This is a genomic window from Corynebacterium sp. ACRPZ (assembly GCF_022346205.1).
GTDB classification, from domain to species: domain Bacteria; phylum Actinomycetota; class Actinomycetes; order Mycobacteriales; family Mycobacteriaceae; genus Corynebacterium; species Corynebacterium lehmanniae.
Map to the genome: position 1 here is coordinate 1 of NZ_JAKRMR010000012.1, position 55,133 is coordinate 55,133.

At 64.8% G+C, this 55,133-nt stretch carries 57 protein-coding genes, 6 tRNA genes, 1 rRNA gene and 1 pseudogene (1 of these 65 running past the window's edge); 40 read left to right on the forward strand and 25 right to left on the reverse strand.

Annotated features, from left to right (window positions below):
• From rrf to MHX64_RS08840, 3 genes are all read left to right on the forward strand, one after another.
• Positions 1-108 (forward strand): 5S ribosomal RNA (gene rrf, locus MHX64_RS08830); the annotation flags it as partial.
• A 674-nt stretch (positions 109-782) separates the two neighbouring features.
• On the forward strand, positions 783-1,574 hold the full coding sequence (locus MHX64_RS08835; protein WP_239356669.1) for an ABC transporter ATP-binding protein: 792 nt from the start codon (positions 783-785) through the stop codon (positions 1,572-1,574).
• Positions 1,575-4,103 (forward strand): ABC transporter permease, encoded by a 2,529-nt coding sequence (locus MHX64_RS08840; RefSeq protein ID WP_239356668.1) that lies wholly within the window; start codon positions 1,575-1,577, stop codon positions 4,101-4,103.
• Positions 4,104-4,108: 5 nt separating this feature from the next.
• On the opposite strand, the gene MHX64_RS08845 is transcribed toward MHX64_RS08840, so the two are convergent.
• From MHX64_RS08845 to MHX64_RS08865, 5 genes are read right to left on the reverse strand one after another with little or no spacing between them, the layout of a single operon-like run.
• Positions 4,109-4,462 carry a CrcB family protein gene (locus MHX64_RS08845; protein ID WP_239356667.1) on the reverse strand — a complete coding sequence of 118 codons (354 nt, stop codon included), beginning with the start codon at positions 4,460-4,462 and terminating at the stop codon, positions 4,109-4,111.
• Complete coding sequence (locus MHX64_RS08850) at positions 4,455-4,805, reverse strand: CrcB family protein (RefSeq protein ID WP_239307497.1); 351 nt, start codon at positions 4,803-4,805, stop codon at positions 4,455-4,457. Before MHX64_RS08850 ends, MHX64_RS08845 begins: the two co-directional genes overlap by 8 nt.
• Positions 4,806-4,823: 18 nt before the next feature.
• Positions 4,824-5,192 (reverse strand): CrcB family protein, encoded by a 369-nt coding sequence (locus MHX64_RS08855; RefSeq protein WP_239356666.1) that lies wholly within the window; start codon positions 5,190-5,192, stop codon positions 4,824-4,826.
• Positions 5,185-5,526, reverse strand: a complete 342-nt coding sequence (locus MHX64_RS08860) for a CrcB family protein (protein ID WP_239356665.1) — start codon at positions 5,524-5,526, stop codon at positions 5,185-5,187. Before MHX64_RS08860 ends, MHX64_RS08855 begins: the two co-directional genes overlap by 8 nt.
• A gap of 10 nt (positions 5,527-5,536) precedes the next feature.
• On the reverse strand, positions 5,537-6,955 hold the full coding sequence (locus MHX64_RS08865; RefSeq protein ID WP_239356664.1) for a sodium:alanine symporter family protein: 1,419 nt from the start codon (positions 6,953-6,955) through the stop codon (positions 5,537-5,539).
• Between the two features lie 109 nt (positions 6,956-7,064).
• On the opposite strand from MHX64_RS08865, the gene pgm reads away from it, so the two are divergent.
• From pgm to MHX64_RS08890, 5 genes are all read left to right on the forward strand, one after another.
• Positions 7,065-8,690: a phosphoglucomutase (alpha-D-glucose-1,6-bisphosphate-dependent) gene (gene pgm / locus MHX64_RS08870; RefSeq protein ID WP_239356662.1), complete on the forward strand. Its 1,626-nt coding sequence runs from the start codon at positions 7,065-7,067 to the stop codon at positions 8,688-8,690.
• An 18-nt stretch (positions 8,691-8,708) separates the two neighbouring features.
• The gene (locus tag MHX64_RS08875; RefSeq protein ID WP_239356661.1) at positions 8,709-9,191 is read left to right on the forward strand and encodes a MauE/DoxX family redox-associated membrane protein; all 483 of its coding nucleotides are present in this window, start codon (positions 8,709-8,711) and stop codon (positions 9,189-9,191) included.
• Positions 9,192-9,250: 59 nt separating this feature from the next.
• Positions 9,251-9,985 (forward strand): thioredoxin domain-containing protein, encoded by a 735-nt coding sequence (locus tag MHX64_RS08880; protein WP_239356660.1) that lies wholly within the window; start codon positions 9,251-9,253, stop codon positions 9,983-9,985.
• Positions 9,986-10,103: 118 nt separating this feature from the next.
• A tRNA-Ala gene (locus tag MHX64_RS08885) sits at positions 10,104-10,176 on the forward strand.
• A gap of 41 nt (positions 10,177-10,217) precedes the next feature.
• Positions 10,218-10,293, forward strand: a tRNA-Ala gene (locus MHX64_RS08890).
• A 49-nt stretch (positions 10,294-10,342) separates the two neighbouring features.
• On the opposite strand, the gene MHX64_RS08895 is transcribed toward MHX64_RS08890, so the two are convergent.
• On the reverse strand, positions 10,343-10,993 hold the full coding sequence (locus MHX64_RS08895) for a hypothetical protein (RefSeq protein ID WP_239356659.1): 651 nt from the start codon (positions 10,991-10,993) through the stop codon (positions 10,343-10,345).
• Between the two features lie 49 nt (positions 10,994-11,042).
• On the opposite strand from MHX64_RS08895, the gene MHX64_RS08900 reads away from it, so the two are divergent.
• Genes MHX64_RS08900 through MHX64_RS08910 form a run of 3 tightly spaced genes read left to right on the forward strand, consistent with a single transcriptional unit; the run spans position 11,043 to position 12,449 of the window.
• Positions 11,043-11,486 (forward strand): methylated-DNA--[protein]-cysteine S-methyltransferase, encoded by a 444-nt coding sequence (locus tag MHX64_RS08900; RefSeq protein ID WP_239356658.1) that lies wholly within the window; start codon positions 11,043-11,045, stop codon positions 11,484-11,486.
• Entirely contained in the window at positions 11,479-12,249 is a 771-nt protein-coding gene (locus tag MHX64_RS08905) for a fructosamine kinase family protein (RefSeq protein WP_239356657.1), read from the forward strand. Before MHX64_RS08900 ends, MHX64_RS08905 begins: the two co-directional genes overlap by 8 nt.
• A gap of 14 nt (positions 12,250-12,263) precedes the next feature.
• Positions 12,264-12,449 carry a hypothetical protein gene (locus MHX64_RS08910; RefSeq protein WP_239307506.1) on the forward strand — a complete coding sequence of 62 codons (186 nt, stop codon included), beginning with the start codon at positions 12,264-12,266 and terminating at the stop codon, positions 12,447-12,449.
• Here MHX64_RS08910 and nadE read toward each other — a convergent pair.
• Complete coding sequence (nadE, locus tag MHX64_RS08915; protein WP_239356656.1) at positions 12,446-13,270, reverse strand: ammonia-dependent NAD(+) synthetase; 825 nt, start codon at positions 13,268-13,270, stop codon at positions 12,446-12,448. The genes MHX64_RS08910 and nadE overlap by 4 nt on opposite strands.
• Before the next feature lie 114 nt (positions 13,271-13,384).
• On the opposite strand from nadE, the gene ykgO reads away from it, so the two are divergent.
• From ykgO to nrdE, 4 genes are all read left to right on the forward strand, one after another.
• Complete coding sequence (gene ykgO, locus MHX64_RS08920) at positions 13,385-13,507, forward strand: type B 50S ribosomal protein L36 (RefSeq protein WP_005288826.1); 123 nt, start codon at positions 13,385-13,387, stop codon at positions 13,505-13,507.
• 296 nt (positions 13,508-13,803) lie between these two features.
• A complete protein-coding gene (gene nrdH, locus MHX64_RS08925; protein ID WP_070475768.1) occupies positions 13,804-14,034 on the forward strand; it encodes a glutaredoxin-like protein NrdH in 231 nt (76 codons plus the stop codon).
• Between the two features lie 84 nt (positions 14,035-14,118).
• Positions 14,119-14,640: a class Ib ribonucleoside-diphosphate reductase assembly flavoprotein NrdI gene (gene nrdI, locus MHX64_RS08930; RefSeq protein WP_181888997.1), complete on the forward strand. Its 522-nt coding sequence runs from the start codon at positions 14,119-14,121 to the stop codon at positions 14,638-14,640.
• Positions 14,641-14,650: 10 nt separating this feature from the next.
• Positions 14,651-16,816: a class 1b ribonucleoside-diphosphate reductase subunit alpha gene (gene nrdE, locus MHX64_RS08935; RefSeq protein WP_239307509.1), complete on the forward strand. Its 2,166-nt coding sequence runs from the start codon at positions 14,651-14,653 to the stop codon at positions 16,814-16,816.
• A 95-nt stretch (positions 16,817-16,911) separates the two neighbouring features.
• Here the strand turns inward: nrdE and MHX64_RS08940 are convergent, their stop codons facing one another.
• Positions 16,912-17,625: an FCD domain-containing protein gene (locus tag MHX64_RS08940; protein WP_239356655.1), complete on the reverse strand. Its 714-nt coding sequence runs from the start codon at positions 17,623-17,625 to the stop codon at positions 16,912-16,914.
• Positions 17,626-17,777: 152 nt separating this feature from the next.
• On the opposite strand from MHX64_RS08940, the gene nrdF reads away from it, so the two are divergent.
• The 3 genes from nrdF to MHX64_RS08955 all read left to right on the forward strand — a co-directional run bounded on the left by nrdF (position 17,778) and on the right by MHX64_RS08955 (position 21,549).
• Entirely contained in the window at positions 17,778-18,767 is a 990-nt protein-coding gene (nrdF, locus tag MHX64_RS08945) for a class 1b ribonucleoside-diphosphate reductase subunit beta (RefSeq protein WP_181888994.1), read from the forward strand.
• Positions 18,768-19,034: 267 nt separating this feature from the next.
• On the forward strand, positions 19,035-20,738 hold the full coding sequence (ctaD, locus tag MHX64_RS08950) for a cytochrome c oxidase subunit I (protein ID WP_181888993.1): 1,704 nt from the start codon (positions 19,035-19,037) through the stop codon (positions 20,736-20,738).
• A 103-nt stretch (positions 20,739-20,841) separates the two neighbouring features.
• Positions 20,842-21,549, forward strand: a complete 708-nt coding sequence (locus MHX64_RS08955) for a peptidyl-tRNA hydrolase (RefSeq protein ID WP_239356676.1) — start codon at positions 20,842-20,844, stop codon at positions 21,547-21,549.
• Here the strand turns inward: MHX64_RS08955 and MHX64_RS08960 are convergent.
• Entirely contained in the window at positions 21,539-23,503 is a 1,965-nt protein-coding gene (locus tag MHX64_RS08960) for an ATP-dependent DNA helicase (RefSeq protein ID WP_239356654.1), read from the reverse strand. The genes MHX64_RS08955 and MHX64_RS08960 overlap by 11 nt on opposite strands.
• Positions 23,504-23,506: 3 nt before the next feature.
• A complete protein-coding gene (locus MHX64_RS08965; protein WP_239356653.1) occupies positions 23,507-24,853 on the reverse strand; it encodes a nicotinate phosphoribosyltransferase in 1,347 nt (448 codons plus the stop codon).
• A 46-nt stretch (positions 24,854-24,899) separates the two neighbouring features.
• Between MHX64_RS08965 and clpS the strand changes: the two genes are divergently transcribed.
• The 9 genes from clpS to MHX64_RS09010 all read left to right on the forward strand — a co-directional run bounded on the left by clpS (position 24,900) and on the right by MHX64_RS09010 (position 31,419).
• Entirely contained in the window at positions 24,900-25,244 is a 345-nt protein-coding gene (clpS, locus tag MHX64_RS08970) for an ATP-dependent Clp protease adapter ClpS (protein WP_239307514.1), read from the forward strand.
• Between the two features lie 10 nt (positions 25,245-25,254).
• Positions 25,255-25,794 (forward strand): DUF2017 domain-containing protein, encoded by a 540-nt coding sequence (locus MHX64_RS08975; protein WP_181888990.1) that lies wholly within the window; start codon positions 25,255-25,257, stop codon positions 25,792-25,794.
• A gap of 324 nt (positions 25,795-26,118) precedes the next feature.
• On the forward strand, positions 26,119-26,739 hold the full coding sequence (locus MHX64_RS08980; protein ID WP_239356674.1) for a rhomboid family intramembrane serine protease: 621 nt from the start codon (positions 26,119-26,121) through the stop codon (positions 26,737-26,739).
• 10 nt (positions 26,740-26,749) lie between these two features.
• Positions 26,750-27,559 (forward strand): glutamate racemase, encoded by an 810-nt coding sequence (murI, locus tag MHX64_RS08985; RefSeq protein WP_239356652.1) that lies wholly within the window; start codon positions 26,750-26,752, stop codon positions 27,557-27,559.
• A 182-nt stretch (positions 27,560-27,741) separates the two neighbouring features.
• Entirely contained in the window at positions 27,742-28,509 is a 768-nt protein-coding gene (locus MHX64_RS08990; RefSeq protein WP_181888988.1) for an MBL fold metallo-hydrolase, read from the forward strand.
• A 147-nt stretch (positions 28,510-28,656) separates the two neighbouring features.
• Complete coding sequence (locus MHX64_RS08995) at positions 28,657-29,655, forward strand: Abi family protein (RefSeq protein WP_239356651.1); 999 nt, start codon at positions 28,657-28,659, stop codon at positions 29,653-29,655.
• Between the two features lie 45 nt (positions 29,656-29,700).
• Positions 29,701-30,429: a ribonuclease PH gene (gene rph / locus MHX64_RS09000; protein ID WP_181888987.1), complete on the forward strand. Its 729-nt coding sequence runs from the start codon at positions 29,701-29,703 to the stop codon at positions 30,427-30,429.
• The gene (rdgB, locus tag MHX64_RS09005; protein ID WP_239356650.1) at positions 30,423-31,022 is read left to right on the forward strand and encodes an RdgB/HAM1 family non-canonical purine NTP pyrophosphatase; all 600 of its coding nucleotides are present in this window, start codon (positions 30,423-30,425) and stop codon (positions 31,020-31,022) included. Before rph ends, rdgB begins: the two co-directional genes overlap by 7 nt.
• A gap of 22 nt (positions 31,023-31,044) precedes the next feature.
• A complete protein-coding gene (locus tag MHX64_RS09010) occupies positions 31,045-31,419 on the forward strand; it encodes a lipoprotein (RefSeq protein ID WP_239356649.1) in 375 nt (124 codons plus the stop codon).
• Between the two features lie 57 nt (positions 31,420-31,476).
• On the opposite strand, the gene MHX64_RS09015 is transcribed toward MHX64_RS09010, so the two are convergent.
• Together MHX64_RS09015 and MHX64_RS09020 are read right to left on the reverse strand one after the other, a co-directional pair.
• Complete coding sequence (locus MHX64_RS09015) at positions 31,477-31,854, reverse strand: DUF3817 domain-containing protein (RefSeq protein ID WP_239356648.1); 378 nt, start codon at positions 31,852-31,854, stop codon at positions 31,477-31,479.
• Positions 31,851-32,303, reverse strand: a complete 453-nt coding sequence (locus MHX64_RS09020; RefSeq protein ID WP_239356647.1) for a hypothetical protein — start codon at positions 32,301-32,303, stop codon at positions 31,851-31,853. The genes MHX64_RS09015 and MHX64_RS09020 overlap by 4 nt, the downstream gene beginning before the upstream one ends.
• A 144-nt stretch (positions 32,304-32,447) precedes the next feature.
• Between MHX64_RS09020 and MHX64_RS09025 the strand changes: the two genes are divergently transcribed.
• The 3 genes from MHX64_RS09025 (at position 32,448) to MHX64_RS09035 (ending at position 38,687) form a co-directional block, all read left to right on the forward strand.
• Positions 32,448-32,532: transfer RNA gene (locus MHX64_RS09025), tRNA-Leu, on the forward strand.
• Between the two features lie 134 nt (positions 32,533-32,666).
• Entirely contained in the window at positions 32,667-32,825 is a 159-nt protein-coding gene (locus MHX64_RS09030; protein WP_239356646.1) for a hypothetical protein, read from the forward strand.
• Between the two features lie 750 nt (positions 32,826-33,575).
• A complete protein-coding gene (locus MHX64_RS09035; RefSeq protein WP_239356645.1) occupies positions 33,576-38,687 on the forward strand; it encodes a VaFE repeat-containing surface-anchored protein in 5,112 nt (1,703 codons plus the stop codon).
• Positions 38,688-38,809: 122 nt separating this feature from the next.
• Here MHX64_RS09035 and MHX64_RS09040 read toward each other — a convergent pair whose 3' ends face one another.
• Positions 38,810-39,295 (reverse strand): peroxiredoxin, encoded by a 486-nt coding sequence (locus MHX64_RS09040; RefSeq protein ID WP_239356644.1) that lies wholly within the window; start codon positions 39,293-39,295, stop codon positions 38,810-38,812.
• Between the two features lie 85 nt (positions 39,296-39,380).
• Here MHX64_RS09040 and MHX64_RS09045 point away from each other — a divergent pair, with 85 nt between their 5' ends.
• From MHX64_RS09045 to MHX64_RS09055, 3 genes and pseudogenes are all read left to right on the forward strand, one after another.
• Positions 39,381-39,656, forward strand: a complete 276-nt coding sequence (locus tag MHX64_RS09045) for a DUF3618 domain-containing protein (RefSeq protein WP_239356642.1) — start codon at positions 39,381-39,383, stop codon at positions 39,654-39,656.
• A 26-nt stretch (positions 39,657-39,682) separates the two neighbouring features.
• Positions 39,683-40,558, forward strand: coding sequence for a class F sortase (locus tag MHX64_RS09050; protein ID WP_239356640.1), 876 nt, complete (start codon positions 39,683-39,685; stop codon positions 40,556-40,558).
• A gap of 349 nt (positions 40,559-40,907) precedes the next feature.
• Positions 40,908-41,304, forward strand: a pseudogene (locus MHX64_RS09055) (DUF305 domain-containing protein).
• Between the two features lie 2 nt (positions 41,305-41,306).
• Here the strand turns inward: MHX64_RS09055 and MHX64_RS09060 are convergent.
• Both MHX64_RS09060 and MHX64_RS09065 read right to left on the reverse strand, forming a co-directional pair.
• Positions 41,307-41,873, reverse strand: coding sequence for an isochorismatase family protein (locus MHX64_RS09060; RefSeq protein WP_239356639.1), 567 nt, complete (start codon positions 41,871-41,873; stop codon positions 41,307-41,309).
• A gap of 104 nt (positions 41,874-41,977) precedes the next feature.
• Positions 41,978-42,050 (reverse strand) — tRNA-Lys (locus tag MHX64_RS09065).
• Positions 42,051-42,251: 201 nt separating this feature from the next.
• Here MHX64_RS09065 and MHX64_RS09070 point away from each other — a divergent pair.
• The gene (locus MHX64_RS09070) at positions 42,252-43,448 is read left to right on the forward strand and encodes an Ig-like domain-containing protein (protein ID WP_239356638.1); all 1,197 of its coding nucleotides are present in this window, start codon (positions 42,252-42,254) and stop codon (positions 43,446-43,448) included.
• Between the two features lie 149 nt (positions 43,449-43,597).
• Here MHX64_RS09070 and MHX64_RS09075 read toward each other — a convergent pair.
• The 7 genes from MHX64_RS09075 to MHX64_RS12000 form a co-directional block, all read right to left on the reverse strand.
• A tRNA-His gene (locus MHX64_RS09075) sits at positions 43,598-43,673 on the reverse strand.
• 47 nt (positions 43,674-43,720) lie between these two features.
• On the reverse strand, positions 43,721-44,350 hold the full coding sequence (orn, locus tag MHX64_RS09080; RefSeq protein ID WP_239356637.1) for an oligoribonuclease: 630 nt from the start codon (positions 44,348-44,350) through the stop codon (positions 43,721-43,723).
• Positions 44,351-45,157: a mycolate reductase gene (gene cmrA, locus MHX64_RS09085; RefSeq protein ID WP_239356636.1), complete on the reverse strand. Its 807-nt coding sequence runs from the start codon at positions 45,155-45,157 to the stop codon at positions 44,351-44,353.
• 10 nt (positions 45,158-45,167) lie between these two features.
• Positions 45,168-45,488 carry a transcriptional regulator gene (locus MHX64_RS09090; protein ID WP_239356635.1) on the reverse strand — a complete coding sequence of 107 codons (321 nt, stop codon included), beginning with the start codon at positions 45,486-45,488 and terminating at the stop codon, positions 45,168-45,170.
• Positions 45,485-45,925: a hypothetical protein gene (locus tag MHX64_RS09095; RefSeq protein ID WP_239356634.1), complete on the reverse strand. Its 441-nt coding sequence runs from the start codon at positions 45,923-45,925 to the stop codon at positions 45,485-45,487. Before MHX64_RS09095 ends, MHX64_RS09090 begins: the two co-directional genes overlap by 4 nt.
• Positions 45,926-46,092: 167 nt before the next feature.
• A complete protein-coding gene (locus MHX64_RS09100) occupies positions 46,093-47,475 on the reverse strand; it encodes an MFS transporter (RefSeq protein ID WP_239356633.1) in 1,383 nt (460 codons plus the stop codon).
• 231 nt (positions 47,476-47,706) lie between these two features.
• Positions 47,707-47,832: a hypothetical protein gene (locus MHX64_RS12000; RefSeq protein WP_255711227.1), complete on the reverse strand. Its 126-nt coding sequence runs from the start codon at positions 47,830-47,832 to the stop codon at positions 47,707-47,709.
• A 369-nt stretch (positions 47,833-48,201) separates the two neighbouring features.
• On the opposite strand from MHX64_RS12000, the gene MHX64_RS09105 reads away from it, so the two are divergent.
• Positions 48,202-48,390, forward strand: a complete 189-nt coding sequence (locus MHX64_RS09105; protein ID WP_255711226.1) for a PspC domain-containing protein — start codon at positions 48,202-48,204, stop codon at positions 48,388-48,390.
• Positions 48,391-48,531: 141 nt separating this feature from the next.
• Here the strand turns inward: MHX64_RS09105 and MHX64_RS09110 are convergent.
• Positions 48,532-48,605 (reverse strand) — tRNA-Arg (locus MHX64_RS09110).
• A gap of 55 nt (positions 48,606-48,660) precedes the next feature.
• Here MHX64_RS09110 and MHX64_RS09115 point away from each other — a divergent pair.
• From MHX64_RS09115 to MHX64_RS09135, 5 genes are all read left to right on the forward strand, one after another.
• Entirely contained in the window at positions 48,661-50,643 is a 1,983-nt protein-coding gene (locus tag MHX64_RS09115; RefSeq protein WP_239356632.1) for a cytochrome c oxidase assembly protein, read from the forward strand.
• Between the two features lie 167 nt (positions 50,644-50,810).
• Positions 50,811-51,452, forward strand: coding sequence for a single-stranded DNA-binding protein (locus MHX64_RS09120; protein ID WP_239356630.1), 642 nt, complete (start codon positions 50,811-50,813; stop codon positions 51,450-51,452).
• Between the two features lie 116 nt (positions 51,453-51,568).
• Positions 51,569-53,239: an energy-dependent translational throttle protein EttA gene (gene ettA, locus MHX64_RS09125; RefSeq protein WP_070844710.1), complete on the forward strand. Its 1,671-nt coding sequence runs from the start codon at positions 51,569-51,571 to the stop codon at positions 53,237-53,239.
• 9 nt (positions 53,240-53,248) lie between these two features.
• Complete coding sequence (locus MHX64_RS09130; protein ID WP_239356629.1) at positions 53,249-53,653, forward strand: acyl-CoA thioesterase; 405 nt, start codon at positions 53,249-53,251, stop codon at positions 53,651-53,653.
• Complete coding sequence (locus MHX64_RS09135; protein ID WP_239356628.1) at positions 53,654-54,280, forward strand: hypothetical protein; 627 nt, start codon at positions 53,654-53,656, stop codon at positions 54,278-54,280. It abuts the gene before it with no gap.
• Here MHX64_RS09135 and MHX64_RS09140 read toward each other — a convergent pair.
• Both MHX64_RS09140 and MHX64_RS09145 read right to left on the reverse strand, forming a co-directional pair.
• Positions 54,277-54,690 (reverse strand): globin, encoded by a 414-nt coding sequence (locus tag MHX64_RS09140; RefSeq protein ID WP_181888961.1) that lies wholly within the window; start codon positions 54,688-54,690, stop codon positions 54,277-54,279. The two genes, MHX64_RS09135 and MHX64_RS09140, sit on opposite strands and share 4 nt — an antisense overlap.
• Positions 54,674-55,133, reverse strand: the 3' portion of a protein-coding gene (locus tag MHX64_RS09145) for a mechanosensitive ion channel family protein (RefSeq protein ID WP_239356627.1). The gene runs 497 nt beyond the window's last position; 460 of the gene's 957 nt are visible here — the last part of the coding sequence; the start codon falls outside the window, past its right edge; the stop codon is at positions 54,674-54,676. Before MHX64_RS09145 ends, MHX64_RS09140 begins: the two co-directional genes overlap by 17 nt.

Sequence of the window (55,133 nt, forward strand, 5' to 3'; positions counted from 1 at the left end):
GATGGCGGCGGGGAAACGCCCGGTCCCATTCCGAACCCGGAAGCTAAGCCCGCCCGCGCCGATGGTACTGCCCCCGGGAGGGAGTGGGAGAGTAGGTTACCGCCGACCCAACAACTTCACATAAACTGCACCCGCCACACAAACACCCCTTGTTTGTGCGGCGGGTGCCTTTTCGCATACCCACGACTTGGCCGGCGTACCCGCCCGCGTGTGTGCTTCCACGCTGCGGACAACAACACCCACACCAACAATGGGTGCACACCCACCAGTTCCGTCACCGGGCGTGACCCCACATTGCGGGCAACCGGGCGTAGCCACCGGCGGGGCGTGACTCATTCACTGGGGGCCGAATAGGTCGCGGGGCCAGCACACGCAACCGGGATGATGCCTCCTGTGGGGCGAAAGTCGAGTACCGGACGTCGAGTACGCCCGCGTACACCGATGAACTCGACCTCCACTACTCGACCAACAACGCACCCACAACACCCCGGGGCCGGTGAAGACTCCGCATTGCGGACAACCACAGATACACCAACGATGGGTGCGCACCCACGAACTACAGATCGGGGCCGAAACTCCGCATTGCGGACAACGCCAGATACACCAACTATTGGCGCTTGCCCACGAAAGTCCGGGGTGCAACTCCGCATTGCGGACAACCACACCAGCCCCCATCATTGGTGCCCGCCCACGAATTCTTCAAGGGAGTAGCTGACGATCTGCCCTGTCTTACCGGGTGCGTATAGTCCCGGAGGAATGGATTGACAGGAAGGTGAACCTCGATGGCTGAGTCGGACGAGAGCATTAAAGCAGGAGCACCCAGCACTGGAACACCAGAACCCGCAACGCACAACGCGGCGGCCCGGGCGGTAGGCCTGGTCAAGACGTACGGGAAGGGCGACACCGAGGTCAGGGCGCTTGACGGCGTCAGTGTGGAGTTCGGCCGCAACGAGTTCACGGCGATTATGGGCCCGTCCGGGTCGGGTAAGTCCACGCTCATGCACGTCATGGCGGGGCTGGACTCTGCTACGGGCGGCGAAGCCTACATCGGCGAGACGGACCTGTCCCGGCTCAACGACAAGCAGCTCACGGCGCTGCGGCGCGACCGTCTCGGATTCATCTTCCAGTCCTTCAACCTGGTCCCCACCCTCACGGCCGCGGAGAACATCACGCTGCCCACGAACATCGCGGGCGGCAAGGTTGACCAGGCGTGGTTCGAGGAGGTCACGGACCGCCTGGGCTTGGCCAAGCGCCTGGATCACCGCCCGGCGGAGCTGTCGGGAGGTCAGCAGCAGCGCGTCGCGTGCGCCCGCGCGCTGGTGAGCCGCCCGGAGCTGATTTTCGGTGACGAGCCCACCGGCAACTTGGACTCCAACGCCTCGAAAGAGGTCCTGGATATCCTCCGTACGGCGGTGGACAAGGACGGGCAGACGGTGGTCATTGTCACGCATGACGCCCGCGCCGCCTCCTACGCCGACCGCGTGGTGTTCCTCCGCGACGGCAACATCGTCGACGAGATACGCGATCCGGACATGGAATCCATCCTCCGCGTCATGGCTGGCATGGAGGACTAGATGGCCAACACGTTGACGAAGGTGTCGCTGCGCAACGTCGCGGCGCACAAGCTGCGGCTCGCGCTGACGGTGCTTGCGGTGGTGCTGGGCACGGCGTTCCTGTCGGGCGCGCTGATGTTCACGAACATGCTGTCTGCCACGTTCGATTCGGCCGTCGATACGGCGCTGGAAGACGTGGACGCGGTGGTGCGCCCGACCGAGGGCAGCATCGACATGGACACGTTCAACGCCATCGAGGACACCGAGGGTGTCGATCGGGTGAATGTGTTCGTGGATGAACCTGTGGTCGTCGCTAGGCAAGATGAAGTTGCGATTCAGACGCAGCTCGGCACCTCCCGCCTCATGCCTTTCTACAGCGAGGATGAGGCTGTGGGGAGGGCACCTGTGCTTATCGACGGCTCCGCTCCCACCGCCGCCGGCGACATCGCCGTCAATGCGAACGGCGCGCAGAAGTACGGCATCGCGATGGGCGAGAAGCTCATCGTGGTGGACAAGGACGGGCGCAACGAGTTCACCGTCACGGGGCTGTACGAGGACCCGCTGGCGCAGGAGACGTCGCTGGTGATGCGGGTGGGGGAGCAGGCGTACCTCGACGTGTACCGGGACGGCGCGTCGGTGCCGGCGGTGACGGTGGATGGGGGAGCTGGGGTCGTCGATAGGCTGAAGAGCGAGTTTCCTGAGCTGGAGGTGCGCGCGGGCGCGGATGTGGCCGAGGAGCTGTCCCAGCAGATCCGCGAGGGCTTGAGCTTTGTCAGCTACTTTTTGGTCGCGTTCGGCCTGGTGGGTTTGCTGGTGGGGACGTTCCTCATCGCGAACACCTTCTCCATGATCGTGGCGCAGCGCACCCGCGAGTTTGCGCTGCTGCGCGCGCTGGGGGCCGCGCGCGGGCAGATCACCCGCTCGGTGGCGTTCGAGTCCGCGCTGGTGGGCGTAATCGGCTCCGCGCTCGGCGTGGCCGGCGGCGTGGGGCTGGTGGCCCTGATCCGGGTGGCGATGGCGCGCTACGGCATGCCGCTGCCGGACGCGGGCACGGGCCTGTCCACCCGCGCGGTTGTGGTGCCGCTGGTGGTGGGCACGCTGGTGACGGTGCTGTCGGCGCTGGCGCCGGCTCGCAAGGCGGGGCAGGTCAAGCCTGTGGAGGCGATGCGCTCCAGCGAGGCCGCCACCCCGCAGCCGCTGCGCTGGCGCACAGCCGCGGGCCTGATCCTGGTGGCCGCGGGCGTCGCGGCGGCGGTGTACGCGATGGGCTGGGACGACGGCGCGACCGGCCGCCGCGCGGGCCTGGTGGGCGTGGCGGCACTGGCCGCGATCACTGGCCTGTTCCTGGCCGGCCCTGCGCTGAGCCTGCCGGTGGTGCCGCCGCTGGGCCGGGTGATTGGGCTGCCGTTCGGTGCGGTGGGCAGGCTTGCGTCCACGAACACGCGCCGTAACCCGCGCCGCACCGCCACCACGGCGTTTGCGCTGATGCTGGGCATTGCACTGGTGACGGTGATCGGCATGCTAGGCGCGTCGATGAAGCGCTCGGTGGACGACGTCGCCTCTAGCGAGGTGTCCGCGGACTTCGTGCTCTCCGGCCCGCAGAACGGGGTGTTCCCGCTGCCGGAGGACCTGCCGGAGCGCTTGGATGCGGTGGACGGCGCCGGCGAGACGGCCGCCTACACCCAGGCCCCGATCACGGTGGACGGGCGGTTCGGCTACCAGCTCGGCGGCTTTGGTGTCACCGACGTGCTGCAGGGCGACCCGGCCGACCTGATCGCGCTGGACATGGTGGAGGGCAGCTCCAGCCTGGACGGCAACACCATCATCGCGCCGGCGCCGCTGGCGCAGGAGCACGGCTGGCGCGTCGGCGACACCCTCCCCGTCGCGGGGCCCACCGGCGAGTCGGTGGAGGCGACCCTGGGCGGGACCTTCGAGCCGTCGAATATCTTGCAGTCCTTCGTTGTCTCCGACGAGGCGGCCGTGGCCACCGGCGCGCGGGGGACCGGGCGCGTCCTCATGGTGGGCGTGAACAACGACGGCACGGTGGACGAGGCCCAGCTGCGCGCCAACCTCGAGGAAGAGGTGCGCCACGACATCGTGGTGCAGGTCCGCTCCACGCAGGACATGGCGGGCGAGGTCTCTGCCATGATCGACCAGATGCTGTTCATCCTGTACGCGCTGTTGTCGCTGGCGGTGGTGATCGCGGTGCTGGGCATCGTGAACACGCTGACGCTGTCGGTGATTGAGCGCCGCCAGGAGATCGGCATGCTGCGCGCGGTGGGCACGCAGCGCCGCCAGGTCCGCACGATGATCACGCTGGAGTCGGTGCAGATGACCGTCTACGGCGCCATCCTCGGCGTGCTGTTGGGGCTCGGACTGGGCTGGGCGTTCCTCACCGTACTCGAGGCAAAAGGCTTGACGACGATCACCGTCCCGTGGCAGCTCATCCTCACCGTCCTCGCAGGGTCGTTCCTGGTCGGGCTTCTGGCCGCAGTGTGGCCGGCGGGAAGGGCCGCCAAGACCCCGCCGCTGGACGCGATCGCGGAGTAGGGGGCTTACCCGAACCCGTACACGCCGACCGCGGAGGCGGCGATAGCGGCAAGGGCGGTGCCCACCCCGTATTTCACGGCGAGGACGAACTCGCCGCTTTCGACCATCTCGCCGAGCTGGCGCGCGAGCATGGACAGGGTGGACAACGCCCCGGCGAAGCCGACGCCGATGCCGATGCGCCACACGCCCGGCGCAGCCGCCGCAAACCCGATGACTGCGGCGGCCGAGACGTTCGCCGCGAACGTGGACGCCAGCGTGCTGTGGATCTGGCGCATGAGCAGCCAGCGGGCGAACCCGCCCAGCATGCCGCCGACGAACACAGCCGCAGCTCCGATGAGCAGTGGCAGCAGGTCAGCCATGCCGGCGCCCCCGGGTGGCGTCGCCGGCCATCCAGGCCAGGGTGGCGGTGGTGAGGCTGAGCACGATGATGAATCCGGCCCACACCGGAGAATCCGACACCGCGGTCAGGGAGATCGCGGAGAGGGTGGAAAACCCGCCGAGGAAGCCCACGCCCCAGAACGGGCCGGGTTGGAATAGGCCCATGGCGAAGCAGGCGACGAGGTTCACCGCGGAGGTCACGGTCAGCGCGAGCGCTTCGGGCGTGGTGGGGTTGACCCAGATCAGCACGAGGTAGCGAGCGACAGCTCCAAGTCCCGCGCCCAGTGCCACGGAAAGGCCGGTTGTGAGGTCGTTGAACTGCACATTTCCCACTCTAACGCCCTAGCCGCCGAAGGCCCGCAGGCCCCAGCGCATGCCGAACCAGGCGGCGACGATGCCGAGCACCGCGGTGCGCAGCGCGTAGCGAAGCGCCGCACGGTGGCGCCCAGCGGTGATCAGGTCGCCGAGCTCACGCGCCAGCGTGGACCAGGTGGAAAGCGCACCGGCGAAGCCTGCGCCGAGCGCGATCTGCCACGCGATTGGGGCGGTGGCGGCGAAACCGGCGATGGTGCAGGCCACGGTGTTGGCGGCGAAGGTGGCGGCGTGGGCGTTGCCGATCAGCTTCGTCAGCGCGAACCGGGACATGCCGCCCAGCATGCCGCCGGCGAACACCACGGCGAGGGTGAGCGCCAATCCGAGCCAGCTAGCCATTGCGGCGCTCCCGGAGGGTGTGGCCGAGAAGGTAGGCAACTATAGACGTCGCAAAGCTGAGTGCGACGATGCCCAGCGCGACGATCGCATCCGACTGCATCGCCGCCACCGAAATCGCGGAGAAGGTGGTGAAGCCGCCGAGGAAACCCGTGCCCCACAGCGGGCCCGGCCTGAACAAGCCCATGGCGAAGCAGCCGGCGATGTTGACGGCGAAGGTCAGCGCGAGCGCCGCGGTGGTGCCGGGGGCGGCGCCATAGAGCACAACAAAATGCCTGACAACGGCCCCAAGGCCCGCCCCGAGCCCGACCGTGAGTGCTGTCCGGAATGTGTCCACGGCTGCGAGTCTATCGCCAGTCCATCTGCTGGCGTTCCACGAACTCTGCGACCTCCTCCGGGGTCTTCTTCAGGTACGGGTCCCAGGCGAGGTACTCGCGGGTCTCGCGCACCACGATGCCGGACAAAAGCAGCAGGCCGATCAGGTTCGGGATGGCCATCAGCCCGTTGGACAGGTCGGAGAACGTCCACGCCAGCTCCAGCGACGCCACCGCGCCGACAAAGGACAGGGCGGTGAAGAACATGCGGTAGGGGATGGACGCCCAGTCGCCGAACAGCGCCACGATGGCGCGCTCACCGTAGTAGGACCAGCCCAGGATGGTGGAAAAGGCGAAGAAGATCAGGGCGACGGAGACGATCAGGCTGCCCCACTCGCCGGGCAGGGCCGTCTCGAAGGCGGTGGCGGTCATGATGGCGGCCTGGTCGCGGCCCATGTCCCAGGTGCCGGCGGTGACGATGACCAGGCCGGTGATGGTGACCACGAGGATGGTGTCGATGAACGTCTGGGTCATGGACACCAGCGCCTGGCGCGCCGGGTGCTGCGTCTTCGCGGCCGCGGCGGCGATGGCGGCGGAGCCCATGCCGGACTCGTTGGAGAAGATGCCGCGGGCCACACCGAACTGGATGGCCAGCATGATGCCGGAGCCGACGAAGCCGCCGGTGGCGGCGGTGCCGGTGAACGCGTCGGTGAAGATGGTGGCAATGGCTTCCGGCACCCGGTCCGCCATCAGTGCCAGCGCGGTGATGCCGCCGCCGACGTAGATGACGATCATCAGCGGCACGAACGCAGCGGTGATCTTGCCGATGCCCTCGATGCCGCCGAGCACGGCCGCGCCGACCGCGAAGAAGATGATTACGCCGGCGACGTTGGCGCTGATGCCGAAAGCGTCGTTCATGCCCGCGGCGATCGAGTTGCCCTGGGCGAGGTTGCCGATGCCGAAGGAGGCGAAGATGGTGAACAGGGTGAACGCCGCGGCGAGCGTCTTGCCGAAGCGGCCGCCGACACCGGTTTTCAGGTACTCGTGCGGTCCGCCCTGCTGCTTGCCCTTCTTGTCGGTGGTGCGGAAGCGCACGCCCAGGTAGGCCTCGGAGTACTTCGACGCCATGCCGACGATGCCGGTCAGCCAGATCCAGAACAGCGCGCCGGGCCCGCCGATGGAGATCGCGGTGGCCACGCCGACGATGTTGCCGGTGCCCACCGTGGCGGCCAGGGCGGTGGTCAGCGCCTGGTAGTTGGAGATGTCGCCGGCGCCTTCCTCGGGCTTGTCCACGAACGCGTGGCGTGTGGCGCGGCCGAGGGTGCGGAACTGGATGCCGCGCAGGCGGATGGTCAGGAACAGGCCGGTGCCCAGCAGCAGGGGGATGAGCAGGAACGGTCCCCAGACGAAGGTGGAGATAGCACTGAGGATGTCGTTCAAGGTGTCAGCCATGCCGAGTAGTAAAACATACGGCGCGGTGAATAATATATAGGTGGCGGGAAATACATTCACGGGCAATGATGGTGGGAAGGACTCTGTCTGAGACACAAGGAGCATTCCCATGGCACACGAACGCGCCGGCCAGCCCGCCCGCGAGGACGACCTCATCGACATCGCCGAGGTGGTCACCGCCTACTACACCCGCGACATCGACCCGGACAACCCGGACCAGCAGGTCGCCTTCGGCACCTCCGGCCACCGCGGCTCCTCCCTGGATAACGCGTTCAACGAGGCGCACATCTTGGCCACCACGCAGGCGATCGTGGACTACCGCCGCGGCGAGGGCATCGACGGGCCGGTCTACATCGGCCGCGACACCCACGCCCTGTCCGAGCCGGCGATGGTCTCCGCGCTCGAGGTGCTCATCGCCAACGAGGTGCAAGTGCTTGTCGACGCCTCCGGCCGCTACACGCCTACCCCAGCTGTTTCCCACGCCATCCTGACCCACAAAGGCGGCAAGGCCGACGGCATCGTGGTCACCCCGTCGCACAACCCGCCACGCGACGGCGGCTTCAAGTACAACCCGCCCACCGGTGGGCCTGCCCCGGCGGAGGCCACGGACTGGATTGCCAAGCGCGCCAACGAGTACATCGCCGCAGGCCTCGACGGCGTGAAGCGCACCCCCGTCAGCGGCGTGCTGGACGAGCGCGCCGGGAAGTTCGACTACCTCGACCACTACGTCGCTGACCTGGGAAACGTGGTGGACATGGACGCGATCAAGGCATCCGGCCTGCGCATCGGCGCCGACCCGATGGGCGGGGCGAGCGTGGACTACTGGGGTGCCATCGGCGAGCGTTACGGGCTGAACCTCGAGGTGGTCAACCCGCACGTGGACGCCACCTGGCGGTTCATGACCCTGGACACCGACGGCCAGATCCGCATGGATTGCTCCAGCCCCAACTCCATGGCATCGCTGGTGCACAACCGCGACAAGTTCGACCTGGCCACTGGCAACGACGCGGACGCGGACCGCCACGGTATCGTCACCCCCGACGCGGGCCTGATGAACCCGAACCACTACCTGGCCGTGGCCATCGAGTACCTGTTCAGCCACCGCGACGGCTGGGCTGACAGCACCGCGGTGGGCAAGACCCTGGTGTCGTCTTCCATGATCGACCGCGTAGTCGCATCGCTCGGCCGCGAGCTGGTGGAAGTGCCCGTCGGCTTCAAGTGGTTCGTGCCGGGGCTTATCGACGGCACGATCGGCTTCGGCGGCGAAGAATCCGCCGGCGCCTCGTTTTTGCGCAAGGACGGCACCGTCTGGTCCACCGACAAGGACGGGCTGATTATGGACCTGCTCGCCGCCGAGATCACCGCCGTGACCGGCAAGACTCCGTCCGCGCGCTACGCGGAGCTCGAGGCCGAGTACGGCGCCCCGGCCTACGCGCGTATCGACGCCCCGGCCGGCCGCGAGGAAAAGGCCAAGCTCAAGGCGCTTTCGGCGGACCAGGTGTCGGCGGATACGTTGGCGGGCGAAGCTATCGTCGCAAAGCTGACTGATGCTCCTGGCAACGGCGCCGCCATCGGCGGGCTGAAGGTGACCACTGAAAACGCGTGGTTCGCCGCGCGCCCATCCGGGACTGAGGACAAGTACAAGATCTACGCCGAATCCTTCAAGGGCGACGCGCACCTGCAGCAGGTGCAGGAGGAAGCCCAGGCGCTCGTTTCTCGAGTTTTGGGCAGCTAATGGAGTAACGTACGACCTGTGAGCACAACGACAACCCCCGTGCCCGAGCGCAACACGAAAGCACTGGTGCTGGACGTACTTTCCGCACTCGCGCGGTTTTACATGGCGTACGTGTGGCTGGACGCCGGCATCGCGAAACTCGGCGTCCCCCTCGACGTGACAAAGACCATCGAGGCATACGAGATCTTCACCCCCGACTGGTCCTACCTGCTGGCGCACATCATCGGCCCGCTCGAAGTGGCTGGTGGCCTGCTGCTGCTTCTGGGCATCAAGCTGCGCTGGTCCGGCAAGGTGTCCATCATCGTGCTGACGCTGTTCATCATCGGCATGCTGTCCGCCTGGCAGCGCGGCCTGGTCATCGACTGCGGCTGCTTCGACCCGTCCGCGGCGGGGGAGGGCGAGACCAACCTGCTTGTTACCGTCGCGCGCGACGTGGCCTACATCGCCATTACCGGCTTCATGATGTGGCGTCCGTTTAAGAAGTTCGCTATCTACCCCTAAACTTGTGCGGGTAAATCTGTACCCGCCATGCCGCCAGGCACGCACAACAGGAGATAACTGTGACCACACGCAAAGTGGAAAACCCGAACAAGAAGGGCAACACCGCCTTCATCTGGGCAGTCCTCGCCGTACTCGCTATCGCCCTTGTGGTGATCGGCTTGATCGTCTTCAACGGCCGCGAAAACCGCAGCGCCGCCATCAAGGAGGGGATGATCGACGTCGAAGGCATCAACGTCGCCTGGAACGAGGATGAAGACATCATCCACCTCACCGGCAGCAACGCCGACGCCAAGACCGCCGAGCTGTTCGAGGACTTCTCCTGCACCCACTGTGCGGACCTGCACATCGCCAGCGACGAAGCGATGATTGAGAAGCTCAAGGCTGGCGAGATCAACGTGGACCTGCGCCCGATGACCGCCCTGGACAAGGGCGAGGAGGGCCACTCCACCAAGGCGCTCGCCGCAGAGCTTGCGCTGTTCGCCAACGGCGATCTGGCCCAGGCGTTCACCATCCGCGACTACCTGTTCCAGAACCAGCAGACCGTGTACAACAAGTACGACAACGACGGTTTCGCGGACATGGCAAGCGACTACGAGGCATCTAAGGAAGCCGTGCAGGACATCCGCGACGGCAAGTACCTGGAGACCGCGAAGCGCATGGGCGCAAACAACATGAAGTACCAGGAGGACAAGACCGGCGAGGCCTGGACCCCGCGCGTCCTGGTCGACGGCAAGGACATCGAGGACATCGAGGGCAAGCGCGACGACTGGCCGCAGACCCTGTCTCAGATGTAAACGCGTTCCGCAAGCGTTTTCACCGCCTCACTCCGGTCCCGGGGTGGGGCGGTTTCACGTTCCCGCTGGGGATTTGGAGGCCCGCGCGCCCGACTGTATATTTACGTGAGTTATCCAAGGGGCTATGGCGCAGTTGGTAGCGCACCACACTGGCAGTGTGGGGGTCACGGGTTCGAATCCCGTTAGCTCCACTCCACAACTACATATTCCTATGGTGGTACAGCTGCCATACGGGGCTATGGCGCAGTTGGTAGCGCACCACACTGGCAGTGTGGGGGTCACGGGTTCGAATCCCGTTAGCTCCACCAAAAGCAAAACTGCCCGGCTGTTCGGCCGGGCAGTTTTTCGTTTCTGCGGCTACTGTGCGGCTTGGCGCATGCCCTCGAAGTAGGCGTTGCCGTCCGAGCCGGTGTAGCAGGCGTGCGAATCGACGGGCCACACGTCACGCGCCTGCTCGCACGTGAACAGGCTGCCGTAGGGGCCCAAGGTGGCCCACTCCATGGCCGGCGGGCCGGAGGGTTGCTGGGGCGCTTGCTGCTGGGGTGCGGGTTCGGGGGCTTGTTGCTGTTGCTGCTGTTGTTGGTTCGCCGCCTCGCGCTGCGCTGCCTCGCGTTCGGCGGCTTCGCGCTGCGCTGCCTCACGTTCCGCCGCCTCGCGTTTGGCGGCTTCGCGTTCGGCTTCTGCGGACTTCGACGCTGCAGCTGCGGAAGAGGACGCTGCCGCCGCGGACGAAGACGCGGCGGCCTCTTTCTCCTCGGCTTCCTTGTCCAGCCGTTTGAGGGCGGCGTCGAGCTCCTCGCGGTCGATGACGCCGTCGCCGTCCGCGTCGTCCGACGCGTCGAGCTTGTGGCTGAGCTCGCGCATGTCGGATTCGCAGCCGTCGTCGCCGTCGCACACCGCAGAGGCGATGGCGGGGCTGGTGCCGGCGATGGTGTCGGATGAGCTGCCGCAGGCGGCCAAGGTCAGGGCCGCGGCGCAGGCGAGGGCGGTTGTGAGTCTCCTGTGCATGGCCAGGAGTGTAGCGCAAACACCATGGTTGCGAGCTACTCTGAGCTGCATGTTTACCTCACCGATCGGTCCGTTGCGCTTCGCCGCGAGCGGGCGCGGCGTCACCCGCGTGTGCTTCGAGGGGGAGCCGCTGCCTATCGACGAACCTCCGGTGAGCCCCCTGGTCACCCAAGAACTGGCCGAGTACTTCGCTGGCACGCGCCGGGAATTCACTGTCCCGCTGGACTTGTCAGGCGTGACTGAGTTCCGCGCGTCGGTGCTACGGGAGCTGGCGAAGGTCCCGTTCGGGGAGACCACCACGTATGCGCAGCTCGCCCGCGCGGTGGGCAACCCCAAAGCGGTGCGGGCGGTGGGCAGCGCGTGCGCGACCAACCCGCTGCCGCTGTTCATCCCGTGCCACCGGGTGCTGCGCTCCGACGGCCAACTTGGCGGTTACCGTGGCGGGGTAGAGGCAAAACGTTTCCTACTGCGAATGGAGGGCATCGATGTCTGACTCGTTTGTGAAGTACGGCAGCGCGCCGGGAGCGGCAGCCGCGGAGGCCGCGTACCTGCGCTGGCTGCGGGAGGGCTCCGCCGCGGTGGTGGAGGTGCTCGCACTCGACGAGGACGCGAACACGCTGACCATCGAGAAGGTGGATTCGGCCCGCCCGACCGTGGACGCCGCCCGCGAGGCCGGGCGGGAGCTGGCCGCCATCCACGCCATGGGCGCCGCCGCGTTCGGCGCGCCCGCGGACGGGTGGGACGGCCCCAACTTCATCGGCACCCGCCAACAGGCGTGCGAGCCCACCGAGCGCTGGGCCGAGTTCTACGTGCATCAGCGGGTGCTGCCATTCGCCGAGAAGGCGCTGAAGGTAGGGAATGTCGGGGGCGGCGGCATGGACGTCGTCAAGCAAGCATGCGATGCGCTGCTTGAAGAAGACGAGGACGCCCCGCTGGCGCGCATCCACGGCGACCTGTGGGCGGGCAACCTGCTGTTCGGGTCGGACGGCCCGCGGTTCATTGACCCGGCGGCGCACGGCGGGCACCCGCTGACCGACATCGCGATGCTCGAGCTGTTCGGCGCCCCGTACTTCAACGCGATCGTGGACGGGTATGTGGATGCCGGCGGCGAGCTGGGCCGCGACTGGCAGCGGCGCATCGCGGTGCACCAGCTGCACCCGCTGGCCGTGCACGCGTGGACGCACGGACCGTCCTACGGCTCCGCGCTCGTGCGCGCGGCGGAGGAGACCCTGCGCGTGGTAGACAGTAGGCAATAAAGGAGGAGATTCAGATGGGGAATGCAGAAAAATCGCTAGACAGGCTCGAGGAACTCGGGCTCCTGGAGCAGAGGGGCAAACCCTTCGAAGTGGACTGGGAACCCATCCAGCTCGACTTCACTCTGGAGGATTGGCTCGAGGAGGAGCGCGGTGAGGACCGCCTGGTACGAGTGATGGCGGACCTCCGCGACCTGCTCTAGCGCCACCAGGTGTCGTTCGGGCCCGGGGGCAGGTGGCGCTTGTGCTGGCCGATGCGCCACAGGTGCTCGAGGCGCTCGGCGGCCTCTTGTGGGATCTGTTTGCCCTCCAGGTAGTCGTCGATGTGGGCGTAGGTGATGCCGAGCGCGTCTTCGTCGGGAAGCGCGGGGCGGTCTTCCTCTAGGTCTGCGGTGGGGACCTTCTCCCACAGGCGGGGATCCGCGTCCAGGTGGCCCAGCAGCGCCGCGCCCTGGCGCTTGTTCAGCCCGGCCAGCGGAACGAGGTCCGCGGCGCCGTCGCCGTGTTTGGTGAAGAACCCGGTGACGTTCTCCGCCGCGTGGTCCGTGCCCACCACCAGCAGGCCGCGCTCGCCGGCGATGGCGTACTGGGCGATCATGCGCATGCGCGCCTTGACGTTGCCCTTATTGAAGTCGCCGAGACTGCCCGTTTCTAGCGCCTCCGCCACAGCACCCGCCATGGCGGTGGTGGCTGGCTCAATGTCCACCGTGACCGTCTCGTCGGGCTGGATGAACTGCAGGGCCAGCTGCGCGTCGTCCTCGTCGGCCTGCACGCCGTGGGGCAGCCGCACCGCCACGAACTTCGCGTCGTTGCCGTCCGCGCGGCGCTGCTCCACCGCCAGCTGCGCCAGGCGCCCGGCGAGCGTGGAGTCCTGCCCGCCGGAGATGCCCAGCACGTATCCCTTCGCGCCGGTGGCGTCCAGGTAGTCCACCAGGAACTGCACGCGCCGGGTGATTTCGGTGTCCGGGTCGATGGTCGGTGCCACGCCGAGGGCGGCGATGATGTCTGACTGCATGGCGCTCATGGTAGGAGGTTTTGATTCAGCGCGTCCGATGTGTAACATTTACCCCCGTGTTGCGACCCGGCAGCCCGCCGTTGGTCGCTAATTGCAGGTAATCCGAGCAGAAAGGAGCGCCCGATGAAGGTCCGCAAGTCGCTTCGGTCGCTGAAGAACAAGCCGGGCGCCCAGGTTGTGCGTCGCCACGGCAAGGTTTACGTGATCAACAAGAAGGATCCCCGTTTCAAGGCTCGCCAGGGCTAAGCGCGAATCCTGCCCCGTCACCGTTTGGTGGCGGGGCTTTTTGCTGTAATTTTCCGCCAAATTACACCCGTGGGAGCAGATGGCCGTCCATGTTTTAACTACATGTAGGTGATTTGCTGGCCCTATCCTGGGAATACCACCCGTGTAACTACTACATGTAGTAGCAGTTGCCGAAGTTTCCCCCAAGGTATAGTGTCTCTTGGTGTTGCCCCGGGGGATCCGGGGAAGCGAGAAAACCCCGTCGATTCCCTGTCGAATCCCAGTCGAAGACCCGCACAGAAAGAGCCTGAAGAACTATGTCGATCACCGTTTACAGCAAGCCGGCCTGCATGCAGTGCAAGGCAACCGAGAAGGCCCTGACCAAGGCCGGCCTTGAGTTCACCACGGTCGACATCTCCATGGACGAGGAGGCCCGCGACTACGTCATGGCCCTCGGCTACGTGCAGGCGCCGGTCGTGGAGGCGAACGGCGAGCACTGGTCCGGCTTCCGCCCGGACCGCATCAAGGGCCTCGCAGCGGCTGCCTAACTCGGCGGTCCACCCCGCCGCAGCGCGGGGATAGGGCGGGCGGCGCCGAACAACTGAAACTCAACACGAAGAAAGGCGGCGGCCATGCTGGTGGTCTACTTCTCTTCCGCGACGGAAAACACGAAGCGGTTTGTGGAGAAGCTCGGCCTCCCGTCCCAGCGCATCCCGTTGCGCAGGAGCGACCCGGAACTCACCGTCGACGAGCCGTACGTGCTCATCTGCCCCACATACGGCGGCGGGGCGAGTGTGAGCGGCGGCAACTCGCGGCCGGTGCCGGGGCAAGTGATCCGCTTCCTCAACAACGAAGGCAACCGGAGCCTGATCCGGGGTGTCATCGCCGCAGGCAATTCCAACTTCGGGGCAGATTACTGCCTTGCCGGGAAGGTTATCGCCGACAAGTGTAAGGTCCCGTACTTGTACCGGTTCGAGCTCATGGGCTTGGCCGAGGACGTTGCGCACGTGCGCCGCCAACTGGTCCAGAACGCTGGAAGGTTGGGGCTGCGTGGGGGACCGGAGGTCGTCGATAGGCAAGATGCTCCGGACGAATCCGAGCGCTTGGCAAAACTGCGTGAAAAATACGCCGGTAAATACTCAAGAACACGATGAAGGACGCGATGTGACTACCCAGACTGTCGGTAAGAATGTCCCGGAGCCGGTCAATACAAGCGACCAGCTGGATTACCACGCGCTCAACGCGCTTTTGAACCTCTACGACGAAAACGGCCAGATCCAGTTTGACAAGGACCGCGAGGCCGCCAACCAGTTCTTCCTCCAGCACGTCAACCAGAACACCGTCTACTTCCACGACCTGGAAGAAAAGATCGACTACCTGGTCACCAACAAGTACTACGAGCCGGACACCATTGAGAAGTACGACTGGACCTTCATTAAGGACACGTTCAAGCGCGCGTACTCCTACAAGTTCCGCTTCAAGTCCTTCCTCGGCGCGTACAAGTACTACACCTCCTACACGCTGAAAACCTTCGACGGGCGCCGCTACCTCGAGCGCTTCGAAGACCGCGTGGCCATGACGGCGCTCTTCCTCGCCGACGGAAACGAGGAGCTCGCATTCGCGCTTGTGGACGAAATCATGACCGGCCGCTTCCAGCCCGCCACCCCGACGTTCTTGAATGCCGGCAAGGCGCAGCGTGGCGAGCTGGTGTCGTGCTTCCTGCTGCGCATCGAGGACAACATGGAGTCCATCGGCCGCGCCATCAACTCCTCGCTGCAGCTGTCCAAGCGCGGCGGCGGCGTGGCGCTGCTGCTTTCCAACATCCGCGAGTCCGGCGCGCCGATCAAGCACATCGAGAACCAGTCCTCCGGCGTCATCCCCGTGATGAAGCTGCTGGAAGACTCCTTCTCCTACGCCAACCAGCTCGGCGCGCGCCAGGGCGCCGGCGCGGTGTACCTCAACGCACACCACCCGGACATCATGCGCTTTTTGGACACCAAGCGCGAGAACGCGGACGAGAAGATCCGCATCAAGACCCTCTCGCTCGGCATCGTCATCCCGGACATCACCTTCGAGCTGGCCAAGCGCAACGACGACATGTACCTGTTCTCCCCGTACGACGTCGAGCGCGTCTACGGCGTGCCGTTCGCGGACATCTCCGTGACCGAGAAGTACGAGGAGATGGTGGAAGACCCGCGCATCCGCAAGTCCAAGATCTCCGCGCGCGCGTTCTTCCAGACCATCGCCGAGATCCAGTTCGAGTCCGGCTACCCGTACATCATGTTCGAGGACACGGCCAACCGCGCGAACCCGGTGAAGACCGGCCGCATCAACATGTCCAACCTGTGCTCGGAGATCCTGCAGGTCAACTCGCCGTCCGTGCTCAACGACGACCTGACCTACGCCGAGACCGGCCACGACATCTCCTGCAACCTCGGCTCGCTGAACATCGCGATGGCCATGGACTCCGACAACTTCGCCCGCACCGTCGAGTCCGCCATCCGCGCGCTGACCGCCGTGGCGGACAAGACCTCCATCGACTCCGTTCCGCCGGTGCGCGACGGCAACGACGCCTCCCACGCCATCGGCCTGGGACAGATGAACCTGCACGGCTACCTCGGCCGCGAGCACATCGAGTACGGCTCCGAGGAAGGCCTGGACTTCACCAACGCCTACTTCGCCGCCGTGATGTACCAGTGCCTGCGCGCCTCCCACAAGATCGCAGTGGAGAAGGGCACCGCGTTCGCGGACTTTGCCAAGTCCGAGTACGCCACCGGCGAGTTCTTCGACCGCTACGACCCGGCGGACTTCCAGCCGAAGACCGACAAGGTCAAGGAGCTGTTCGCCAACTCCGACATTGCCGTACCGACGGCAGAGGAGTGGGCGCAGCTGAAGGAGGACGTCGCCCGCGACGGCATTTACAACCGCTACCTGCAGGCGGTGCCGCCGACCGGCTCGATCTCCTACATCAACAACTCCACGTCCTCGATCCACCCGATCGCCTCCAAGATTGAGATCCGTAAGGAAGGCAAGATCGGCCGCGTCTACTACCCGGCGCCGCACATGGACAACGAGAACATCGACTACTTCAAGGACGCCTACGAGATCGGCTACGAGAAGATCATCGACACCTACGCGGTGGCTACGAAGTACGTCGACCAGGGCCTGTCGTTGACCCTGTTCTTCAAGGACACGGTGACCACCCGCGACATCAACCGCGCGCAGATCTACGCGTGGAAGAAGGGTGTCAAGACCCTGTACTACATCCGCCTGCGGCAGATGGCGCTGGAAGGCACCGAGATCGAGGGCTGCGTCTCCTGCATGCTGTAGGTGAGCGTGCTTCTCGACGAAAACCGCTGATCTGCTAGTTCCGTTTTTGGGCAACTAGCACATCAGCGGTTTTCGTTTGCAAGGCGCGGGGAGAGTTACATCTCCATGAAATCGTTGACGCCGCGGAGGAGACGTCGAGAAGCATCTTCTGCTGCATCCGCGTCGCCGGTGGAAATGGCCTGCGCGAGATCGACGTGGATCTGCATGGTGTCCACGTGCGGGTCGTCCGGCATGATGCCGTAGAGCGCGCGGCCGGACATGATGTCCATGATCGGCGGGGTCAGCGCCACGAACATCTCGTTGCCGGACGCCTCGAGCATCAGGCCGTGGAACTCCAGGTCCGCTTCCTGGAACGCCTCGGAGTTGCCGGCGTCTTGTCCTGCCAGCTCCACAATCTGGTCCGCCAGCTGGCACAGCCGGCGCGCCTGCTCGCGGGACGCGTTGGTGGCGGCTAGGCGGGCGGCGGCTGGCTCGATGGCGTCGCGAAGCTCCCGCAGCGACGCCAACTGCGCCGGACGTTGCTCCTCGCTGCGCAGCCGCCAGGAAATGATGGAGTGGTCGAAGACGTTCCACTCGCTTTGCGGCAGCACTTTCAAACCCACGCGGCGCGAGGAGGAGACCAACCCCAGTTGCTCCAGTGCGCGCATCGCCTCACGTGCCACGGTGCGGGAGATGCCGAAGCGCTCCGACAAGTCGTGGAGCGTGAACGTGTGCCCCTCCGGCTGCCGGCCCGAGACGATGTCTTCGCCGAGCGTGTCCAGAATCGAGGAAAGCAGGGGTTGAGAGGACCGATGACCGCTTGTAGTCACGGCGCGACCTCCTTAAAAAGATGATGTATTGCAGCAATCTGCGAGTAGTTTATGTCATGCGGACAGAGCATTAATGCATTGCGTGTGGGCAGTCCGCGCACGGGGAGCAGGACGTCGCCCGAGCCGGTTGACACCGAAGTAGGATGGTCGCCATGACTGACGATTACGCGCGTTACCTCGAGTCCCACGACAAGCCCGTGAAGGCTATTAACTGGAACAGCGTTCCGGACGACAAGGACCTTGAAGTGTGGGATCGCCTGACCGGCAACTTCTGGCTCCCGGAGAAGATCCCGGTGTCCAACGACATCCCGAGCTGGAACACCCTCAACGACGAGGAAAAGCAGGCCACCATGCGCGTGTTCACCGGCCTGACGCTGCTGGACACCATCCAGGGCACCGTCGGCGCGGTCTCGCTGCTGCCGGACGCGAACTCCCTCCACGAGGAGGCGGTGCTGACCAACATTGCCTTCATGGAGTCGGTGCACGCGAAGTCCTACTCCAACATCTTCATGACGCTGGCGGACACGCCCGCAATTAACGACGCGTTCCGCTGGTCCGAGGAAAACGAGTACCTGCAGCGCAAGGCGAAGATCATCCTGAGCTACTACGAGGGCGACGACCCGCTCAAGCGCAAGATCGCCTCCGTGATGCTGGAGTCCTTCCTGTTCTACTCGGGCTTCTACCTGCCGCTGAACTGGTCGGTGCACTCCAAGCTGACCAACACCGCGGACATCATCCGCCTGATCATCCGCGACGAGGCGGTGCACGGCTACTACATCGGCTACAAGTACCAGGTGGCGCTGCGAAACGAGTCCGAGGAGCGCAAGGAGGAGTTGAAGGACTACGCCTTCGAGCTGCTCTACGACCTCTACGAAAACGAGAACCAGTACACCGAGGACATCTACGACGCGCTCGGCTGGACCGAGGACGTGAAGCGCTTCCTGCGCTACAACGCCAACAAGGCGCTGAACAACCTCGGCTACGAGGGCCTGTTCCCGGTGGATGAGACGAAGGTCTCGCCGGCGATCCTGGCGTCGCTGTCGCCGAACGCGGACGAGAACCACGACTTCTTCTCCGGCTCCGGCTCCTCCTACGTCATCGGCCGCGCGGAGGACACCCAGGACGACGACTGGGACTTCTAGGCACAAGCTTTACGACGCACCTTCGGTGGCCCCCGGTTCGCGCTTGCGAGCCGGGGATTTTTCTTGCCTCCCGTCTAGGTCCCTTGCGCCTCACCAGTAACAGCCCGGACTGGCCGTCGTCGGCGCTGACCCCGCACGGGGGCAGCATTGCGGGAGGCTGGAAAATCAATGTGCAGAACGTTATGCTGATCCGGTATCACTCGTGGCATCTGTGCCCATTCCGGCGTGAGCTGGACGGGGTGCAGGTGCCGTAGTCAGGAGGATCAGATGACCGCTGTGGCACCGCGGCTGGATAATTACGTCCCGCCGACACGCCCCGAGCCGACGGGTAACGCTCGTAAGGGCTCGAAGATTTACAAGCAACTCACCACGACTGACCACAAAGAACTGGGCATCATGTACATCATCATGTCCTTCGTCTGGTTCTTCGTGGCCGGCCTGATGGCACTGCTTATCCGCACCGAGCTGTTCAGCCCGGGCCTGCAGTTCCTGTCCAACGAGCAGTTCAACCAGCTGTTCACCATGCACGGCACCGTGATGCTGCTGGCTTTCGGTACCCCGATCGTCTGGGGCTTCGCCAACTATGTGCTGCCGCTGCAGATCGGCGCGCCGGACGTGGCCTTCCCGCGTCTGAACGCGTTCGGTTTCTGGGTGACCACCGTCGGCGTTGTCGCCATGCTCCTCGGCTTCATCACCCCGGGTGGCGCGGCCGACTTCGGTTGGACCATGTACATGCCGCTGGCTGACGCTGTGCACACCCCGTCCGTCTCCGCCAACCTCTGGGTTGTCGGCGTGGGCGCCACCGGTGTGGGCACCATCGCCTCCGCGGTGAACATGCTCACCACGGTGCTGACGATGCGTGCGCCGGGCATGACCATGTTCCGTCTGCCGGCGTTCACCTGGACCATCTTCGTCACCTCCATCATCGCCCTGATGATCTTCCCGCTGCTGACCGCTGCGGCGATGGGTGTGCTCTACGACCGTCTGCTGGGCGGCCACATCTACGACACCGCCAACGGCGGCACGATCCTGTGGCAGCACCTGTTCTGGTTCTTCGGCCACCCCGAGGTGTACGTCCTGGCGCTGCCGTTCTTCGGCGTGATCTCTGAGATCGTCCCGGTCTTCTCCCGCAAGCCGGTCTTCGGCTACATCGGCCTGATCTTCGCAACGCTGGCAATTGCCGGCCTGTCCATGGCTGTGTGGGCGCACCACATGTTCGCCACCGGCGCGATCCTGCTGCCGTTCTTCTCCTTCATGACCTTCCTCATCTCGGTCCCGACCGGCGTGAAGTTCTTCAACTGGCTGGGCACGATGTGGAACGGCCACCTCACGTTCGAGACCCCGATGCTGTGGGCAACGGGCTTCCTGTTCACCTTCCTCTTCGGCGGCCTGACCGGCATCATGCTGGCATCCCCGCCGCTGGACTTCCACCTGCACGACTCCTACTTCGTGGTTGCGCACTTCCACTACACCCTGTTCGGCACCGTGGTGTTCGCCTCCACCGCTGGCGTGTACTTCTGGTTCCCGAAGATGACCGGCCGCATGCTGGACGAGAAGCTGGGCAAGATCCACTTCTGGTTCACCGTCGTCGGCTTCAACATGACCTTCCTGGTCCAGCACTGGCTGGGCAACATGGGCATGCCGCGCCGCTACGCCGACTACCTGGACACCGACGGCTTCACGCTGCTGAACCAGGTCTCCACGGTTGGCGCCTTCATCCTGGGCATCGGCTTCCTGCCGTTCATCTGGAACGTGTTCAAGTCCTGGCGCTACGGCGAGATCGTCACCGTCGACGATCCGTGGGGCTACGGCAACTCCCTGGAGTGGGCAACCTCCTGCCCGCCGCCGCGCCACAACTTCACCGCCCTGCCGCGTATCCGCTCCGAGCGCCCGGCGTTCGAGCTGCACTACCCGCACATGGTGGAGACCCTGCGCCGCGAGGCGCACACCGGCCACCGCGACTCCAAGTAGTCGCCGGACACCGGCCTCCTGAACGAACCCCCGCTTCGGCGGGGGTTTTCGTCGTTTCAGGCCCACGGCATTCAGGAGTACCCTGACCCCGGTGACTGAGCAGATGATCGCCGCCGCCCACCAGCTCCTTACAGACCGCGTGTCGGGCGACTACAAAGCCCGCAGCGAGGACCCGGACGACCCGCAGACGGTGCAGGCGATGCAGATGGCCATCAATCTGCCCAAGCAGGACCCGCCGAGCCGCAACCAGGTGCTTGCAGACGCCGCCCGCGCCGCCGTGGCCGTGTGCCTCGACCCGCGCGCCGGAGAGGACGGGTTTTGGCGCGAGGCCTTAGACGCCTGGTACTCCCACCGCATCCGCAAAGTGGCCCGCCGCGCCCGCAACAAGGCCTGGGACGACGTGCAGGCGCTGCCCGGCGTCACCGTCGGCAACGTGCGCGCCTTCGTCCCCTCGGCGGTTGCAGACGTCCCGCACGCGATTGCGAAGCTGCAGATCAAAGGCACGGACATCGAGCCGGGGGAGGTGCTCCCGCGCGACCCGCACGTGCCCCTGATCGCGCTCGACGCGTCGCTGCACATGTCCGCGGGCAAGGCAGCGGCCCAGGCCGGCCACGCCTCGATGCTGCTCGCGGCCGCGCGCGACACCGCCTGGGTGCAGCGGTGGGCGGAGGCGGGCTTCCCGCTAAACGTGCGCGAGTTGCCCCGCGAGGAGTTCGCGGAGCTCGCCGCGCGCGCGGATGCGGTGGCGGTGCGCGACGCCGGTTTCACGGAGGTCGCGCCCGGTTCCACCACAGCGCTCGCTATTGCTTAGCGACGAGCCTCCGCAACGCCCCGCGCACCGTTTCCGCGTCTGTGGTGTCCCAGAACGCCGGCAGGCTGCGCCGGATGAACGAGCCGTAGCGCTTGGTCACCAGACGGTTGTCGAGCACGGCGACGACCCCGCGGTCGTCGACAGACCGCAAAAGCCTGCCCGCACCTTGCGCCATGAGCAGGGAGGCGTGCGTGGCGGAGACCTCCATGAACCCGGAGCGGCCCGCCGCGTCGGCGGCGTTGGAGCGGGCTTGCAGCAGCGGATCGTCGGGGCGGGGGAAGGGGATGCGGTCGATGATCACCAGCGAGCAAGCGCTGCCCGGCACGTCCACGCCCTGCCAGAGGGTCAGCGTGCCAAACAGGCAGGAGTTCTCGTTTTTGGCGAAGGTGTCCACCAGCGTGCCGGTGGAGTCCTCGCCTTGGAGCAGGATGTCGAAGGGCAGGCGCGCCCGCATGGCTTCGGCGGCCTGCTCCGCGGCGCGGCGGGAGGAGAACAGGCCGAGCGTGCGCCCGCCTGCGGCGGTGATCAGCTCCGCGATCTCGTCTAACGTCTCCGCGGACAGCCCGTCGCGGCCCGGGGTGGGCAGGTGGCGCGCGGTGTAGAGGATGCCGGACTTGCGCGGGTCGAACGGCGTGCCGGCGTCCAGCGAGTCCCAGGTGCCCTGCGGCAGGCCCCAGGCGGCCGCCATGGCGTTGAAGTTGCCGCCCACAGTCAACGTCGCGGAGGTGAGCACGACCGTCTTCTCGCCGAACAGTCGCTCGTGCAACAGGCCCGCCACCGACAGGGGAGCGACCGAGACGGAGTCGCCGTAGCGCTCCGAGCGGGTCAGCCACACCACGTCCGCGTGCTTGGCGGGGTCCGGCTCGTCGAAGACCTCGAGGATGCGCACCACCGCGTCGTGCAGGTCCTCTAAGTGGTTGCGCAGGTTGGCGCGTTCGGCGAACTTCTCCGGGTCGTTTTCGGACTCGCCGGGTGGGGCGTCGGAGATGGCGGTGCGGGTCTTCCACAGGGCGTCGCGAAGCGCGGCGAAAGCGCCGCGGGCCGGTTCTGAGATGACCTCCCAGCGTCCCGGGGCCTCCAGGTCGATGGCGGCGGTGAAGTCGTCGATGACGCCTTCGAGCGTGTCGCGCTCCGCGCCCAGCTTGCCGGCGCGGCGGGCGGCCATCGCCAGGGCGCGCGCGGAGATCTCGTTGGTGGCCACGGAGGTGATGCGGCCGTCGAGCTCGTGGGCCTCGTCGATGATTACGGCGTCGTGCTCGGGCAGGACGGCCACGTCCGCGAGTGCGTCGATAGCCAAAAGCGCGTGGTTGGTCACCACGATGTCCACGTCCTTGGTGCGCTCGCGGGCGAGCTCAGCGAAGCACTCCTCGCCGTGCGGGCAGCGCGTCGCCCCCAGGCACTCGTTGGAGGTGACGGACACCTGCCGCCACGCCATGTCCGGCACGCCGGGGACCAGGTCGTCGCGGTCGCCGGTCTCCGTCTCCTGCGCCCACTCGGCCACGCGCTTGACGTGTTTGCCCAGCCAGGACAGGTCCTCTTCCTCGATGAGGGACTCCGAAGGTGCGTCGTCAAGCATCAATTTGTGCTTGCAGACGTAATTGTTGCGGCCCTTCTGGATTGCGAAGGTGGGGCGCTCGGGCAGCAGCGGCTCGAGCGCGTCTGCAAGCCTGGGCAAATCCCTATCCACGAGCTGCCGCTGCAACGCGATCGTCGCCGTCGACACCACCACCGTGGTCCCGTGCGCCTGGGCGTGGCGGATGGCGGGGACGAGGTAGGCCAGGGACTTACCGGTGCCCGTGCCCGCCTGCACCGCCAGGTGGCGCTCCGAGTCGAGGGCTGTAGTCACCGCTTCGGCCATCTTGACCTGGCCGGGGCGGCGCGACCCGCCGAGGGACTTGACCGCGGCGGCGAGCAGGTCGGTGGTGGACTGGGTGAGTGGTTCGTCTGCAGCCACGGCCTACTCGGTGGGCTCCGGGAAGCCGACGAACTTCGTCGGGATGGCCACCTCGCCGCGCGACAGCGCCAGGCCCTCCCACGGCAGCGTCTTGCGGGCGGCGGCGTGCAGCTCGCGGATCTCCTCAATGCCCGGCTGGCCGTCCACGATTTCGCCGTCGCGGATCAGCGGCACCGTCATCTCGCGGTACTCCAGGTTCGGCTTGCGTGGCACGTCCACGCCGAGCGGGTGGATCACCTCGCCGACCGCCACGCCGGAGGAGCGGTAGGCGCGAAGCGCGGACTTGCCGCCGCCGTAGGTGACCTTGCCAGAGGAGCGCTTGGCCACCGGGTGGCCGTCCACCTCCACCAGCTTGTACACCAGGCCCGCGGTGGGGGCGCCGGAGCCGGTGACCACGGAGGTGCCCACGCCGAAGCCGTCCACCGGGTCGCCGCGCAGGCCGGCGATGGCGAACTCGTCCAGGTCGGACGAGACGATGATGCGGGTGTTAAAAGCCCCGGCCTCGTCCAGCTGCTTGCGCACACGCCTAGAGACGATGCCCAGGTCGCCGGAGTCGATGCGCACCGCACCCAGCTCGGTGCCGGCAACCTCGAGCGCGTTTTCCACGCCCTTGGTGATGTCGAAGGTGTCCACCAACAGCGTGGTGTCCACGCCGAGGGAGTCGATCTGGCCCTTGAACGCGGCCTTCTCGTCCGGGTTGCCGTCCTCGTCCACGTGCAGCAGCGTCCAGGAGTGGGCGGAGGTGCCAGAGGCGGGGATGCCGTAGCGCAGCGAGGCCTCCATGTTGGAGGTGGCGTTGAAGCCGGCGATGTAGGTCGCGCGCGCGGCGGAGACGGCCGCCTGCTCGTTGGTGCGGCGCGAGCCCATCTCGATGATCGGGCGCCCGTCCGCGGCCGAGACCATGCGCGATGCCGCCGATGCGACCGCGGAATCGGCGTTGAGGATGGACAGCAGGACCGTCTCCAAGATCACGCACTCGGCGAACGTGCCGCGCACCGTCATAATCGGCGAGTACGGGAAGTACAGCTCGCCCTCCCGGTAGCCGTCGACCTGCCCGGAGAACTTGTAGTTTTCCAGGTACTCGCGCGCCTCGGGGGAGAGGAAGTCGGCAGAATCCAGCTGGTCCTGCGTGAAGCGGAACTTGGTGATGGCGTCGAGCACCCGCTCGGTGCCGGCGACCACGCCGTAGCGGCGCTCGTTGGGCATGCGGCGGCCGAAGACCTCGAAGATGCAGTCGCGCTGCGCGGTGCCGTCCTTGATCGCGGCGTCGAGCATGGTCAGCTCGTACATGTCCGTGAAAAACGCGGTGGAGCCGCGCGTGCCGGTGGAGTGGGTGGGAGTGTCGTTCATGGTGAGACAGCGTACCCTCCAGGCACGAGAAGGTAAGGTGGTGCACATGTTTTCCTCAGCCGATTTTCCTGCGGCCAGCCGCGCGGAGCGCATGGGTTCGCCGCTGGCAACCCCGGAGTTGGACGAGGCCATCGACGTGGACGTGGCCACGAGCGAGAACCTGCCGTGGCTGTGCATCGTGTGGGACGACCCGGTCAACCTGATGAGTTACGTCACCTACGTGTTCCAGACTGTGCTGGGCTACGACCGCAAGCGCGCCACCGAGCTGATGATGCAGGTCCACACCGAGGGCAAGGCCGTGGTCTCCTCGGGCGAGAAGGACAAGGTGGAAACCGACGTGAAGAAGCTGCACACCGCGGGGCTTTGGGCCACGATGCAGCAGGCAGGGTAGGGGAGAATCGATGCAGCCGTGGCGTAAGAAGAAGGGACTGATGCGCTCGACGCCGAAATACACCACCGTTTTCGGCCCGATGGAGCGCGAGGTCATCGGCGACCTCACCGCCACCGTGTCCGAGGCGCTGATCGCGCGCGCCCAGTCCGCGCCGAAGGACGAGTTCGCGGAGATGCTCGGCGTCGCCACCGGCCACACCGAGGCACCCGAGGACCCGCGCCTGGCGCGCCTTTTGCCCAACTTCGAGCGCGAGGGCGACGAGGAGTTCGACGGCGACAACGGCCTGCTTCGCAGCCTGCACGAAAACGACATCATCAAGGCCAAGCTGATCAACCTGCAGGTGGTCAACACCGCGCTCGGCCCCACCGGCGGCGTCGAGGTGACCATCGAGGAGGACGAGGCGCACCAGTTCATCGCCGCGCTCAACGACATGCGCCTCTACGCCTCCGCGGACGACTCCGGCAGCGAGGCCGCGCGCGAGGACCGCCAGCGCCTCATCGACTGGCTCGCGTTCTGCCAGGACTCCCTCCTCGAAGCCCTCATGGGCTAGGGGTTTCGCCCGCAGCTTTACGACGACCTCCGGTCCGCCACCGCTCAGCCGCACCCGGCCCGGATCCGGCGAACCCGCTAGACTCCAACCACGATGAGCGAACACAACCACACCCCCGAGGGCTGGGGCTACGGCCAGACCGGGCAGCCGGGCTACGGCAAGCCGTTCCAGCGACCGTTCTCGCACCCGGAGCGGCAGCAGCCGGCGTTCAGCGAGCCCGCGCAGCCGTACAACCCGTACGCGACCCCGCAGCAGCAGGGTCAGTACGGCCAACCAGTCCAGTTCGGCCAACCCCAGTACAACCAAACCCCCGGAACCAAACGGGTGTCGAAGCGAAAGGCGCAGCGCCAAACGGGCCTGAAGCTCGCCGGCGGCTTCCTCGCCACCATCTGGGTCGTGTTCATCCTGGAGCTGGTGTTCCCGTGGCTGCAGGCGTTTGGCATTCACCCGTTGGACGTGTCCTCCCTGCCGTTCATTTTCACCTCTCCGCTGCTCCACGCGAATCTGGAGCACATCATTTCCAACTCGATCCCGGGCGCGATCTTCGCGTTCTTGGTGGGCTACTCCGGCAAGCGTGTGTTCTGGGAGGTCACCACGTTCGTGGTGATCATCGGGGGCTTAGGCACCTGGCTGCTCGGCGGTGTGGGCACGAACCACATCGGCGCCTCCGGGCTGGTGTACGGGTGGCTTGCGTATCTGATCATCCGTGGCTTCTTCAACCGCTCCATCAGCCAGATCATCACCGGCCTTATCCTCGGCTTCTTCTACTCCGGCCTGATCTTCGGGCTGCTTCCGGGCACGGAGGGCGTGAGCTGGCAGGCGCACCTGTTCGGCACGATCGGCGGCCTGGTCGCAGGCATGGTGATCACCTCCGACGACCCGCCAGAGCTGGTGGCAAAGCGCGAGGCCAAAGCGCGTTCGTTGCAAAATCCTGGCCAGCGATAGGATTGCCGGCGTGAACACTTTCGCCGGCAACCCAAACTCAGCACCGATCGGACTTTTCGATTCCGGCGTCGGCGGCCTGACCGTCGCCCGCGCGGTGATGGACCAGCTGCCGGGCGAATCCCTGATCTACATCGGCGACACCGCCCACGGACCCTATGGCCCGCAGCCGATCGCGGACGTGCGCGCGCACTCGCAGCGCATCGCCGACGAGCTGGTGGAACGCGGCTGCAAGATGCTGGTCATCGCCTGCAACACCGCCACCGCCGCGTTCCTTCACGACGCCCGCGAGCGCTACGACATCCCCGTCATCGAGGTGATCCAGCCCGCCGTGCGCCGCGCAATCGCCACCACGCGCAACAACAAAATCGGCGTGATCGGCACCGAAGGCACCGTGAAGTCCGGCGCGTACCAGGACCTGTTTTCCATCCACCCGGGCCTTGAGGTCACCGCCCAGGCCTGCCCGGAGTTCGTGCCGTTTGTGGAGCAGGGCAAGACCTCCGGCAAGGAAGTCCTCGAGGTAGCCCGGGGCTATTTGGCGCCGCTGCGCGACGCGGACGTGGACACGCTCGTGCTCGGCTGCACCCACTACCCGCTGCTCTCCGGCGTGATCCAGCTGGCCATCGGCGACGAGGTCGCGCTCGTCTCCTCCGCCGAGGAGACCTCGAAGGATGTGCTGCGGGTGCTCACGGAGGGCGACATGCTTAATAGCGCCACTGCCGCCCCCACCCACATCTTCGAATCCACCGGCGACCCCGACACCTTCGACGCGCTCGCCCGGCGCTTCCTCGCCCCGCCGGTGCACGCCGTGGGCCGCGATTAGGGCTTGACAGCCGGTCAGAGTGCGGTTTTGATCAGGGGTAATAGTTCAGCCCGCCTTCCAGCTGTAATGCTGGTTGAGTGGGCTGGATCTCTAATTGGGGGATGAGGCTCGGTCAGCCACACAACTAGGAGAATTTAAGGATTCACTAGGAAAATGTGCCCCATTCATGGCAGAGTGATTCCATGCAGTTGACCATCCTCGGGTGCTCCGGGAGCCTGGCCGCGCCCGGTAACCCAGCTTCCTCCTACGTCATCTCCGTGCCTGGTGAAACGGATGTGGTGATGGACTTCGGTCCGGGAGCGCTCGCCGCCATGCAGGAGCGGTTCGACCCGTCTGCGGCGCACGTCATCTTCAGCCATCTTCACGCCGACCACTGCTCGGACTTCCCGTCGCTGCTTGTGTGGCGCCGTTACCACCCCTCGGCCCCGGCGCAGCAGCGCCACCGGCTGATCGGCCCCTCGTACGCGCCGGAGCACTTGGGGCGGATGAGCGCGGACGCGCCGGGGGAGCAGGACGACTTTACGGACACCTTCGAGTTCACCACCTGGCGCGCCGGGCAGCCGGAGCAACTCAGCGGTCTGACCATCACGCCGTTCGACGTGATCCACCCGGCACAAGAGTCGCATGCGCTGCGCATCGAGGACGCCGCCGGCAAGGTCATCACGTTCTCCGGCGACTCCGGGTACACGCCAACGCTCATCGACGCCGCACGCAACGCCGACTACTTCCTCTGCGAAGCCGCCTGGGGCGCAACCTCCGAAGGCAAGGCGGAGGGCATGCACCTGTCCGGTAAGGAAGCTGGCCGCATCGCTCGCGAAGCAGGGGTGAAGACCCTGGTGCTGGTGCACATCCAGCCGTGGACGGACCCGGAGGAGGTCCTCGCCGCTGCCCGCACCGAGTTTGACGGCGAGATCATCCTGGGCAAGGCCGGCGCCACCTTCGAGCCGTAACCGCCTGCGTTACCCCCCTTTAAGGGGCGAATGGTGGCACTAGGGCTCTCGCGTGCTAACTTAATCACCATAACGACCGGTTCCGCTCGACTACCTTTTGAGTATTCAGTCCAGGGCCGGTTTTCAAACTTCCGGGGGTGGGGAATCGTGGTTGCAACGAAACCTTTTAAAAACTATGCGGAGCTTTTGGCTTTATTGGCTGATCGGGGGATGCGGATCGCTAATACCGAAGCAGCCGAAAAAGCGCTGCGAAACATCGGATATTACCGTTTAAGCGGGTACTGGTATTCGTTCCGGAAACCGCTCCCGGATCAGGAGAAGCGCCGCGGGTTCGAACTAGCTCGAATGGATGAATTCCGTGATGGGACAAACTTCGACGACATTGTTCGTCTCTATGCACACGACACCCGATTGCGCAAGGCTGCTCTGAGCGCATTGGAGCCAGTGGAGATTTGGCTTCGTAACGCCATCGCGCACACGATCGGCAGTGAGCACCCGCTGCTATACCTCCATCTAGACAACCCGTCAGTGCTCGATCTGAAGATGCGTTCACCGATTAGGGATCGAACCCAGGAAAAGCGTTATGCCAAGTGGCTGGACCGCTTCGACGCATCGATCGATTACTCCAAAGAGGGTTTTGTACAGCACTATAGAAATCGAGACGAAGATCTCCCTATTTGGGTTGCAGTCCAAACTTTTGAGTGGGGAGCGTTGCGCAACTTGTACGACCTGCTTCCAAAGTGGATGAGAGAGAAAATCGCCTTTGATACTGGGCTGACGTTCAAGGAGCTTGGGTCGTGGCAGCGATCGCTGGCCTATATGCGTAACACCTGTGCGCATTACTCGAGACTGTACAACCGAGTTGATGATGCACCCCTCATGCCAAGAAACCCGAGGTCAGACCTGAGCTGGGTTCGGGCATATCCCGAACCGTTGCGCGAGCGGACATTCTTCAAATTATCCATGCTGCAGTACCTGCACGGTGTGATCAAGGGTGGACCGCATGAGGCGCTACAAAGAGTTGTTTCCGAGTTTTTGAGAGCCGATTTCCCGGGGCACGATCTCTCTGCACAAGCAAACTCGTTGCCCATCCCTGGCGCAATGGGTTGCCCTCCGAACGTGATCAATCAAACGCCTTGGGTGTAGAAGTCCGACGAATCGACATTGCCGAACTGCGTTACGCTTGGACGCATGACTGATTTTTCGCGCCTGGACGGCCGCGCCTTCGACCAACTGCGCCCTGTGCGCATCACCCGCGGCTTCACTTCTAACCCGGCGGGCAGTGTGCTCGTGGAGTTCGGCAACACCCGCGTCATGTGCACCGCCTCCGTGGAGGAGGGCGTGCCGCGCTTCAAGAAGGATTCCGGCGAGGGCTGGCTCACCGCCGAATATGCCATGCTCCCGTCCGCCACCCACGAGCGCATGCCGCGCGAGTCCATGAAGGGCAAGGTCAAGGGCCGCACCCATGAGATCTCGCGCTTGGTGGGCCGCTCCCTGCGCGCCGCGGTGGATCTGAGCCAGCTCGGCGAGAACACCATCCAGCTCGACTGCGACGTCCTCCAGGCCGACGGCGGCACCCGCACCGCCTCGATTACCGGCGCGTACGTCGCGCTTGCGGACGCCATCGCGGTGCTCAAGGAGCGCGGCGTGGTCCCGGGCGAGCCGCTGCTCAAGCCGATTGCCGCCGTATCCGCCGGCATCATCGACGGCCACGTGTGCCTGGACCTGCCCTACGAGGAGGACTCCCGCGCCGAGGTGGACCTCAACGTGGTCATGCAGGAGGGCGGCAACTTCGTGGAGATCCAGGGCACCGGCGAGCATGGCCTGTTCGGCCGCGAGCAGCTCGGCGAGATGCTAGATGTCGCGGCCAAGGGCTGCGAGGAGCTCATCGCGGCGCAGAAGGCGGCGCTGGGATGGTAAAGGTCCTCGTCGCTTCCAGGAACCAAGGCAAGGTGCGTGAGCTTGAGCAGGTGTTGCGCGAGCTCAACATTGAAGGGGTGGAGCTTGTTTCGCTTCACGACGCTCCGTCGTACCCCGACCCCGTCGAAGACGGCCTCACTTTCGTGGACAACGCCCTGCTCAAGGCCCGCGCCGGGGCAAAGGCCACGGGCCTGCCGTGCGTGGCCGACGACTCCGGCCTGACCATCAAGGCGCTCAACGGCATGCCGGGCATACTGTCCGCCCGCTGGTCCGGCAACCACGGCGACGACCAGGCCAACAACGACCTGCTGCTCGCCCAGATGGCGGACATCAACGAGCGCGCCGCCGCGTTTGTGTCCTGCTGCGCCCTGGCCTCCCCGGACGGGCAGGAGTTCACAGCCGAGGGCCGCTGGGAGGGCGAGCTGCTGCGCGAGCCCCGCGGCGAGAACGGCTTCGGCTACGACCCGCTGTTTGCACCGGCAGACGCCGACGGCCGCTCGTCGGCGGAGCTTTCCGCCGAGGAGAAGAACGCGCGCTCCCACCGCGGCAAGGCGTTAAGGGCGCTAGCTCCGCACATAGCAGCGCTGAAGTGACGCAATTCGTTACAGTGTGCTTATGAAGAAAACGATTGCACTTGTAGGAACTGTTCTCGCCTCCGGCGCGCTGCTGACCGGTTGCGGTCAGAAGGGTGATTTCGACGGCGAATGGACCGGCGACATCACCGCCACCCAGGAAGGCAAGGGTGGCGGCCACGCCACCATTACTATCGACGGCAAGGACTGCGACTGGCAGATGACCGAGACCGACGGCCAAACCAACGAGGCGAACTGCCTGCGCGACGACAAGGAGTTCAAGCTCGAGGATCCCCTGACCCACCAGGACCTCAAGTACGACGCCGAGCGCAGCGGCGACACCCTGACCCTGAGCCCGCAAAACGACCAGGCGGAAAAGGTTGGTGTCATGGTGCTGTCCAAGACCACCGAGAAGTAAACGTTCTCCGAAAGCAAAGAACCCGGCAGGTTTTCCCTGCCGGGTTTTGTCTTGTGCTTAGGAGAGCTGGAACTTCTCCTTGACCTCCTTGCGGCGCTTGGCCTCCACGATGAAAGACATGAACGGCACAACGCCGGACATCGCGGTGGTAATCCAGGTGCCAGTGGACCAGCGGGCCTTAGAGCCGAGGTTCAGCGAGGCCATCAAGAATGCCACGAACGCGAAACCGTGCACGCGGGCCACCCAGGACAAGTAATCGACGTTCATGTCTAGGCCGTACTGCATGATCATGCGGGTGATAAGCAAGAGAAACAGCACACCAGTGATCCACGCGGTGATAGTGAAAAACGTGAGCGCCTGCTTTACGCGACGTTGGCGTTCCGGGTGGATGCGTGGGGGCTGAGCAGTCTGGGGCTGCGGAATGGGCTGCGTCATGCTGATTCACCTTTACCTTCAGTGTTGGGTTTTCGGCGCGGGGCCACGAGCTTGTTGTATTCCTCCACGTCCAGCTCGGGGCGCGACGGCAGGAAGTCCTCGTCAATTGCCGTGACTGACTTGTCCTCGCCATACTTGGCCAGGTCGGCCTCGTAGAGGTCGTCCATGGTCAGACCGGCGTTTTCAGCGTCAATTTTCTGGTTTTCCATCCGCAGGCCTGCGCGGTAGGCGTAGACGAAAAACGCAGCGAAACACGGCCATTGCAGGGCATAGCCCAAGTTTTGGAAGGTGCCCGAGCCGGACTGGTAGCGGTGCCACTGCCAGCGGGCGAGCAGAAGACAGGTCACGGCCGCCGCGATGAGCAACACAATGTGCCACCAGCGCACCCGGACCCGCTCGCGTTGGGGCACCGCATCGGTGCCCTCAACTGCCTTGTTCTCTTCGCTCACAGCAGGTCAGTCTACCCGGCAACCGAGAAAGACCAAACGAAAGTTTGACTGCCAAGTTCAATCGCACCTTAAATATATGTCGCCGTAAACCCTCAGGTTCCGGTTAACGTTTGTCGCACACCACTGTGTACTATTCATCACGACGCGCCCGTGGCGGAATTGGCAGACGCGCTGGATTTAGGTTCCAGTGCCTTATGGCGTGAGAGTTCAAGTCTCTCCGGGCGCACCAAGTTTTGCGGGGGTAGCGGGGGTGCTTCAACGTATCTAAGAAATTCTCGGGTATCGGCCAGCGAGTTTTTGTCTGGAGGAGTTTCGCCAGCGCGTGACGGGTATGCCCCATCGTCAATTCTGAAGCGAAGGTAAGTGAGTGAGCAGTTTGTTTACGGCTGCCCTTCACCTGCTGAAATGCCGTTGCAGATCGCTTATCAACGGGTTATGTTTTCCTGGAAAACCCCTGCCATTGTCATGTTCGCGTGGTGGGGGCGTCGGAAACGAGTTGGCAACGTGCTGCTCGGCGAGTGAAAGGTGGAGCCTGTGTTAGATAGTCCAGCAAGAACTAAATCGTGGTGGGGGGTGTTCGTTTCCCTGCTCGCGTCGATCGCGCTGGCATTCACGATTCTGGGAGCGCCTCCGCAGGCTTCGGCTCAATCCATAAGTTTCAAGCCTGAAGACATAAAATTAGGCAACTACGGTGTAGAGGTCAGTAAGGCCAATGGTACGACCACGATCCGCCCCGAGCTGGTCTGGGCCGGAGGTGCCAGCTACCCCGAGTTTAATGGAGACTTTGGGGAGCTTAGCGACGTCGGGTGGGCTTGGTGTATCGACCGCCACGCCCAGAACCCTGCGGAGGATAATGACAATGTGTTCGCGTCGGTGAACGCCCAGAAGATGACTTTCACCGACGCTAATATTCGTAATGCTGCAATCACCGTGGCGTCACTGACGGAAGAGGCTTATAAGTCTGGGAACTACGATTTAGCTGCAAGGTACTCTATCTACCAGGCTGCATTGTTGGGAGAATCTCCTTCGTATCGGATGAATGCCCTAAGGGATATCTACGGTGCGGCCGTTGAAGACGGCATGAACGCGCGCAACCTCGGAGCCACAGGGCAAGAGTTTGAGAAGCTTACCGGATTTAAAATGGGCACGAACGATCTGCAGTTCGTGAGGGAAATCGACAGCGTGCCGGCGGATTCCTACTTGGTTTATGTTCAAGGACGAGATGAGGCCGTCGATGGCCCGCTACTTGAACCGGGCAAATTCCAACGCGTAATGCCCATTGATCAGCCGGGAATTGATCCGATTGAAACCCCGACTCCGGAGCCGAGCGAACCGACAATCCCGGTTCCCGAACCGACCGACGAGCCATCGACTACTTCTAAGGAAGTGACTCCAGAGGTTAGTACGACCACGAAAACGGTTACGACCACGGCTTCAACGACGGTCGAGGTCCCTACCACTGTCGTAAAGACGGAAACGACTACGGAGACCTCGTCCATTACGACGACTGAGAAGCCGGAGCCGGAGACCTCGTTCGTGACCACGACTGAGAAGCCGGAGCCGGAGACCTCGTTCGTGACCACGACTGAGAAGCCGGAGCCGGAGACCTCGTTCGTGACCACGACTGAGAAGCCGCAGCCGGAGACCTCGTTCGTGACCACGACTGAGAAGCCGCAGCCGGAGACCTCGTTCGTGACCACGACCGAGAAGCCGGAGCCGGAGACCTCGTTCGTGACCACGACCGAGAAGCCGACTCCGACCACAGTGACCGAGACGACGACTGTTACTGAGACTCCGGGCGTTGTCACCGAGACGACGAAGGAAACCACCTCTGTCACAGAGACGGTGACCACCACCGCTCCGGCTGAGACTGTTTCAACCACGGTGCCGACGACGGTTGATCATTTCGTCCCGACGACGGTTGTCTCGACCCAGCCGCGTGAAACGGTGCCGACCACCGTCAAGCAGGGCTTCAACCCGAACCCGAACATTCGCACCGTTGCGGAGTTCAAGGACGGCGTGAACGTTGTTCAGAACGGCAGCACCGTTGTGGACACCGTGTACTACTCCGGTCTAGTTGCAGGTAAGAGCTACACGCTGGATGCGAAGCTCGTCGATAAGCAGGACGAGAACAACGTCCTGGGTACTGGCGCCGTGACCTTCAAGGTCCCGGGCACCGAGGGTGAGCTGGCAAACGGCAACGTCAAAGTCGATATCGCTGTGACCAACGCCCCGAACCCGGTTCAGGCTGCGGTTGCATTCGAGCGTCTGACCTCTAAGGAAGTCAACGCTGCTGGCGAGGAGACCGACGGCAAGAAGGTCAACGACATCGCTGAGCACAAGGACATCAACGATAAGGACCAGACGGTCCGCACCGTGTTTGAGCCGAGCATCGCGACCAACGCGAAATTCCAGGATGGCTCGACTGTGGTAGTTGCTGGCAGCACCGTCATCGACACCGTTGATTACAAGGGTCTGGTTCCGGGCAAGGAATACACCCTGTCCGCGCAGCTGATCAATAAGGCTGACGGTAAGACCGTTGTGGGCGCCGGCACGAAGACCTTCACCCCGGAGACCACCGACGGTTCCGTCGAGGTCGAAATCAAGGTCAACGACGATGTGACCAAGCCGGTTGATGCCGCTGTTGCTTTCGAGGATCTGACCTCCACGGTTGTTGACAAGGCTGGTCAGGACAACCCGAAGGGTGGGGACACCCCGGAAACGTCCGACGACAACCCGATCGCTGAGCACAAGGACATCAACGACGCTAACCAGACTGTTGGTGCGCCGCACATCTCCACCAACGCGAACTTTGAAAAGGGTTCGTCCGAGGTGATCAACGGTGCTGTGGTTGTGGACACTGTCACCTACGCCGGTCTCGTGCCGGGCAAGGAGTACACCCTCACCGCGCAGCTGATCGATAAGGCTGACGGCAAGACCGTTCTGGGCACCGGCAAGAAGACCTTCACCCCGAAGGAAGCCAACGGCTCTGTCGATGTGAAGATCACTGTGGATAATGCTCCGGAAGGCCGTGTCGTTACCGCCGCTGTTGCTTTCGAGGAGCTGACCTCCACTGAGGTTGATAAGACCGGCAACGACAACCCGAAGGGTGGCGACACCCCGGAGACGTCTGACGACAACCCGATTGCTGAGCACAAGGAGATCGACGATGAGGACCAGACGGTCCGTAACCCGAAGATCTCCACGAACGCGAACTTCGCCAACGGTGCCCAGGAAGTCAAGAACGGCGTTGCTGTGGTTGACACCGTCACCTACGAAGGCCTCGTGCCGGGCAAGGTGTACACCCTGACCGCTGACCTTATTAATAAGGCAGACGGCAAGACCGTTCTCGGTTCCGGCAACAAGACGTTTATCCCGTCTGCGCCGAATGGTTCGGAGGACGTGACCATCGTTGTCAGCAACGCGCCGGAGGGCGAGACTGTCACCGCTGCTGTTGCCTTCGAGACGCTGACCTCTACGCAGGTTGACCGCACTGGCAAGGACAACCCGAAGGGTGGCGACACTCCGGAGACGTCTGACGACAACCCGATTGCTGAGCACAAGGACATCAACGACAAGGATCAGACCGTGCGCAGCCCGCGCATCGCGACCAACGCGAACTTCGCGGATGGTGCGAAGCAGGTTGAGAACGGCACTGTCGTTGTGGACACCGTTGAGTACTCCGGGCTGGTGAAGGACAAGACCTACACCCTGACCGCTGAACTGAAGGAGCGCCTCGGCGAGGCTGCTCCGTTCCGTGAGGGCCGCACGATCGGCACTGGTACCGAGACCTTCACGGCTGAAGCTGAGAACGGCAAGGTCGATGTCCGCATCACCGTCGAGGGCCTGAACGAGGGCGAGCAGGTTGCTGCCGCTGTTGCCTTCGAGGAGCTGACCTCCACCGAGGTCGACCGCAACGGCAACGACACCCCGGACGCTCCGGGTGCGAACAAGATCGCTGAGCACAAGGACATCAACGACGACAAGCAGACCGTCGAGGGTCCGGTGAACACGCCGACGACGGAGCCGTCCACCACCACGGAGGAGACCACTCCGAAGGAGACCACCTCCGAGGAGCCGACTCCGACCACGACGATCCAGCTGATTCCGAGTACTGATCCGTCTGCGCCGGGCGAGGCCACCGAGGAGACCCCGATCGTCCCAGTCCCGTCCGGGGAGACCTCCGAGGAACCTGTGCCGTCGACGACGATTCAGCTGATCCCGTCCACCGAGACGACCGCTCCGACCACGGACGTGTGCAAGCCGGTCACGTCGACCAGCACCGTTCCGGGCACCACCGAGCCGGGTACGACCGAGCCGGGGACCACGGTACCGGGCACCACCGGTCCGGACACCACCATTCCGGGCACGACCGTTCCGGGCACCACTGTCCCGGGTACCACGGTCAAGGAGTCCACGACCGAGGTGACCACGGTTCCGGAGACTTGCGTTTCCACCACTGAGGAGGAACCGACCCCGGAGACCTCTGATGAGTCCACGACGACGGTCCCGGCACAGCCGGGCACGTCCGAGAAGACGACTGAGCAGACGACCGAGCCGACGAAGGTGACCACCTCCGAGCAGCCGACGAAGCCGACCACTCCGGTGGTTCCGTCGAACACGACCACTCCGGTTGTGCCGCCGGTGGTGTGGTTCCCGAACCCGCAGATCGGTACGACTGCTGACTTCGCCAACGGTGCGACGGAGGTTGTCTCCGGCACCGTGGTCAACGACACGGTTAAGTACCAGGGCCTGGTCCCGGGCAAGACCTACACGCTGACCGCTGAGCTGGTGAGCAAGGACGTTTACAACGAGCTGGTGAACCGCGACGCCTACGGCGACGCCATCATCGGCACCGGCACCAAGACCTTCACCGCGTCGGAGACCGGCAACGGCTCCGTAGTTGTGGAGATCCCGGTTGTAGACGGTATCGACACCCCGGTCCGTGCGGCTGTCGCCTTTGAGACGCTGACCTCCACCGAGGTCGACCGCGAGGGCAACGACAACCCGCAGGGCGGCGAGACGCCGAACGACGTCTCGGATGACAACCCGATCGCTGAGCACAAGAACATCAACGATCAGAACCAGACGGTTCGCAGCTCGAACGTCCCGGAGGCTTCAGAGCCGTTCATCGGCACGAACGCGAACTTCGCTGACGGTGCAAAGCAGGTTGTGGCTGGTGCCACCGTGGTGGACACCGTCCGCTACACCGGCCTGGTTCCGGGCAAGACCTACACCCTGACCGCGGACCTCGTTGCCAAGGGCAGCGGTGCGATCATCGGCCAGGGCGAGAAGGAGTTCGTTGCATCCGAGGCTGGCTACGGTTCTGTCAACGTCGACGTCACCGTCGCCTCCTGGGTGACCAACCCGGTCTACGCTGCAGTTGCCTTCGAGCGTCTCACCTCCGTCGAGGTGGACGCTAAGGGCAACGAGCAGCCGGCAGGCAACCGCGTGCCGCAGCAGATCGCCGAGCACCGCGACATCAACGATGCCGCGCAGACGGTGATCACCCCGGGTACCAGCGAAGGCCGTGGCATCCCGGGTGAGCCGGGTGTGTCCACCAACGCTGACTTCTCCAAGGGTGCTGAAGTTGTCAACGGTGCGGTGGTGCGCGATGTGGTCAAGTACTGGGGCCTGGTCCCGGGCGCGACCTACACCGCAACCGCGCAGCTGATGGAACGCCTCGGCGAGTCCGCTCCGTACACCGAGGGCCGCGTGCTGGGTACCCAGTCCGTGACCTTCACCCCGGAGGCTGCCTACGGCGAGATCGTGGTGGAGATTCCGGTGACCAACGCTGAGGGTGCCGTCCCGGCAGCCGTAGCGTTCGAGACCCTGACCTCCACCGAGGTTGACCGCAACGGCGACAAGAACCCGAAGGGTGGCAACACCCCGGACGACGTCACCGACGACAACCCGATCGCTGAGCACAAGGACATCAACGACGGCTACCAGACGGTCGAGACCAGCGAGGGCGGCACCCCGCCGGCCGAGGAGACCACTCCGGCAACGACCACTCCGACGACGACCACCCCGGTCGCACCGTCCGAGGAGACCACCCCGGCTTCCTCCACCCCGGCGCCGTCCACGGCTCCGGGTGAGGAGGGCAGCTCGGCTGACTTCGACAAGAAGAAGCTGTGGTGGCTGCTGCTCATCCCGGGCCTGGGCATGATCCCGGCAGTGCTCGGTGGCGGCAACGGCTCGTCCAAGCCGGCGCCGAAGCCGGCCCCGGCACCGTCCGAGAGCAAGCCTGCTCCGGCACCGTCCAGCCAGCCGGCGCCTGCGCCGGTGGGCAAGCCGGTCCCGGCTGACAGCCCGCGCGGCGAGATCAAGCAGATCCCGTCCGGCGGCACCGTCCTCGAAGAGGACATGCCGGCCTACATCTAAGGCACTGGCACTGGCACTGGTGCCGCCCGGCAACGGGCGGCACCAGCCGTAGCCAGTAGGGCATAACCGAAAAGGCCCCGCACACCCGAAAGGGCGTGCGGGGCCTTTGGTCGTCGAAAAGCTTAGATGTTCCAGTCGCGCAGGATGCGGCCCACGTGGCCGGTGGCCTTCACGTTGTACTGGGCAGTCTCGACGGTGCCCTTGCCGGCGTCATCCACGGACACCAGGAAGGTGGAGCGGATGACACCCTGGACCACCTTGCCGTAGTTCTTCTTCTCGCCGAACGCGCCGTAGGCCTCCAGAGTTTCCTTCGACGGGTCCGACAGCAGCTCGACGGTAAGGTCGTGGTCCGCGCGGAACTTCGCCAGTGCCTCCGGTGTGTCGGGGCTGATGCCGAGGACCTTCACGCCGGCGTCATCGAACTGGCTGAAGTTCTCGGTGAAATCGCACGCCTCGGTGGTGCAACCCGGGGTGTTGGCGCGCGGGTAGAAGTACACGATCACGCGGGAGCCGGCGAAGTCCTTCAGGGAGACGGTCTCGCCGCGGTCGTTGGACAGTGCAAAATCGGGGGCGGTGTCGCCGGTATCTAGGCGGATGGAGTCAGTCATACCACCCCGTTTTACACTAAGCTGATACCTCGGCGGCAGAAACGCCGAACGACAAAACTTTTAACAATCTGAGGAGCAATTTCCCATGGCACGTGACATCCACGACATCGAACGCGACCTCGAGCGCACCCGCAACCAGCTCGCCAGCACCCTGGACGAGCTCGCGGACCGAACCAACCCGAAGACCCTGGCCGGCAACGCCAAGTCCGAGGCCGCCAACTGGCTGCAGGACGAGACGGTGCAGAAGGTCATCGGCGGCATCGTTGCCGGTGTGGCCTTGCTGGTCAGCATCAAGGCGTTCAACGGCCGCAAGCGCAAGAGCGAGCTCAAGGAGCTGCAGAAGCTCCTGGCCAACCGCTAATCGACGCCCAAAGGTAACCCCCGCACATGTCCACCTCCATCTCTGGCAGCGCCCCCGAACCGGGCCGCGGAAAGCACCGTCTCGAAGATAAGCAGGACGACAGGCTCGACGCCCTGAGCGACGATGACGCGATGCCGCAGCGCCGCAATTGGTGGCCGATCGTTGCCATCCTCGCCATCGCGCTCGTGCTGCTGCAGCTTGCAATCTTCGCGTTCCGCAACAACTCCGACGAGCCTGCCGGCACCGATGCCGCCAGTGAGGCGCCGGTGGGGGAGAGCGTTGCGCCGTCCGCAGGCGAGGCCCCTGAGGGCGCAGAGGGTGAACCTGGCGAGGAGCCGGGCGAGGAGACCCCTGTGCCGACGGAGGGCGGCTACGTCGACCCTGAGGGCGAGCAGGAGGTGCAGTACGAGGCTGCGCCGGGCCAGTTCGACGGCATCGAGGGGATGGCCTTGAGTGTCGGCGGGGACATCGCCGCGGTGGACCCGGTGCAGCTGACGGAAGCTGGCGCGCTGATCCCGCCGGCGGACGTCTCGCGCCTGGGCTGGTACTCCGCCTCGGCCGTGCCGGGGGCAGAGGGTGCCGTGGGTTCGTCGGTGATCACCGGCCACATCAACTACCAGGGCCAGGGCACCGGGTACGCCGCCCGCTTCGCCAACATGGCGGTGGGCCAGGAGTTCGACGTGCTCATCGACGGCACGCCGCGCACCTTCCGCGTCACCCAGGCGCCGTACCGGCTGCCGAAGGGCTCGGACTTCCCGCCGGAGGTCAACGACGCCACCGGCCCGAACCGCCTGGTGCTGATCACCTGCGGCGGCCAGTTCGTCGGCGGGGCCCTGGGGTACGCCGACAACATCATCACCATCGCGGAGCCGGTCGCGCCGCCGGCACCGCCTGCGGTCTAGCCCGAGTTCTCATTCCTACCGCGCCGATGCGCTGCACGAAACGCAGTGTGTAGGCGCGGTTTTTGGGTTACCCTCAAACAAGACCAGAAAGGGCATATCAATGACGAATGAGCACGCGCAGACTACGCACGATCCGGAACTCGAACAGATGCGGCCCAGCAAGAAGCCGCTGTGGATCGCGGTGGCGGTGATTGCGGCGTTGGCGCTGGTGCTGACGTTCGCGGGGCCGTCGATACGCGCCGTATTCTCCCCCGAAACCACCACCTCCGCCGACGGGGAGGCGGGCTACAACGAGGTGGACGTCCACTTCCTCGGGATGATGGTCCCGCACCACGAGCAGGCGATCGACATGTCGGACGTGCTGCTGGATTCGGACGTGGACGACGCTGAAGTCCGCGACCTCGCGCAGCGCATCAAGGACGGCCAGGAGCGCGAGAACGAGCAGATGCGCGCCTGGGCTGACGAGTGGGGCATCCAGGACGACATGGAGTACCACTCCAAACATCGCCAACGGCATGTTCCACCCGGAGCAGATCGCAGAGTTCGAATCAAAAACCGGCGACGATCTGCGCACCGCGTTTTTGGAGATGATGCACTTCCACCACGCCCACGTCATCGACATGACCCAGGACGAGATCGACCGGGGCAGCTACGGCTCGCTGCGCGAAATGGCGCAGCAGATGGTCGACGTCCAAACCGCCGAGATGGGCGAGATGGAAGACCTGCTCGGCTACACGCCGAACTAGCGCTAGACCAGTTCCGCGCCGGCGTCGATCATCTCCTGGAGGGCGTCGGCGCCGCGCTTGTCGTCGACAGGCGAGCACATTGCCCGCAGCACCCGGACCTTGAAGCCTTCCTTCAACGCGTCGAGGACCGTTGCGCGCACGCAGTGGTCGGTGGCGATGCCGCAGACATCCAGGTGGGACACGCCCTGCGTGCGCAGCCAGTCCGCCAGCAACTCGTCGTTGTCGTTGACGCCCTCGAAGCCGGAGTAAGCGGCGGTGTAGTGGCCCTTCTTGAAGAACTGGTCGATCAGTTCGGTGTTCACCGGGCCGCGGATCTGCGCGCCGTAGGAGTCGGCCCGGCAGTGCGGCGGCCACGAATCCACGAAGTCGGGCGCGTCCGAGAAGTGCGCGCCCGGGTCGATGTGCCAGTCCTGGGTGGCAACAATGCAGTCGTAGTCATGGGTGCGGCTGTCCGCGGTGGAGATCAGTTCGGCGATTTTGGACGCCACCTCGTCGCCGCGGGCGGTGGCCAGCGCGCCGCCGGGGCAGAAGTCGTTCTGCACGTCCACGATCACTAATGCTGTCTTCATGGGCTTAAGCCTACTCTCAGGGGGGCGGGCAGCGGGCGCAATGGCCAAATGCAGAACAAAACGAGGCCAGCAGGTAGAATTCCTGCTGGCCTCGCCGCACATTGTGCGCCATCAGGGAATCGAACCCCGAACCCACTGATTAAGAGTCAGTTGCTCTGCCAATTGAGCTAATGGCGCGTATTTTGTTTTTCTCTGTCGCTCTCGGCAACGAAAAGAAACTGTAGCACCCACTCTGCCTAGCGTGAAATCGGCTGGTCAGGGGCGAGAAATCGTCGATAGGCAATGTGCGTAAACACACGCGCGACAATAGTGGACTTTGGCTGGTGAGGGGATAGAGTATGGGGGATTGATAAACAGTAGTTGTGTGAGGGGTTTGCCGTGGTCCGTCGAGTGGTACGCGCCTGTGCGCTGGTGGCTGCAGCGGCGACGCTGGCGTCGTGCACCATCGGGGACGCAGGCAAGCTGGAGCCGGCCGCGCACACCTCCGACGCCTCGCTGGTGGAAAAGACCACCGAGAAGGCCTCGCCGCGCCCGCCGAAGGTCAGCGTGGCAAACGGGGAGACCGGTGTCGCGCCGTTGGACCCGATCACGGTGACCGCCGCCGCGGGGCTGTCCTCGGTGACCATGACCAACGAGGCTGGCAAGGAGATCGAGGGCGAGTTCGGCGAGGACAAGTCCGAGTGGTCCGTCGCCGAGCCGCTCGGCTACGGCCGCACCTACACCGTGGAGGCGCGCGACAAGGAGGGCCAGAAGGTGGTCTCCTCGTTTACCACGCTGACCCCGGACGCGACGGTGAACGCCTACGTCGGCCCGCTGGACGGCGCGACCGTCGGCGTGGCGCAGGCCGTGACCATCCGCTTCGACAGCCCCGTCCAGGACACCAAGGCGATGGAGGAGCACATCGATGTGGAGACCTCCAACGACACCGAAGGCGCGTTCTTCTGGCTGGACCCGTACGAGGTGCGCTGGCGCCCGAAAGACTACTGGGAGCCCGGCACCGAAGTCAGCGTGAAGGTGGACATCTACGGCCAGAAGCTGAGCAAGGGCGTCTACGGCGGCGAGGACAGCGAGACCAACTTCACCATCGGCGACAACGTGGAGGCCGTGGTGGACAACGCCGACAAGATGATGCGCGTCTACTCGGGCGGCGAGCTGGTCAAGGAGTTCCCGATCTCCCTGGGCACCGACAACGTCCACGACACCCCGAACGGTGTGTATGTGGTCGGCGACGAGCACGAGAAGCTGACCATGGACTCGCGCACCTACGGTCTCGCGCTGGACGCCGGCGGCTACGTCACGCCGGTGGACTACGCCACGCAGCTGTCCTACTCCGGCATCTACGTGCACTCCGCCCCGTGGGCGCTTGGCGCGCTGGGTAGCTACAACCAGTCCCACGGCTGCATCAACGCCTCCTACGACAACGCGCAGTGGTTCCAGAACTTTGTCAAGCGCGGCGACCCGGTGGTGGTGAAAAACACCGCCGGTGGCACGCTCACGCCTTACGACGGCCTGGGGTACTGGAACCTCGATTGGGAGCAGCGCTCCGGCGGTTCCGGTGAGCCGCTGTACGAGTAGGGGTGTGCTGGTTTTGGAATGTGGCAAATATTTGCCACATTGCTAAAACGGCATACCCGTGGCCGAACGGGAGGGGCCAGCCGGGGACAAACCAGGCGCCAACAACTAAGGCCTGGCCCGCGAATTTCTGCGGGCCAGGCCTTGAACTTTGGGGTGGCTGACGGGACTCGAACCCGCGACACCCAGGATCACAACCTGGTGCTCTACCAGCTGAACTACAGCCACCATCGCTGTTTTTGCAGCGGGATCTACCTTAGCCCCTCACCGTGTTTTCACAAAAACGGCTGGTAGGCGTCGGTTGCGCCTGCGGAAGCCTCCACGGCGGCCTCCGTGTCGGGCCCGGGGGAGGGAACGAACACGGAGCGTCGATAGTAATCAAGCTCGCGGATGGACTCCACAATGTCCGCCAGCGCGCGGTGCGCCATGCCCTTTTGCGGCTGGTTGAAGTACGCCTTGGGGAACCAGCGGCGGGAAAGCTCCTTGACCGTGGAGACGTCGATCATGCGGTAGTGCAGCGCCGCATCGAGGCGCGGCATCTGCGCTCTGATAAACGTGCGGTCCGTGGCGATCGAGTTGCCGGCAAGCGGCGCGGGGTGCGCAGGATCGCAATGCTTCTCGACGAGCCCGAGCACCGCATCCTCCGCCTCCGCGAGCGATACCGTGGACGCCTTGATGTCGTCCAGCAGCCCGTTGTCGGAGTGCATCTGGGTGACAAAGTCGTCCATTTCGGCGAGCTCGGCATCGGTGGCGTGCACGACCAGGTCCACGCCTTCGTCGATAATGTTCAGCTCAGCGTCCGTGACCAGGGCAGCGACCTCCACGATGACGTGGCGGGAAGGATCCAGTCCCGTCATCTCCAGATCCACCCAGACGATGCGGTTGTCTTTGGCGGCGATGTCCATCTATTCCTCTCCCATCTGTGCGTAAAACTTGCCCATGATCGGCGGCAGCAACCCGCGCGGGGCGTAGTTGGACACCACGTCCATGGCCTTGGAAAGCGGGCCGGGCACGATGCGGCGGCGGTTCTTGCGCATCGCGTTGATCGTGTCGGCGGCGCAGGACTCGTAGGTGGTCCACAAGAAATCCGGCACGACCTTGTCCACGATGGACTGCTCTTCTTCTGGGATGTACGCCTCGCGCACCGGGCCCGGCGCGAGCAGTGTCACGTGCACGCCGGAGTCCTTGAGCTCGTAGTGCAGGGCCTCGGTGAACTGGTTCACACCGGCCTTAGTGAACACGTAGGTGGCGTTGTTCGGGATCGGCAGGTTGCCGGCGGCGGAGCCGACGTTGCACAGCGCGCCATCGCCGCGCGGCACCATCTGGTCCAGCACCGCCTTGGTGATGCGGAACACCGCCGTGGCATTCAGGTTGAACTGGTTCGTCTCGTACTCCCAGTCCTGGGCCATGAACGGCCCGAAGCTGGCGATGCCCGCCGAGTTCACGCAGATCGAAACCGTGCGGTCGTTGAGGTGCTTCACCAGCGCGTCCACATCGCGGGCCTTGGACAGGTCTGCCGCGAAGATTTCGACGTCGATGCCGTGGGCGAGCGAGAGCTCGTCGCCAAGCTTTTGTAGGACTTCTTGGCGCCTTGCGACGAGGATGAGGTTGTGGCCCTCAGCGGCGAGCTGGCGCGCGATGGCCTCGCCGATGCCTTGGCTCGCGCCGGTGATCAGCGCGAACGCGCCGGGTGCTGGTGCGGGAAAACTCATGGGGACGAATCTACCCGCCCGCGATCTCACGCAGCGCCGCCGTGTGGTTTTCAAAGGCCTGCGCACCGGTTGCGGTGAGCGTGACCCACACCGTGTCCTTCGCTCTGCTGGAGCCGTACTCGCGGAAGCGCGTGACGTAGCCGTGCTCCTCCAGCGTGGCCAGCTGCTTCGACAGCGCCGAATCCGACAGGTCGGTTTTCTCTCTTAGGGAGCTGAAGCGCATCTCGTGCCGGGACGTTTGCTTCTCGACGGCTCCCCCGTGGTAGAGCGCCGCACAAATCTTCAGCCGCGCCAGGGGGTGAATGACAGGGTCGATGGCGGGGGCGTTCATCGGTTCTTCTCCGAGTAGATCATGACGGCCGTGAACACGACGGCGACGACCACGCCGGCGATGATTCCGCCGACCACGCTTCCCTCTGGGACGAACCAGGTCAGCGACATGACGATGAATGGGGCGAGAGCGGCGGCCCAGTTGGGCTTGGGGTCCTCCTGGATCGGCTGCTTCATGCTGGGGCGCACGTTGCGTTTGTTGTCCCAGATCGCGAGCGCGATGCAGGCGACGGCGATGAGCAGGAACAGCACCCACCAGTACTTCCAGCCGATGATCGTGCCGGCGATCGTGATGCCGAAACTCGTGCCGAGGATGGCGTAGGCCCACGCCGGGGTGTGTTTGCGCTGCGATTCGTGCTCGATCCCGTCGATTTGCTCGAGGGCGGCGCGGGCTTCTTCCTTGGAGATTTGCGTTTGCGGCGGCTTGTTGCTTTCCATGTCTGCAAGTGTGTCACTTTCCGGAGTGGAAAGCAAGAGATTTGGGTGGTGGAGGTGTGCGCGTTTGGTGGCCTCGGTGAAAACCTGAACTCAGGGGGCGTTTGACGGGGCGGTGACGTGAAAAACGGGCGGCCGAAGCCGCCCGAGTTCAGGTTTTGTACGACGCGTTAGATTTCGTGCATCTCCTGGTCCTTGGTCTCAGGTGCGGTGAGGATGGCCACCAGCGAGATCGCGGTGACGACTACCAGGTAGTAGCCCACCGCCTTCGGGCCGTAGTTGGAGCTCAGCGCCGTGGCGATGAACGGGGCGATCGCAGCACCGAGGATGGAGGATACGTTGTAGGCGATGCCCGAGCCGGTGTAGCGCACGTTGGAGGGGAACAGCTCCGGCAGGATTGCGGACATCGGGCCGAAGATGAAGCCCATCAGGATCATGCCGATGAACAGGAAGATGCCCAGGGAGACCATCGTGAACGTCTCCGGGTTGAGCAGCCACTTGAAGCACAGGCCGTAGACGATGATGGCCACGGACGTCAGACCCAGCGTCGGGCGTCGTCCGTACGTGTCGGCCAGGTGCGCCGCGACCGGGATGCCCAGCATGAACCCGAAGATGCACACCAGCTGCAGCTTCAAAAACGTCGGGTATGCGATGCCCAGGCCCACGCCCTCCTCGGCGGAGCCGATGCCGTAGGACAAAAACCAGGTGGTCACGATGTAGAACAGCGTGTAGCAGCCGACCATGATGAACGTGCCCTGGATCAGCGGCTTCCACGCGGTCTTGAACACCTCGGCCAGCGGGGAGGCGGCCTTCTGGTCGTTTTGCTCCACCTGCTGGAACACCGGGGTCTCCTCAACCTGCAGGCGCACCCACAGGCCGATGATGACCATCACGATGGACAGCAGGAACGGCACGCGCCAGCCCCAGGCCATGAACGCGCCCTCGAAGTCGCCGGACGTGTGGCCCAGCACCGTCACCAAGATCAGGAACAGGCCGTTGGCCAGCAGGAACCCGAATGGCGCGCCGAGTTGGGGCCACATGCCGGCCCATGCGCGGCGTCCCTTAGCTGCTGTCTCTGTGGACAGCAGGGCCGCGCCGGACCACTCGCCGCCGAGGCCCAGGCCTTGACAGAAGCGCATCAGGGCAAGCGGCGCCGGCGCCCAGATGCCGGCCTGTGCGTAGGTGGGCAACAGGCCGATGACGAAGGTGGCGATGCCCATGGTTAACAACGCGCCGACCAGGGTGGCCTTGCGGCCGATCTTGTCGCCGAAGTGGCCGAACAGCACCGAGCCGAGCGGGCGGGCGATGAACGCCAGGCCGAAGGTGGCGAACGAGGACAGCAGCGCAACCGTGCTGGACTCCGACTTGGGGAAGAACAGGAACGGAAACACCGCCACGGCGGCGGTGGCGTAGGCGTAGAAGTCGTAGAACTCGATCGTCGTGCCGATGGTGGAGGCGAGTCGGACGCGGCGGCGCTCCTGCGGGGTGGTCTCCCGGAGCGCAGCGGGTGCCGCTGGTTGGGGAGTGGGGTGGTGTTCGACGCTGGTGGTCATCGCCCGTCCTTTCGTTCCACTGTGTGAGAATTAAATATCAGTGTGCGGACGAATGTACCACATGGTGGGATGGGCGTTTCAAAACAGTGCGGAGCTCTGGGTGGGTTGTGCACGAATCGACAATTCCGCCAATTTTCGGTTTGCAAAACCCCAGGTCAGGATTTGGCGCGGACGATTCGTACAAAAAACCGGCCGCCGCTACAAACGCGGGGCCGGTTTTGCGGGACGGGCCTAGTCGCGGCCGTCGCTTTCAAAGTCGTTGTCCTCGCCGGTCTCCTGCACGGACGTGTCGGCGTCCGGGTCGGACAGGTTCTCAATGCTGTCTTCGTTGACCGGGGAGTTCTTCGGGTCAGTCATGGTTTAGGGCCTCCTTGGGGTAGGGGAAATCTGCCCCACCGACTGTATGCACAAACCCGCACATCACGCCGAAAACTCCTCTGTCCAGGCAAAAAGCGTCCAAACGGGCCACTTGGAAATGGCGCCATTGTGCCGAACCCGTCGAAGTAGCCGATGTGCATTCTTCCCTTAAAATGCACGAAAGCTCGCGCTTTCGCACGAGCCTCGGAAGTGGAGCACCGCAGTGCGTCCGAAGCTTACAGTAGCGTGCGTCATGGCTGTTGTGCGACCTCAGCGGGGAAAGCTGGGCTACGATGCAACCCGAGCACACCGTCACGGAATCTGTCTCGGAACCGTTGTGAACACAAACGTTTGAGTAGGGACTTCGTAATGCCCCAGCGAGAAAAATGGCACAGAGTCGAGGAGGCCAAGCTCATGGCAGGGGTCTGTGCTGGAGTAGTCGAAACATACGGAACCTCCGCCGACACGGTCAGGACCATTTACGTGATTGCCTGTCTCTGCGGGCTACCCATGGTTTTCGTCTACTTATTGCAGTGGGCTATCTACCCACGATATTGAGCGCCCCGTCGGTCGCACGCTAGGTGAATCTGCGCGGTTTGTTGGTCATTCTGCCTAGTGGTAACCGTTAGCTTCCGCCGGGATGTTTGGCCCTAGTGCGTCGCCCTGCTCGGTAAAGTGCCTGCTCAAGGTGGCAATTTGCGCCCCCAGCAGGATTCGAACCCGCGACCAGCCGGGTAGAAACCGGATGCTCTAATCCACTGAGCTATGGGGGCAACACCGGCTGATTGTAGTTATGGCTCAGGCACACGCGAAAGTAGGGTATGCGGCATGACTGCACCTGCACGCACCCGCACCGTCGCCCCCGCTTGGCCGCTGTATTTGGCCGCGTTCGCCATCGCGGCTGTTGTCGCCGGCGCGGTGGGGGAGGCGTTCTCGGGCGGCTCGCTCGCGGAACTGGGCATCCCGGATCCGGGCGCGGCCACCACGGTCGGGCTGCCGGCGCTGCGTGGCGTCGCGTGGCTGCTCATGGCGCTGGCCACGGGCTCGTTTTTGCTCTCTGCCTTCCTCATCCCGCCGAAGCAGACCCAAGAAGACCTCAACGGCGCCCGCCTGACCGTCGACGGCCACCTCGCCTCGCGGACCGGCGCCCACGCCAGCGCGGGCATCGCGCTGATCGGGCTCGCCATGATCCCGCTGGTGCTTTCGGACGTCTCCGGCCAGCCGCTCAAAACCGTCCTGTTCGAGGCAGCCGCATGGTCGCAGGCGCTGGACCAGGTGGCGGACGCGCGCGTGTGGCTCATCGTCGCCGTCTTCGCCGCCGTCGTCGCGGCGTTTGCCTACACCGCGACCAGCTGGTGGTCCCAGGTCTGGCTGTTCGTCGGCGCGATCGTGGTGGTCATGCCGATCGCGCTGACGGGCCACTCGGCCACCGGCGGCGCGCACGACTTCGGCACCAACTCGCTGATCTGGCACCTGGTAGCCATGCTGCTCTGGGTCGGCGGGCTGATGGCGCTTGTCGCACATGCTTTACGACGAGGCCCCGGCCTCACCGCCGCCACCCAGCGTTACTCCCGCATCGCGCTGTTTTCCATCCTGGCCATGGCTATCTCCGGTGTGGTCAACGCGCTGGTGCGGGTGCGCCTGGAGGACCTGACGCAGTACAGCTACGGCTGGGTGCTGATCATCAAGACTGTCGGCATTGTCGTCCTCGGCATGATCGGCTACGTGCACCGCGAGCGGACCATCCCACAGCTCGACACCCAGCCCAGGGCGTTCACCCGACTTGCCGCGGGCGAGGTGCTCATCATGGCGGCGATTGCCGGCCTGGCCGTCACGCTCGGGCGCACCCCGCCCCCGCCGCCGCTGGACCCGAATCTGACACGCATGCAGATCCAGATGGGCTACAACCTCACCGAGCCGTTGACCTGGACGAACTGGCTGACTACCTGGCGCCCGGAGCTGCTGTTCAGCGTCATTGCGATCCTGCTGGCGGCGTACTACCTCCACCTTGTCCGCCGGGTGGATGGCTGGCCGGTCGCGCGCACGCTGTGGTGGCTGGCCGGCTGCGCGATGGTCGTCGTCACGCTGAGCTCCGGCATGGGCATGCACATGCCCGCCTCCTACTCCGCGCACATGACGGTGCACATGATCCTGTCCATGGGCGTGCCGGTGTTCCTGGTGCTCGGTGCGCCGCTGACGCTCGTGCGCGAGGCGTACCCGGCCGGCGAGTTCAATCCGCGCCTGTGGGCGGAAAGCTTCCAGAGCTCGAAGTTCCTGCGCGCGGTGACGTTCTCGCCGGTGTCCACCATCCAGTTTTTGGTGGTGTTCTACGCCATGTACGTGATCCAGCCGTTCTACGAGCTCATGATCTCCGAGCACGCCGGCCACGTCATCATGAACGCCGCGTTCCTTATCTCCGGCTACCTCTACTTCTGGGAGCTCATCGGCCCCGACGAGATCGAGGGCCGCCCCACCGCGAAGGTGCGCCTGTTGTGGCTGTGGGTGTCCATGCCGTTCCACCTGTTCATGGGCGTGTACCTCATGCAGCTCGGTTCCGTGATGGGCGAGGAGTTCTACCGCTCGCTGGAGCTGCCGTGGAACCCGGACCTGCTCGCCGTGCAGAAGGACGGCGGCGGCATCGCGTGGGCGTCCGGCTCTTTCCCGCTGGTGATCGTCTTCGGCGAGCTGTTCCTCCGTTGGTGGCGCGAGGATAAGGCGGAAACGGCCGAGTCGGACCGTCGCGCGGAGGAGACCGACGACGAGGAATGGCGCCGCTACAACGAGATGCTTTCGCAAATTCATGGCCGCTAGCTGCGGATTGTGAATTTCTCAGGTTAAGTTATCCACAATTTGGCCGACCCCTTTTTCTGCCTTGCGTTTCGTGCGACTCTGCTCGCGCAGGGGGCAATTGCTTATCGACGAGCTCCCCGCCCCCGCAACCGCACACCATCCGCACGCATGCAGAAAGGGGCCTTGAAATGGCCAACATCGACTACACGCTGCTCGGCAACCTGATCGCCGAGCCGTACTTCAAAACCTTCAACTCGGGCAACGCAGTGCTGCGCTTCCGCGTGGCCACCTCGGACGTGAAGAAAGAAAAGAACGACAACGGCGACGACGTCTGGCAGGACTACAACCAGTTCTACGTCGACGTCGAGTGCTGGGGCCAGCTCGCGGTCAACGCTGGCGCGTCGCTGCGCAAGGGCTTCCCGGTGATTGTGATCGGCAAGCTGGTCCACGAGTACTGGGAGGGCAAGGACGACAAGGGCGAGGTGGCCCTGCGCTCCAAGACCACGCTCAAGGCGCGCCACGTCGCGTTCGACCTCGCGCGCTACCAGGTCAACTCGGTGCGCACGTCCGCTTCCGGTAACACGCTCGAAGGCCACGAGATGCCCAAGCCGATGGACGCCAAGGCGCTGAACCGGAAGCTCAACGGCGAGGACGCCGACGACACTGAGCCCAAGGGCGGCTGGGGCAGCTTCGCGGACACACCGGAGGTGGAGGAGCGCCGCGTCAGCGCCGAGGACGTCGACGGGGTCACCCGCACCGACGCAGACACTGACGCCGACACAGACAGAGCAGGGGAGGAGCTCGCCGCCACCGGCGGCGCCCCGTTCTAGTTTTTCGCCGCCTTCGCCCCGCCGCTTCAGGTGCGCCTTGGAAGCGGTGGGGCACGCGTGTGCGTCATGTACCCTAAGTGCGGTATTTACCTCCGCACTAACAAAGGGGATTCGTAGTGGCTGAGTTCATCTACACGATGAAAAATGTCCGCCGAGCCATCGGCGAGAAGGTCATCCTGGACAACGTCACCATGGCGTTTTACCCGGGCGCAAAGATCGGCGTCGTGGGCCCGAACGGCGCCGGTAAGTCGTCGCTGCTGAAGATCATGGCCGGCATCGACCAGCCGAACAACGGCGAGGCGTTCCTCCAGCCGGGCGCGTCTGTGGGCATCCTTTTGCAGGAGCCGCCGCTGAACGAGGAAAAGACCGTGCGCGGCAACGTCGAGGAGGGCCTCGGCGAACTGTTTGAGAAGAAGCAGCGCTTCGAGGAAATCGCCGAGGAGATGGCGACGAACTACTCCGACGAGCTCATGGAAGAAATGGGCAAGCTGCAAGAAGAGCTCGACGCGGCCGACGCGTGGGAGATCGACTCCAAGATCGAGCAGGCCATGGAGGCACTGCGCTGCCCGCCTTCCGACGCACCGGTGACCAACCTGTCCGGTGGCGAGCGCCGTCGAGTAGCACTTGCGAAACTGCTGCTGAGCGAACCGGACCTTTTGCTCCTCGACGAGCCGACCAACCACCTCGACGCCGAAAGCGTGCTGTGGCTGGAGAAGCACCTGCAGACCTACCCGGGTGCCGTGCTGGCGATTACCCACGACCGCTACTTCCTGGACAACGTCGCCGAGTGGATCTGCGAGGTCGACCGCGGCAAGCTCTACCCCTACGAGGGCAACTACTCCACCTACCTGGAGAAGAAGGCCGAGCGTCTCGAAGTCGCCGGCAAGAAGGACCAGAAGCTGCAGAAGCGCCTGAAGAAGGAGCTGGACTGGGTCCGCTCGTCGCCGAAGGCCCGCCAGGCCAAGAACAAGGCCCGTCTGGAGCGCTACGAGGAGATGGCGGCAGAGGCCGAGCAGTACCGAAAGCTCGACTTCGAAGAAATCCAGATCCCCACCCCGCCGCGCCTGGGCAACAAGGTCGTCGAGGTGGAGGACCTGAACAAGGGCTTCGACGGCCGCGTGCTGATCAAGGACCTGTCGTTCACCCTGCCGCGCAACGGCATCGTCGGCGTGATCGGCCCCAACGGTGTGGGTAAGTCCACGCTGTTCAAGACCATCGTGGGCCTGGAGGAGGCCGATTCCGGCTCCGTGGAGGTCGGCGACACCGTCAAGATCTCGTACGTGGACCAGAACCGCGAGAACATCGACCCGGAGCAGACCGTCTGGGAGGTCGTCTCCGACGGCCTGGACTACATCCACGTCGGCCAAAACGAGATGCCGTCGCGCGCCTACCTGTCCGCCTTCGGCTTCAAGGGCCCGGACCAGCAGAAGCCGTCCAAGGTGCTCTCCGGCGGCGAGCGCAACCGCCTGAACCTGGCGCTGACGCTGAAGCAGGGCGGCAACCTGATCCTGCTGGACGAGCCGACCAACGACCTGGACGTCGAAACGCTCGGCTCGCTGGAAAACGCGCTGCAGGCCTTCCCGGGCTGCGCCGTGGTGATCTCGCACGACCGCTGGTTCCTGGACCGCACCTGCACCCACATCCTCGCCTGGGAAGGCAACGTGGAAGAGGGCAAGTGGTTCTGGTTCGAAGGCAACTTCGGCGACTACGAGGCCAACAAGGTCGAGCGCCTCGGCGAGGAAGCCGCCAAGCCGTCGCGCGTCACCCACCGTAAGCTCACCCGCTAGGAGTACCCCATGGCTGAAATCCACGTCCACACCATCCCGGTGCGCTGGAGCGACTTCGACCGCTACGGGCACGTGACCAACTCCGCCTACATCGAGCTCGCCCAGGAGGCGCGCCTGGCGTTCGCGCAGGAGTTCTTCTTCTCCCAGGGCCACGAGTTCGTGGTGTTCGTGCGCCGCCTCGAGGTGGATTACGTCCGCCCGATCCTGCCCAACACCACGGAGGTGACGGTGGAGACGCAGGTGTCCAACGTGGGCAACACGTCGTTCACCACCCGCCAGGAGATCAAGGATGCCCAGGGCAAGGTCTGCTGCGTGATCGAGTGCGTGCAGGTCACGGTGGATACCACCACGACCTCGCCGCGCGAGATCACGCAGAAGGAGATCGGCATCCTCTCACAAACGGCCGGGGCGTAAGTGGTCGAGGTTCGGATTGAGCGCGGCGCGCGCGGGCTCACCGCGCTGTTTTCGCGTGCGCTCGCGCTAGACGCCCAGGCGAGCGCACGCATCCAGGAGGTGGGCGAGGGCCAGCTCGACATCTTCGTCACCACGCCGTTTGACGCCATTGCTTCTCGACGCACCTCCGGCTCCACCACCCACCCCGGCGCCACCGTCAGCGCTCGCGATTTGCTCGACGCGCTGAAGTCCGGGGAGGCCGAGGTAGGCCCCGCCCGCGACGCCGCCTGGCCCGGGGCCCTGCCGCCGGCCAGCGGCTTCGTCGCCCGCGAGGAAGTCCCCATCGGCGTCGCGCGCCGCCTGGCGGACGAGGGCCGCAACCTGGCGCGCCAATTCTCCGGTCCGGCCGGCCCGCCGCGCTCGCTTCTCGACGGGGTAGTGCTCACCGCCGACGCCGACAGCGACAACCCCGTGGAGATCCCCATGCGGATGATCTTCGCCTGCACCTCGCTCGGGCTCATCCCCGGCTTCGAGGCCCCCGCCGAGATCCCGCGCCACCTGCGCGTAGCCACCTCCGGCAGCTGGGTGCGCCTGGACGCGCCGTTCGGCTCCGTCTACCGCAGCACCCGCCCGAATTTGCTGTTTTAGTACGCGCGCGGGCCCTGGTTGATCATCATGTAGGCCACGCGCTGCATGTGGTTCCACATTTGGGCGCGGTAGGCGGGCGGCAGCTCGTCGTCAGTAAATTGCTCCATGGAATTGCCCATGAGCTCCAACCAGCGGTCCGCCTCCGCCTCGCCGATGGCGAAGGGCAAGTGGCGCTTGCGCAGCATCGGGTTGCCGCGTTTTTCCTGGAAGGTGCGCGGGCCGCCCCAGTACTGCACCAAAAACCAGCGCAGGCGGTCCTGCGCGCCGTCCCAATCCTGGTCCGGGTACATCGGGCCGATGAGGTCGTCCTTCTTGACCTGCGTGTAAAAGCCTTCGACGAGGCGGTGGAAGAACGCGTCGCCACCGACGGCGTCGTAAAGCGTCTGCTCCTGCTTAGGACCGATCTCCATTTTGCTCCTTCATCTCTACAAGCACAGAATCCATCGCGGTGAGCACCACATCCTGCTCGTGCAACGCCGCCAGGATGCGGTGGTTCAGGTGGCGGGCCACGCCCCACTGCTCGCCCGGCATCGTGGTCACGGCAAGGCGGAAGGACACGTACGTCGGGTTGAACTCGCTGGGACCCAGCATCGTCGGCGTGCCCATGACCACATCGCGGATCTCCGGGTCCTCGCACGCCGCGACGGCGGTGTCCTCGATGACGCGCGAGACCTTGTCCGGGTTGGCCATGACCGACACCGGGATCTGCAGACGCGCCGTGGAGAAACGCGCAGAGTGGTTGCCCACCTGCTCGATATCGCCGTTGCGGATGTGCCACAGGGCGCCGTCGATGTCGCGCAGCGTAGTGATGCGCAGCGACATCTCCTCCACCTCGCCGACAATGTCGCCGACC

Excerpts from the sequence above, each read along its gene's own strand:
- nadE (WP_239356656.1), bottom strand. The coding sequence starts at position 13,270 with ATGAGCGCCATGCAGTCAGACATCATCGCCGCCCTCGGCGTGGCACCG.
- MHX64_RS08895 (WP_239356659.1), bottom strand. The coding sequence starts at position 10,993 with ATGCACAGGAGACTCACAACCGCCCTCGCCTGCGCCGCGGCCCTGACC.
- MHX64_RS09045 (WP_239356642.1), top strand. The coding sequence starts at position 39,381 with ATGGCACGTGACATCCACGACATCGAACGCGACCTCGAGCGCACCCGC.
- MHX64_RS08905 (WP_239356657.1), top strand. The coding sequence starts at position 11,479 with ATGTCTGACTCGTTTGTGAAGTACGGCAGCGCGCCGGGAGCGGCAGCC.
- MHX64_RS12000 (WP_255711227.1), bottom strand. The coding sequence starts at position 47,832 with ATGACTGACCCGAAGAACTCCCCGGTCAACGAAGACAGCATTGAGAAC.
- rph (WP_181888987.1), top strand. The coding sequence starts at position 29,701 with ATGACTGATTTTTCGCGCCTGGACGGCCGCGCCTTCGACCAACTGCGC.
- MHX64_RS09035 (WP_239356645.1), top strand. The coding sequence starts at position 33,576 with ATGCCCATTGATCAGCCGGGAATTGATCCGATTGAAACCCCGACTCCG.
- MHX64_RS09115 (WP_239356632.1), top strand. The coding sequence starts at position 48,661 with ATGACTGCACCTGCACGCACCCGCACCGTCGCCCCCGCTTGGCCGCTG.
- MHX64_RS09040 (WP_239356644.1), bottom strand. The coding sequence starts at position 39,295 with ATGACTGACTCCATCCGCCTAGATACCGGCGACACCGCCCCCGATTTT.
- MHX64_RS09090 (WP_239356635.1), bottom strand. The coding sequence starts at position 45,488 with ATGAACGCCCCCGCCATCGACCCTGTCATTCACCCCCTGGCGCGGCTG.
- MHX64_RS08865 (WP_239356664.1), bottom strand. The coding sequence starts at position 6,955 with ATGGCTGACACCTTGAACGACATCCTCAGTGCTATCTCCACCTTCGTC.
- MHX64_RS08955 (WP_239356676.1), top strand. The coding sequence starts at position 20,842 with ATGATCGCCGCCGCCCACCAGCTCCTTACAGACCGCGTGTCGGGCGAC.
- MHX64_RS08835 (WP_239356669.1), top strand. The coding sequence starts at position 783 with ATGGCTGAGTCGGACGAGAGCATTAAAGCAGGAGCACCCAGCACTGGA.
- MHX64_RS09060 (WP_239356639.1), bottom strand. The coding sequence starts at position 41,873 with ATGAAGACAGCATTAGTGATCGTGGACGTGCAGAACGACTTCTGCCCC.
- nrdF (WP_181888994.1), top strand. The coding sequence starts at position 17,778 with ATGACTGACGATTACGCGCGTTACCTCGAGTCCCACGACAAGCCCGTG.
- MHX64_RS08965 (WP_239356653.1), bottom strand. The coding sequence starts at position 24,853 with ATGAACGACACTCCCACCCACTCCACCGGCACGCGCGGCTCCACCGCG.
- nrdH (WP_070475768.1), top strand. The coding sequence starts at position 13,804 with ATGTCGATCACCGTTTACAGCAAGCCGGCCTGCATGCAGTGCAAGGCA.
- MHX64_RS08855 (WP_239356666.1), bottom strand. The coding sequence starts at position 5,192 with ATGGCTAGCTGGCTCGGATTGGCGCTCACCCTCGCCGTGGTGTTCGCC.
- MHX64_RS09105 (WP_255711226.1), top strand. The coding sequence starts at position 48,202 with ATGCCCCAGCGAGAAAAATGGCACAGAGTCGAGGAGGCCAAGCTCATG.
- MHX64_RS08845 (WP_239356667.1), bottom strand. The coding sequence starts at position 4,462 with ATGGCTGACCTGCTGCCACTGCTCATCGGAGCTGCGGCTGTGTTCGTC.
- MHX64_RS09095 (WP_239356634.1), bottom strand. The coding sequence starts at position 45,925 with ATGGAAAGCAACAAGCCGCCGCAAACGCAAATCTCCAAGGAAGAAGCC.
- MHX64_RS08990 (WP_181888988.1), top strand. The coding sequence starts at position 27,742 with ATGCAGTTGACCATCCTCGGGTGCTCCGGGAGCCTGGCCGCGCCCGGT.
- MHX64_RS09120 (WP_239356630.1), top strand. The coding sequence starts at position 50,811 with ATGGCCAACATCGACTACACGCTGCTCGGCAACCTGATCGCCGAGCCG.
- MHX64_RS08910 (WP_239307506.1), top strand. The coding sequence starts at position 12,264 with ATGGGGAATGCAGAAAAATCGCTAGACAGGCTCGAGGAACTCGGGCTC.
- MHX64_RS09015 (WP_239356648.1), bottom strand. The coding sequence starts at position 31,854 with ATGACGCAGCCCATTCCGCAGCCCCAGACTGCTCAGCCCCCACGCATC.
- clpS (WP_239307514.1), top strand. The coding sequence starts at position 24,900 with ATGTTTTCCTCAGCCGATTTTCCTGCGGCCAGCCGCGCGGAGCGCATG.
- ctaD (WP_181888993.1), top strand. The coding sequence starts at position 19,035 with ATGACCGCTGTGGCACCGCGGCTGGATAATTACGTCCCGCCGACACGC.
- MHX64_RS09140 (WP_181888961.1), bottom strand. The coding sequence starts at position 54,690 with ATGGAGATCGGTCCTAAGCAGGAGCAGACGCTTTACGACGCCGTCGGT.
- orn (WP_239356637.1), bottom strand. The coding sequence starts at position 44,350 with ATGGACATCGCCGCCAAAGACAACCGCATCGTCTGGGTGGATCTGGAG.
- MHX64_RS09010 (WP_239356649.1), top strand. The coding sequence starts at position 31,045 with ATGAAGAAAACGATTGCACTTGTAGGAACTGTTCTCGCCTCCGGCGCG.
- ykgO (WP_005288826.1), top strand. The coding sequence starts at position 13,385 with ATGAAGGTCCGCAAGTCGCTTCGGTCGCTGAAGAACAAGCCGGGCGCC.
- MHX64_RS08900 (WP_239356658.1), top strand. The coding sequence starts at position 11,043 with ATGTTTACCTCACCGATCGGTCCGTTGCGCTTCGCCGCGAGCGGGCGC.
- MHX64_RS08975 (WP_181888990.1), top strand. The coding sequence starts at position 25,255 with ATGCAGCCGTGGCGTAAGAAGAAGGGACTGATGCGCTCGACGCCGAAA.
- rdgB (WP_239356650.1), top strand. The coding sequence starts at position 30,423 with ATGGTAAAGGTCCTCGTCGCTTCCAGGAACCAAGGCAAGGTGCGTGAG.
- MHX64_RS09050 (WP_239356640.1), top strand. The coding sequence starts at position 39,683 with ATGTCCACCTCCATCTCTGGCAGCGCCCCCGAACCGGGCCGCGGAAAG.
- MHX64_RS09130 (WP_239356629.1), top strand. The coding sequence starts at position 53,249 with ATGGCTGAAATCCACGTCCACACCATCCCGGTGCGCTGGAGCGACTTC.
- MHX64_RS09100 (WP_239356633.1), bottom strand. The coding sequence starts at position 47,475 with ATGACCACCAGCGTCGAACACCACCCCACTCCCCAACCAGCGGCACCC.
- nrdI (WP_181888997.1), top strand. The coding sequence starts at position 14,119 with ATGCTGGTGGTCTACTTCTCTTCCGCGACGGAAAACACGAAGCGGTTT.
- cmrA (WP_239356636.1), bottom strand. The coding sequence starts at position 45,157 with ATGAGTTTTCCCGCACCAGCACCCGGCGCGTTCGCGCTGATCACCGGC.
- MHX64_RS08840 (WP_239356668.1), top strand. The coding sequence starts at position 1,575 with ATGGCCAACACGTTGACGAAGGTGTCGCTGCGCAACGTCGCGGCGCAC.
- pgm (WP_239356662.1), top strand. The coding sequence starts at position 7,065 with ATGGCACACGAACGCGCCGGCCAGCCCGCCCGCGAGGACGACCTCATC.